Source organism: Hylemonella sp. P2_B10, assembly GCF_056404875.1.
Genome location: NZ_JBFUDE010000006.1, coordinates 164,718 through 222,388, shown reverse-complemented (window position 1 = coordinate 222,388; position 57,671 = coordinate 164,718). Strand labels below are relative to the sequence as shown.

General features: G+C 67.8%; 42 protein-coding genes (2 of these 42 cut by a window edge). 20 read left to right on the top strand and 22 right to left on the bottom strand.

The features are described from left to right. Nucleotides 1-1,076: the 5' portion of a diguanylate cyclase gene (locus AC1DX2_RS23805; RefSeq protein ID WP_477198914.1), read on the bottom strand. Its footprint begins 541 nt before the window's first position; the window shows 1,076 of its 1,617 coding nt (coding positions 1-1,076); its start codon is at nucleotides 1,074-1,076; its stop codon lies beyond the left edge, outside the window. Between the two features lie 356 nt (nucleotides 1,077-1,432). Here AC1DX2_RS23805 and AC1DX2_RS23800 point away from each other — a divergent pair, with 356 nt between their 5' ends. Further along, nucleotides 1,433-4,936 (top strand): PAS domain-containing protein, encoded by a 3,504-nt coding sequence (locus AC1DX2_RS23800; RefSeq protein ID WP_477198913.1) that lies wholly within the window; start codon nucleotides 1,433-1,435, stop codon nucleotides 4,934-4,936. A gap of 48 nt (nucleotides 4,937-4,984) precedes the next feature. On the opposite strand, the gene AC1DX2_RS23795 is transcribed toward AC1DX2_RS23800, so the two are convergent. The 5 genes from AC1DX2_RS23795 to AC1DX2_RS23775 form a co-directional block, all read right to left on the bottom strand. Continuing rightward, nucleotides 4,985-8,308, bottom strand: coding sequence for a S8 family serine peptidase (locus tag AC1DX2_RS23795; protein WP_477198912.1), 3,324 nt, complete (start codon nucleotides 8,306-8,308; stop codon nucleotides 4,985-4,987). 88 nt (nucleotides 8,309-8,396) lie between these two features. After that, the gene (locus AC1DX2_RS23790; protein ID WP_477198911.1) at nucleotides 8,397-9,734 is read right to left on the bottom strand and encodes a DUF885 domain-containing protein; all 1,338 of its coding nucleotides are present in this window, start codon (nucleotides 9,732-9,734) and stop codon (nucleotides 8,397-8,399) included. Nucleotides 9,735-9,747: 13 nt separating this feature from the next. Beyond that, complete coding sequence (locus AC1DX2_RS23785; protein ID WP_477198910.1) at nucleotides 9,748-11,247, bottom strand: flavin-containing monooxygenase; 1,500 nt, start codon at nucleotides 11,245-11,247, stop codon at nucleotides 9,748-9,750. Nucleotides 11,248-11,335: 88 nt separating this feature from the next. Further along, nucleotides 11,336-11,851 (bottom strand): dihydrofolate reductase family protein, encoded by a 516-nt coding sequence (locus AC1DX2_RS23780; protein WP_477198909.1) that lies wholly within the window; start codon nucleotides 11,849-11,851, stop codon nucleotides 11,336-11,338. A 10-nt stretch (nucleotides 11,852-11,861) separates the two neighbouring features. Beyond that, nucleotides 11,862-13,181, bottom strand: a complete 1,320-nt coding sequence (locus AC1DX2_RS23775; RefSeq protein ID WP_477198908.1) for an MFS transporter — start codon at nucleotides 13,179-13,181, stop codon at nucleotides 11,862-11,864. 82 nt (nucleotides 13,182-13,263) lie between these two features. Here AC1DX2_RS23775 and AC1DX2_RS23770 point away from each other — a divergent pair, with 82 nt between their 5' ends. Next, entirely contained in the window at nucleotides 13,264-14,025 is a 762-nt protein-coding gene (locus AC1DX2_RS23770; protein ID WP_477198907.1) for a sulfite exporter TauE/SafE family protein, read from the top strand. Nucleotides 14,026-14,251: 226 nt separating this feature from the next. On the opposite strand, the gene AC1DX2_RS23765 is transcribed toward AC1DX2_RS23770, so the two are convergent. From AC1DX2_RS23765 to AC1DX2_RS23750, 4 genes are all read right to left on the bottom strand, one after another. Further along, nucleotides 14,252-15,709, bottom strand: coding sequence for an amidase (locus AC1DX2_RS23765; protein ID WP_477198906.1), 1,458 nt, complete (start codon nucleotides 15,707-15,709; stop codon nucleotides 14,252-14,254). A gap of 39 nt (nucleotides 15,710-15,748) precedes the next feature. Continuing rightward, nucleotides 15,749-16,282 carry a peptidoglycan-associated lipoprotein Pal gene (pal, locus tag AC1DX2_RS23760; protein WP_477198905.1) on the bottom strand — a complete coding sequence of 178 codons (534 nt, stop codon included), beginning with the start codon at nucleotides 16,280-16,282 and terminating at the stop codon, nucleotides 15,749-15,751. Between the two features lie 151 nt (nucleotides 16,283-16,433). After that, on the bottom strand, nucleotides 16,434-16,967 hold the full coding sequence (locus tag AC1DX2_RS23755; protein WP_477198904.1) for a hypothetical protein: 534 nt from the start codon (nucleotides 16,965-16,967) through the stop codon (nucleotides 16,434-16,436). Nucleotides 16,968-17,040: 73 nt separating this feature from the next. Further along, on the bottom strand, nucleotides 17,041-17,904 hold the full coding sequence (locus tag AC1DX2_RS23750; protein WP_477198903.1) for an alpha/beta hydrolase: 864 nt from the start codon (nucleotides 17,902-17,904) through the stop codon (nucleotides 17,041-17,043). Between the two features lie 120 nt (nucleotides 17,905-18,024). On the opposite strand from AC1DX2_RS23750, the gene xapA reads away from it, so the two are divergent. From xapA to AC1DX2_RS23710, 8 genes are all read left to right on the top strand, one after another. Continuing rightward, on the top strand, nucleotides 18,025-18,891 hold the full coding sequence (gene xapA / locus AC1DX2_RS23745) for a xanthosine phosphorylase (RefSeq protein ID WP_477198902.1): 867 nt from the start codon (nucleotides 18,025-18,027) through the stop codon (nucleotides 18,889-18,891). A 19-nt stretch (nucleotides 18,892-18,910) separates the two neighbouring features. Next, nucleotides 18,911-19,189, top strand: a complete 279-nt coding sequence (locus AC1DX2_RS23740) for a DUF1294 domain-containing protein (RefSeq protein WP_477198901.1) — start codon at nucleotides 18,911-18,913, stop codon at nucleotides 19,187-19,189. A gap of 101 nt (nucleotides 19,190-19,290) precedes the next feature. Continuing rightward, nucleotides 19,291-20,484 carry a phosphopentomutase gene (locus AC1DX2_RS23735; protein ID WP_477198900.1) on the top strand — a complete coding sequence of 398 codons (1,194 nt, stop codon included), beginning with the start codon at nucleotides 19,291-19,293 and terminating at the stop codon, nucleotides 20,482-20,484. Next, the gene (gene deoC, locus AC1DX2_RS23730) at nucleotides 20,481-21,437 is read left to right on the top strand and encodes a deoxyribose-phosphate aldolase (protein ID WP_477198899.1); all 957 of its coding nucleotides are present in this window, start codon (nucleotides 20,481-20,483) and stop codon (nucleotides 21,435-21,437) included. Before AC1DX2_RS23735 ends, deoC begins: the two co-directional genes overlap by 4 nt. Before the next feature lie 26 nt (nucleotides 21,438-21,463). Beyond that, the gene (locus AC1DX2_RS23725) at nucleotides 21,464-23,842 is read left to right on the top strand and encodes an aldehyde dehydrogenase family protein (protein WP_477198898.1); all 2,379 of its coding nucleotides are present in this window, start codon (nucleotides 21,464-21,466) and stop codon (nucleotides 23,840-23,842) included. A gap of 10 nt (nucleotides 23,843-23,852) precedes the next feature. Further along, on the top strand, nucleotides 23,853-25,175 hold the full coding sequence (gene deoA / locus AC1DX2_RS23720; RefSeq protein WP_477198897.1) for a thymidine phosphorylase: 1,323 nt from the start codon (nucleotides 23,853-23,855) through the stop codon (nucleotides 25,173-25,175). Between the two features lie 16 nt (nucleotides 25,176-25,191). Further along, entirely contained in the window at nucleotides 25,192-25,602 is a 411-nt protein-coding gene (locus AC1DX2_RS23715) for a cytidine deaminase (protein ID WP_477198896.1), read from the top strand. Between the two features lie 88 nt (nucleotides 25,603-25,690). Continuing rightward, nucleotides 25,691-26,098 (top strand): YybH family protein, encoded by a 408-nt coding sequence (locus AC1DX2_RS23710; RefSeq protein WP_477198895.1) that lies wholly within the window; start codon nucleotides 25,691-25,693, stop codon nucleotides 26,096-26,098. Nucleotides 26,099-26,129: 31 nt separating this feature from the next. Here the strand turns inward: AC1DX2_RS23710 and AC1DX2_RS23705 are convergent, their stop codons facing one another. Both AC1DX2_RS23705 and AC1DX2_RS23700 read right to left on the bottom strand, forming a co-directional pair. Then, nucleotides 26,130-28,097 carry an Ig-like domain-containing protein gene (locus AC1DX2_RS23705; RefSeq protein WP_477198894.1) on the bottom strand — a complete coding sequence of 656 codons (1,968 nt, stop codon included), beginning with the start codon at nucleotides 28,095-28,097 and terminating at the stop codon, nucleotides 26,130-26,132. A 168-nt stretch (nucleotides 28,098-28,265) separates the two neighbouring features. Next, nucleotides 28,266-28,511, bottom strand: coding sequence for a glycine zipper 2TM domain-containing protein (locus tag AC1DX2_RS23700; RefSeq protein WP_477198893.1), 246 nt, complete (start codon nucleotides 28,509-28,511; stop codon nucleotides 28,266-28,268). A 194-nt stretch (nucleotides 28,512-28,705) separates the two neighbouring features. On the opposite strand from AC1DX2_RS23700, the gene AC1DX2_RS23695 reads away from it, so the two are divergent. Continuing rightward, complete coding sequence (locus AC1DX2_RS23695) at nucleotides 28,706-29,845, top strand: zinc-binding dehydrogenase (RefSeq protein WP_477198892.1); 1,140 nt, start codon at nucleotides 28,706-28,708, stop codon at nucleotides 29,843-29,845. A 6-nt stretch (nucleotides 29,846-29,851) separates the two neighbouring features. Here AC1DX2_RS23695 and AC1DX2_RS23690 read toward each other — a convergent pair whose 3' ends face one another. Both AC1DX2_RS23690 and AC1DX2_RS23685 read right to left on the bottom strand, forming a co-directional pair. Further along, complete coding sequence (locus AC1DX2_RS23690; protein WP_477198891.1) at nucleotides 29,852-30,988, bottom strand: GGDEF domain-containing protein; 1,137 nt, start codon at nucleotides 30,986-30,988, stop codon at nucleotides 29,852-29,854. 375 nt (nucleotides 30,989-31,363) lie between these two features. Continuing rightward, nucleotides 31,364-34,054, bottom strand: a complete 2,691-nt coding sequence (locus AC1DX2_RS23685; protein ID WP_477198890.1) for an Ig-like domain-containing protein — start codon at nucleotides 34,052-34,054, stop codon at nucleotides 31,364-31,366. A 437-nt stretch (nucleotides 34,055-34,491) separates the two neighbouring features. Between AC1DX2_RS23685 and AC1DX2_RS23680 the strand changes: the two genes are divergently transcribed. Further along, on the top strand, nucleotides 34,492-35,760 hold the full coding sequence (locus tag AC1DX2_RS23680; RefSeq protein WP_477198889.1) for a glutamate carboxypeptidase: 1,269 nt from the start codon (nucleotides 34,492-34,494) through the stop codon (nucleotides 35,758-35,760). Here AC1DX2_RS23680 and AC1DX2_RS23675 read toward each other — a convergent pair whose 3' ends face one another. Together AC1DX2_RS23675 and AC1DX2_RS23670 are read right to left on the bottom strand one after the other, a co-directional pair. Further along, nucleotides 35,761-36,531, bottom strand: a complete 771-nt coding sequence (locus AC1DX2_RS23675; protein WP_477198888.1) for a hypothetical protein — start codon at nucleotides 36,529-36,531, stop codon at nucleotides 35,761-35,763. A gap of 21 nt (nucleotides 36,532-36,552) precedes the next feature. Then, a complete protein-coding gene (locus AC1DX2_RS23670; protein ID WP_477198887.1) occupies nucleotides 36,553-37,755 on the bottom strand; it encodes an MFS transporter in 1,203 nt (400 codons plus the stop codon). Nucleotides 37,756-37,959: 204 nt separating this feature from the next. Here AC1DX2_RS23670 and AC1DX2_RS23665 point away from each other — a divergent pair, with 204 nt between their 5' ends. Further along, nucleotides 37,960-40,020, top strand: coding sequence for a M10 family metallopeptidase (locus AC1DX2_RS23665; RefSeq protein WP_477198886.1), 2,061 nt, complete (start codon nucleotides 37,960-37,962; stop codon nucleotides 40,018-40,020). 45 nt (nucleotides 40,021-40,065) lie between these two features. Here the strand turns inward: AC1DX2_RS23665 and AC1DX2_RS23660 are convergent, their stop codons facing one another. Continuing rightward, complete coding sequence (locus AC1DX2_RS23660) at nucleotides 40,066-41,541, bottom strand: RNB domain-containing ribonuclease (protein WP_477198885.1); 1,476 nt, start codon at nucleotides 41,539-41,541, stop codon at nucleotides 40,066-40,068. Nucleotides 41,542-41,648: 107 nt separating this feature from the next. On the opposite strand from AC1DX2_RS23660, the gene AC1DX2_RS23655 reads away from it, so the two are divergent. The 4 genes from AC1DX2_RS23655 to AC1DX2_RS23640 all read left to right on the top strand — a co-directional run bounded on the left by AC1DX2_RS23655 (nucleotide 41,649) and on the right by AC1DX2_RS23640 (nucleotide 44,740). Beyond that, the gene (locus tag AC1DX2_RS23655) at nucleotides 41,649-42,488 is read left to right on the top strand and encodes a cysteine hydrolase family protein (protein WP_477198884.1); all 840 of its coding nucleotides are present in this window, start codon (nucleotides 41,649-41,651) and stop codon (nucleotides 42,486-42,488) included. A gap of 16 nt (nucleotides 42,489-42,504) precedes the next feature. Further along, nucleotides 42,505-43,725, top strand: coding sequence for a nicotinate phosphoribosyltransferase (gene pncB, locus AC1DX2_RS23650; protein WP_477198883.1), 1,221 nt, complete (start codon nucleotides 42,505-42,507; stop codon nucleotides 43,723-43,725). Nucleotides 43,726-43,847: 122 nt separating this feature from the next. Then, complete coding sequence (locus AC1DX2_RS23645) at nucleotides 43,848-44,420, top strand: hypothetical protein (RefSeq protein WP_477198882.1); 573 nt, start codon at nucleotides 43,848-43,850, stop codon at nucleotides 44,418-44,420. Nucleotides 44,421-44,443: 23 nt separating this feature from the next. After that, nucleotides 44,444-44,740: a cupin domain-containing protein gene (locus AC1DX2_RS23640; RefSeq protein ID WP_477198881.1), complete on the top strand. Its 297-nt coding sequence runs from the start codon at nucleotides 44,444-44,446 to the stop codon at nucleotides 44,738-44,740. 5 nt (nucleotides 44,741-44,745) lie between these two features. Here AC1DX2_RS23640 and AC1DX2_RS23635 read toward each other — a convergent pair whose 3' ends face one another. After that, nucleotides 44,746-47,646, bottom strand: a complete 2,901-nt coding sequence (locus tag AC1DX2_RS23635) for an RCC1-like domain-containing protein (RefSeq protein WP_477198880.1) — start codon at nucleotides 47,644-47,646, stop codon at nucleotides 44,746-44,748. Nucleotides 47,647-47,958: 312 nt separating this feature from the next. Between AC1DX2_RS23635 and AC1DX2_RS23630 the strand changes: the two genes are divergently transcribed. Continuing rightward, nucleotides 47,959-51,345: a tetratricopeptide repeat protein gene (locus AC1DX2_RS23630; RefSeq protein WP_477198879.1), complete on the top strand. Its 3,387-nt coding sequence runs from the start codon at nucleotides 47,959-47,961 to the stop codon at nucleotides 51,343-51,345. Between the two features lie 25 nt (nucleotides 51,346-51,370). On the opposite strand, the gene AC1DX2_RS23625 is transcribed toward AC1DX2_RS23630, so the two are convergent. Together AC1DX2_RS23625 and AC1DX2_RS23620 are read right to left on the bottom strand one after the other, a co-directional pair. After that, a complete protein-coding gene (locus AC1DX2_RS23625; RefSeq protein WP_477198878.1) occupies nucleotides 51,371-54,328 on the bottom strand; it encodes an RCC1 domain-containing protein in 2,958 nt (985 codons plus the stop codon). A 115-nt stretch (nucleotides 54,329-54,443) separates the two neighbouring features. Further along, entirely contained in the window at nucleotides 54,444-55,328 is an 885-nt protein-coding gene (locus AC1DX2_RS23620) for an MBL fold metallo-hydrolase (RefSeq protein ID WP_477198877.1), read from the bottom strand. 108 nt (nucleotides 55,329-55,436) lie between these two features. On the opposite strand from AC1DX2_RS23620, the gene AC1DX2_RS23615 reads away from it, so the two are divergent. Further along, nucleotides 55,437-55,913 carry a CopD family protein gene (locus AC1DX2_RS23615; RefSeq protein WP_477198876.1) on the top strand — a complete coding sequence of 159 codons (477 nt, stop codon included), beginning with the start codon at nucleotides 55,437-55,439 and terminating at the stop codon, nucleotides 55,911-55,913. Between the two features lie 16 nt (nucleotides 55,914-55,929). Here the strand turns inward: AC1DX2_RS23615 and AC1DX2_RS23610 are convergent, their stop codons facing one another. After that, nucleotides 55,930-56,595, bottom strand: a complete 666-nt coding sequence (locus AC1DX2_RS23610) for a VOC family protein (RefSeq protein ID WP_477198875.1) — start codon at nucleotides 56,593-56,595, stop codon at nucleotides 55,930-55,932. Further along, nucleotides 56,592-57,230, bottom strand: coding sequence for a nucleotidyltransferase domain-containing protein (locus tag AC1DX2_RS23605; protein WP_477198874.1), 639 nt, complete (start codon nucleotides 57,228-57,230; stop codon nucleotides 56,592-56,594). Before AC1DX2_RS23605 ends, AC1DX2_RS23610 begins: the two co-directional genes overlap by 4 nt. Before the next feature lie 176 nt (nucleotides 57,231-57,406). Between AC1DX2_RS23605 and AC1DX2_RS23600 the strand changes: the two genes are divergently transcribed. Then, nucleotides 57,407-57,671 carry the start of a M10 family metallopeptidase gene (locus tag AC1DX2_RS23600; protein ID WP_477198873.1) on the top strand. Its footprint extends 1,364 nt past the window's final position, so the window shows 265 of its 1,629 coding nt (coding positions 1-265); the start codon lies at nucleotides 57,407-57,409; its stop codon lies beyond the right edge, outside the window.

The following is a 57,671-nucleotide window of genomic DNA, read 5'->3' as shown; positions in this document are numbered from 1 at the left end:
AGGTGGTCCTCGCTCTGGCGTATGTCCAGCTGCGTCTGCACGATGCGGTGACGTGTCTCCAGGATTTCGGTGTGCACGCGCAGTTGGCGGCGCCGGTAGGCGCATTCCTCTTGCAGCGCGCGCGCCAGGTCGCCCTGGGTCTTGTGGATCTGGATCAGCAGCAGGTGGGCCACGTAGGCCATCTGCTCGTATTCGGCCTCGCCGGCCTTGTCCAGCAGTTGCGTGGCCTGGCGCTGCGCTGTGGGCAGGTCGCCCTGGCGCATGCTGATCTCGGCCTCCACCCAATGGACGAAGTAGCTGGCCACCGGGTTGTAGCTGCCGGGATGGGCCAGGTCCTGGGCCAGCGCCAGCTGGCCTTGCGCCAGCGTCAACTCGTTGCGCCAGCAGTGCAGCAAAGCGTAGGCGCAGCGGCCAAAACGCTGCAACACCGCGCGCACGCCGGGCAGGCCTTCGAACGGCACGTCGCTGGCAAACAGCGCGTCGCAGCGCGCCAGCCGGTCGGCCAGCTCGGCGGTGTCGGCCAGCATGCCGGTGAAATAGCGCTGCCGGAACAGGCGTATCGCCTCCACCCAGGCCAGGTTGATGCGCGGCAGCATCACGTGTTCGGGCGGCGCGTAGCGCAGCGCCAGCCGCTCGGCCGTGCGCAGCGCGGTGAGCGCGCCGTCAAAATGGCTGGCCCACAGGTAGGACACGCCGACGTAGTTGTACAGGTTCACCTGCAGCAGGCCCGGCGGCAGCAGGTCGCCCAACTTGACACTCAGCAGCGCGGCCTCCACCGCCTCTTCGTCGCGCCCCAGGTAGTTGTTGGCGTGCGCCACCAGCGACAGCGCGCTGGCTTCGCCGGCGATGTCGCCTTCCAGCTGGAACAGGTGCACCGCTTTTTGCGCCGCCTCCACCGCGCGGCGAAAGCGCCCCAGCACGCGGTCGAACAGGGCCAGTGTCAGCAGCGCCTGGCCCTGCAGGGCGCGGTCTTCGTGCTCGTCCGCCTCCTTCAGGATGTGCGTGGCCATGCCGCGCGCTTCTTCCACCTGCCCCATTTCGAGCAGTTGGCGGGCCTGGTCCAAGCGGCTGTCCATGCCAGCCATTATGGGCTGGGCGGGGGTACAGCGCACCAGGGGGAAGGCCGCCGCTCAGCGCCCCGTCGCTGGTGGTAACCAGCATGAGCCCCGGGCTGCCGCTGAGCCAACCGGTGCGGGTGTTGAGGAACAGGCGCTTTGCGCCGCCTGCGCACCGCGTCATAATGGTTTGACAATAGATCGGCGTGCTCTGGCAAACGCCGGCACTCATGTCCTTGGGAAAAACGGGCGCTGCCTGACACAGGCTTCATGTCGCCGCCACAGGCGGACACGGTTTAAGGAGGACGCATGCCCGCAGCCATGGTGCTGGAGGTGCAAGGTAAGCAGACCCAACGGTGCAAGACTGCGTGGCGCCCATGACTGAGCGCACGGCCAGGCCATTGCGCTATTACCTGGCGTGGCTGGTGTGGCTGTGCATGGCGCCGCTGGTGGGCCTGGCCGCTTACATGGCGATAGACAACCTGGCTGACTTGCGCCGCGCCAGCGAACGCAATGCCCAGGTGCTGGCGCATGATCTGGCCGCCGTGGTCGACCAGGATCTGGACGGCCGTCTGCGCGCGATGCGTCTGCTGGCCGAGGACGCCGCCGACGGCGCCGCACTGGCTGACCTGTACAAGATGGCGCAGGGCTACCGCAAGGCCTTCAACGGCCATGTGGTGCTGGCCGATGCGGAGTTGCGCATGCTGTTCAACACCCGGCTGCCGCTGGAGGCCGAGCTGCCGCCGCTGCCGCGGCCAAAAGGCCGGGCGGCCGCGCCGCTGGCGTTGCAGACCGGCCAGCCAGCAGTGGGTGATGTGTTCATCGGGCCGACCGCCAACGTGCCACTGGTGGCTCTGGCGATGCCGGTCAGGCGCAGTGGCCAGGCAAAGCAGGTGCTGCTGGCCACCTTTGAGACCAGCCAGTTCGAAAGCCGCCTGCAGGCGCTGGCCCTGCCCAGCGGTTGGCGCATCGCCCTGCTGGACAGCAAGGGGGAGGAGATCGCCCGCCGGGGTCCGGCCCGCGTGGATGAAGACGGTCCGGTTGGCAGCGAGCGGCGCTTTGCCGCCCGTTCGCTGATTTCACCCTGGTCGGTGCTGCTGGAAGTGCCGGTCAGTTTGTACCGGGCGCCGTTGCTGGAAGCCTCGTTGCGCTTGACGGTCATCACCTTGGTGGCTGTGCTGATCAGCACGCTGGCTGGCCGGCTGGTCAGCCGCCGTCTGGGGCGCGCGGTCGCCTCGCTCGGGCAAGCGTCGCGCGATGGGCACGTGGCCACGCCGGTCGTCGAAGTCAACGCGGTGCGCACCATGCTGGACGAAGCGGCGGCGCGGCGCGACGCCGCCGAAACCCATCTGCGCGACAGCTCGGCGCTTTACCAGCACACGCTGGACCACATGCTGGAGGGTTGCCAGATCGTCAATTTCGAATGGCGCTACCTCTACATCAACAGCGCGGCAGCCCGCCAAAACGGCCAACCAGCGGCCGACATGCTGGGCCGCACCATGCTGGAGGTGTTTCCCGGCATCGAGGCCACCGCCATCTTTCAGCACCTGCGCCATTGCATGGCGCAGCGTGAAGCGCAGCATACCGAGACCGAGTTCGTGTTTCCCGACGGTCGGCGTGGCTGGTTCGATGTGCATGCGCTGCCGGCACCTGAGGGCATTGCCATCTTCAGCATGGACATCACCGAACGCCGGGTGGCCGAGGCGGCTCTGCGCGACAGCCAGGCCGCGGCGCTGCACGAACAGACACAGGCGCGGTTGGAGGCGCAGCGGCTGATGGCGCAGGCGCAGAGCGCACGTGCAAACGCCGAGTCCGCGCATGCCTCGCTGCGCGAGTTGTCGCTGGCCGTGGAGCAGAGCACCGAGAGCATCACCATTGCCCGGCTGGACGGCACGGTGGAATATGCCAACGCCGCCTACCTGCGCGCCAGCGGCCTGGGCCGCGATGAGGTGGTGGGCCACAACGTCATCCCGGTGCTGACCGAGGCGCTACCGGCCAACGTGCGGCCGCAACTGCGCGGCATGCTGTTGCAAGGCCAGGTCTGGAAGGGCGAACTGCGCAGCCGGCGCCGGGACGGCGGCGCCTGTGTGGAATCCGCCATCATCAGCCCGTTGCGCCAGGAAGACGGGCACATCAGCCACTTCGTCGTGGTGAAAGAAGACATCACCGAGAAGATCCATCTGGGGCAGGAGCTGGAGCAGCACCGCCACCACCTGCAGGAATTGGTGGCGATGCGCACCAGCGAGCTGGAGCAGGCGCGCGCGCTGGCCGACACCGCCAACCAGGCCAAGAGTGCCTTTCTGGCCAACATGAGCCACGAGATACGAACGCCGATGAACGCCATCATCGGCCTGACCTACCTGCTGCGCGTGGACAACCCCAGCACCACCCAGGGCGAGCGGCTGGACCGCATAGACGCCGCCGCCCAGCACCTGCTGTCCATCATCAGCGACGTGCTGGATCTGTCGAAGATCGAAGCCGGCAAGCTGGAACTGGAGCAGGTGGGTTTCGCGCTGGGCTCGCTGCTGGACAATGTGCGCTCCATGATCGCCGAGCAGGCGCGCGCCAAGGGCCTGACGGTGACGGCGGACACGCCAGCCGACGTCGCCGGCCTGTGGCTGCGCGGCGACCCCACCCGGCTGCGCCAGGCGCTGCTGAATTTCGCCAGCAATGCCATCAAGTTCACCGAGCGCGGCGGCGTGGTGTTGCGCGCCCAGGCGCTGGCGCACGACGCGCAGAGCTGGGACATCCGCTTCGAGGTGCAGGACAGCGGCATCGGCATACCGGCCGACAAGCTGCCCTTGCTGTTCGACGCCTTCACCCAGGCCGATGTGTCCACCACCCGGCGCTACGGCGGCACCGGCCTGGGGTTGGCCATCACGCAGCGGCTGGCCCGCCTGATGGGGGGCGACGCTGGTGGCCGCAGCGTGGTGGGCCAGGGCAGCACTTTCTGGTTCACCGTGCGCCTGCCGGCAGGCGGCGGCGGTGTCGAGGAGGAGGCCCAGGTTCAGGGGGCATCTGACCCGGCGCTGGCGCTGCGCCGCGCCCACACCGGTGCGCGCCTGTTGCTGGCCGAGGACAACCCGGTGAACCGCGAAGTAGCGCTGGCGCTGCTGCAAGGGGTGGGCCTGGTTGTGGACACCGCCGAAAACGGCGCTGTGGCGCTGGAGAAGCTGCGCCATCAGGCATTTGACCTGGTGCTGATGGACATGCAGATGCCGGTGATGGACGGCCTGGAGGCCACGGCGGCGATACGCGCGTTGCCGGGCTTGGACAAGCTGCCCATCCTGGCCATGACGGCCAACGCCTTCGAGGAAGACCGGCGTGCCTGCTTGGCGGCCGGCATGAATGACTTTGTCACCAAGCCGGTGGTGCCGCAGGACTTGTATGCCACCCTGCTGCGCTGGTTGTCGCATGGGCATGCGAGCCCGCCGGTGCCTGCGCCGCCGGGCCACGCCTGGTCAGGCGCGGCAAGCGCCGACCATGCGCTGTTGGAACACCTGCAGCGCCTGCCGCATGTGGACAGCGCGCAAGGCCTGGCGTTGCTGGGCGGCGATGCACGGCAATATGCGCGGCTGCTGCGCCTGTTCGCGCTGACGCATGGCGACGACATGCGCCGCCTTGCTCAGTTCGCGCAGGAAGGCAATGCGCCGGCCGCGCAGGCGTTGGTGCACAGCCTGAAGGGGGCGAGTGCCAGCATCTGCGCCACCGGCCTGCACGCGCGGGTGCAACGGCTGGAGGCCTTGCTGACCCCGCTGACGCAAGACAGCCTGGCGCTGGCCCGCGAGCAGGCCGAGCAGGGCGAGGATGACATGGCCGAGCTGCTGGCCGCCATTGCCGGCTTGCCCCCGCAAGACAGTGCGCGCACCGGCGCGGCGTGATGCCGCCCAACCGGTGGCCCGCCTGCAGCCGCCTGTACCTGACTGACGCTAAAGGTAAGCCCAGCCGTGCTGGGCCAGGCCCACCAGGCCCACGTGCGCCTGGTTGGCACTGGAGGTGGCGACATCGGCCAGCCACTGGGCCTGTGTGCTGGTGTGGGCGTCCAGTGGCGCCACCAAGGCGGCCAGCGTGGCCGCATCGGGCGCACTGCCGGTGACGTTGCCGTAGATCAGCTTGACGAAGCTGGCGTTGTCGGCGCCACCAGCCAATGCCGGCAGCAAACCAATGGACACCAGCAGCGAGGCGCCGTCCAGCAGCGTGGCGCCGCCGTCAAAGTAGCCCACAAAGGCACTGGCCAGGCTCTTGTTGCCAGTGAAGCCCGTGCCCAATGCCGCCGCCATCATCAGAACCGCCTTGCCGCCGGCCTGCGCTGCCCCCATGTCCAGCGCCAGGTGCTGGTCAGCGAACTGCAGGCGCTCTATGCCCGTCAGGCGGTCGCTGCCGTCCAGGGCGCTGCTGCGGCTGTCGGTGATGGTGGCTGCCAGGGTGGCGCTGCTGCCCGAAATGCTGAGGCTGTAGTCCTTCAGGCTGCCACCGTACACCGCCATGTCGGTGCCGCTGCCGCCCACCAGCGTGTCGTTGCCGCCCATGCCGCGCAGCGTGCTGCCGCGGTTGCTGGCAATCAGCGTGTCGTTGCCAGCGCCGCTGATGGCGCGGGCGATCAGTGTGCCGGCGGCGATGGTCAGCGGGGCGCCGTTCAGCAGCGAGGTGCTGGCGCCGCTGAGGTCGATGCGGCTGTCATTGCTGAGCGCGGCGGCATTCAGCGTGTCCTGCGCACCGCCGGGGTCGCTGAGCGTGCCGCGCGCCGCATTGGCGGCCAGCAGTGCAGGGTACTCGTCGGTGTAGACGAAGGTGTGGCTGTTGCTGGCGGCGCGGCCCACGATGTCGAGCTCCCAGGCGCTCAGCGTGCCGACGTCGCCGGCCTGGTTGTCCACCACCTTCAGCGTCCAGGTGCCCTGGGCGTTCTCGCCCCAGTCCAGCACGGTGCTGAAGCCATAGAACACACCCGAGATAGCCGAGCCGTTGGGGCTGGCGCTGCTCTTGTCGGGGTTGGCCATCAGCACGCTCTGGGTGCCGGTGGGAGAGGTCAGCACCAGCTTCAGGTCGCCGATGAAGGGGTGGGTGATGATGACGTACACCTCCACCCGCTCCACCGTCATCGCGTCGGTGACGGTGATGCTGTCGCTGATGCCGGTGGTGTTGTTGTCGGGAATGGCCAGCGTAGGGTAGCGGCTGATGTCCACCTCGTAGGTGTTGGCCACCGTTTGCGGCGTGCCGTCCCAGCTGGCGGCCAGGCGCACCGCACCCAAGGCATCGACCTGGCCAAAGCCCACCAGCTGGGCACCGGCGTTGTAATGCAGGCCACCACCATTCCAGTCGTGCGCGCCATTGGTGTCCCAGGTGCCCTGGCCGACGTCCACCTGGCGTGCGGTGTAGGCCAGGATCTGCTGCACGTCGCGAAAGCCCAGCTTGGGGTTGGCTTGCAGCATCAAGGCCACGATGCCCGAAACCACCGGGGCGGCGAATGAGGTGCCGTCCAGGTACGCGGTGTCGCCGTTGAACAGGCCGGCCGCGCCGGGCCGGTCGGTGGTGAAGATGCTGTTGCCGTCCTCGTTGCCACCGCCGCCGGGCGCGGCCACCAGGACGGATGCGCCCGGCGTGCTGTAGGACGCCGCGTGACCGTAGGAGTCGGTGGCGCCGACGGTGATGGTGTAGCGGTTGTTGCCGAAGTTGTGCAGGTTGGTGTCGTCGCCGACGTCGCCCGAGTTGCCGGCCGACTGCACGATGATGGTGCCCAGGCCGCCACGGCCCAGCGTGACGGTGTCCTGCATGACCTTGAAGATGGGGGCGAAAAAGCTGCTGTAGGCGTCGTCCAGAAAGGCCGAGTCGTAGCCCCAGGAGTTGTTCATCACATCCACGTTGCGGGCGTAGAAGAAGCCGTTGCTCAGCGTGGCCAGCGTATCGGCATCAAACCCCTGGTAGATGGACACCAGCTGTGCGCCGTAGGCCACGCCCACCAGGCCGGTGCCATTGCGCGCGGCGGCGATCACGCCGGCCACCATGGTGCCGTGGAAGTCGTACACATGCACCGGCTGGCCGCCGGGCTTCAAGGTCAGGCCGTCGATGCTCAGGGCCTGGTTCAGGTTGGGCGCCAGATCGGGCACGCTGGCGTCTATGCCGGCGTCGAACACCGCCACTTTGACACCCTGGCCGGTGGCCAGCGCCCAGGCCTGCTCGGTGCGGGTGGTGAACAGGTACCACTGGTTGCCCAGCAGCGGGTCGACCGGCAGGTTCAGGCTGGCCGGTGCGTCGTCGTCCACGATGGTGCCGCGCGCCGTGTGCTTGGTGGTGTCGCCACCCACCGTGGCCGTCAGCGCGAAGGTGCGGTTGGGCGTGAACTGCGTGTTGCCCAGCACCGGCACCGTGACAGTGGCCGTGGTGGCGCCGGCGGCAATGGTGATGCTGGTGTGCAGCGCCGTGTAGTCCTTGCCAGCCACGGCGGTCTCATCGGCCGTGTCCACCTGCACCGTGACAGCGCTGGTGGCGGCGCTGGGCAGCGTGATGACAAAGCTCATCAGCGTGCTGCCGTCGTTGCCCTCCAGCAGCGTGGCATTCGCCACACTGACGGAAGGCTGGGGCGTTACCGTCACGCTGTAGCCGCCGGTGACCGGTTGCCTGGGGTCGGCCGACACCTCGACGAAATAGATACCGTCCAGGCGGGGCGTGAAGGTGGCGTGGCCATTGGCCAGCACGAACTGGGTGTGGCCGCCTTCACTCATCACGCGAATCTGCCCGTTGTCGGCGAGCGCGCCACCCAGGTCTATGGCATAGGTCTGGCCGGCGCTGAGCACCACGCGGTGCCAGTCCGCGTCGCCCGCCAGTTCGACGTTGCCGGCGCCCGCCTGGCCCAGCGTCAGGGTGCTGGTGCTCTGGTTGGTGGCGGTGTAGTCGTCGCTGCGGGTGGTCTTCACCTCCAGCGTGTAGTCGCCCATGGCCTTGGTGTTGCCTGAAGCATGCGCGTCCAAGTAGTAGTAGCCGCTGGTCCCGGGGGTGTAGGTGATGAAGGCGCGGCTGTAGTTGGCCTCGCCAGTGTTGCTGGTGATGGCTGCACCATTGGCATCACGCAGCACCAGCGTCGGGTCGAGGTTGTCGGCGTCCAGCGTCAGCGTGTAGCTGACACCGGCCACCAGGTAGGTGCGGTACCAGTCGGCGTCGTCGTGGGTGGTGATGGTGCCGTAGGTCCTGCTGCTGGCACCCACCCAGCCGGTGGTGCTGGTGCTGGCGGGCAGGTCGGTGCTGCTGTTGTCGGGCATGGTGCTGTGATCTCCCTGGGCGCGGTGCGCATTTGATCCAATTTGTGGCCAGCAGCTTAGCAGCTTGGTGTTGGATCGATGCGACGCCTCAGTGCGCCGTTTCGGGCTCGCGCAGCAAGCCTGGCAACAGCGCCAGGGGCACGGCGCCATGGCGCAGCACCCGGTCATGAAAGTGGCGGATGTCAAAGCGCTCGCCCAGGCGCGCCTGTTCCTGGGTCCGCATTTCGCGCAACAGCACGGCCCCCTGTTTGTAGGCGATGGCCTGGACGGGCCAGTTGCGCACGCGGGCGATCTCGCGCTCGGCCAGATCGGGCAGCATGGGCAGCCGGCGTTGCCAGTAGTCCATTGCCTGGGCCTGGCTCCATCCCCGTGCATTGATGCCCACGTCCAGCACCACACGGATGGAGCGCACCAGGTCCCACTCCAGCGCGCCCAGTGCGTCGCTGTCCTGCCGGTACAGGCCCAGCGTGGCGCCGAACTCCTCCACATAGGCCGCCCAGCCCTCTGAAAAACCGGGGTAGAACACGCGCGGCAGCGTGGCCGTGCAGGCCTGGCGGGCCCGCGCGTAGCGGGTCTGGTAGTGGTGCCCCGGTGTGCTCTCGTGCAGCAGCAGCCAGTCCACGCTGCGCCGCTCGAAGGCGGGGCGGGCCTTGTTGAAATAGAACACGCCCTCATCCGTCATGTAGTAGGCGTCGGCAGGCATGGCCATGCCCCGGCTGGACTGGCGCACCGGCGGCGGCTGTATGCCCATGGGCAGGAACAGCTTGTCCAGGTTGCGGTAGACGATGGCCTGGCGCTGCTCAAAGTCGGCTTGCGGGGTCTGGCCTTCGGGATAGCGGAACTCGGGGCTGGCCAGGTAAGCGGCAAATTCTGCGTCGCGCCCGCCATAGCCCATGCGCGCCTGCAGTGCATGGTAGCGCGTCAGCACGGTGGCCAGCTCGCGCTCGCCCATGGCCATCAGCTGCTCGGGGGTGGTCGGCAGGGTCAACCAGCGCAGGCAGAACCACCCATACCACTGCGCCCCCATGGGCTGCGCGTGCAGGCCGTTGCCGTTGATGCGCGCCGCGCCGCCCTGGGCGATGAACTGCCGCAGCAGGTCCAGCTTGCGCTGGTTCACATCGACCTCGAAGGCGATCAATGTCAACGCCAGCTGTTGGCAGGGCGTGGCCTGGCGGGCGTCCAGCGCGCGCAGCCGGTGGGCCATGCCGTCGAAAAACCGGGCCTGGCCGGCCAAGTCAGTCTCGCGCACCAGGGTCTGCAGGTTGTCCACATACGACAGCGCCAACGGCGCCATGCCCAGTGCGCCGTAGCCGGTGCTGTAGTCGTCTATCAGGTCCTGTGCGGCAGAGGCCGGGGAGGCCGCCAGTGCGCTGCCTTGCAACGGGACCAGGCCCGCTATCGCGTACAGCAGGGAGCGCCGGCGCATGTCGGATGGCATCTCAGGGCGGCCCGCCAAACTGCATCACGCCGTCCTGCAGCCGACCATGGCGCAGCAGCAGGATGTCGCGCGCGTAGTTCTGGTGCAACTTCCACGGTGTCTGGTCGCCCTGCTGCGGAAACAGGTGGCGGCTGCGCTGGATATAACCGGAAGAGAAATCCACCCAGGGTTGCCGGCCCACCCCGGCATCAGGCTCGCCCGGCATGCACCAGGCCTGGCCGCGCCGGGCCATGTGGTTCAGCAGCCGGCACACGTAGTCGCAGGTCAGGTCGCACTTCAGCGTCCACGAGGCGTTGGTGTAGCCGCTGCAGGAGGCCAGGTTGGGCACGCCGCTGTACATCATGCCCTTGTAGGTCAGCGTCTGGCTCAGGTCCACCGCGCGGCCGTCCACCGTCAGCCGCATGCCGCCCAGCACCTGCAGGTTCAGCCCGGTGGCCGTGACGATGATGTCGGCTGCCAGCTCGGCACCCGAGCGCAGGCGTATGCCGCCTGGCGTGAAGCTGTCAATCTGGTCCGTCACCACGCTGGCGCGCTGGCTGCGCAGCGCGCGGAACAGATCCCCATCGGGCACCAGGCACAGGCGCTGGTCCCAAGGGTTGTAGCGGGGGGTGAAGTGCTTGTCCACATCGTAGTCCGGCCCCAACCACATGCGCACGCCCTTGAGCAGCAGTTGTTTGAGCTTGCCCGGGTTGGTGCGGCTGAGCCGGTAGACATACATGCCCAGCAGCACACGCTTCCATCGTGTCAGCCAGTACGCCACCTTGGAGGGCAGCACCCGGCGCATGGCGTTGGCCAGTCCGTCTTCGGAGGGGCGCGACACCACATAGGTGGGCGAACGCTGCAGCATCGTCACATGCGCGGCCTGCTTCGCCAGCTCAGGCACCAGCGTGACGGCGGTGGCGCCACTGCCCACCACCACCACGCGTTTACCGACGTAGTCCAGGTCCTGTGGCCAGTGCTGCGGGTGCACCAGCGTGCCGTTGAACTGCTCACGGCCGGGAAAGTCGGGCGTGTGGCCCTGGTCGTAACGGTAGTAGCCGGCACAGACGAACAGGAAGTTGCAGCTGAGCTTCGCGCGCTCGGTGCCCGCTGCGCCCGGGCGCTCCACCTCCACCGTCCAGCGCGCCTGCGCCGTGGACCAGGCGGCGCTGACCACCCGATGCCCATAGCGGATGTGCCCTTCCACGCCGTGCTGGCGTGCGGTGTCCTGGATGTAGCGCAGGATGGACGGGCCATCGGCAATCGCCTTGGCCTGCTCCCAGGGCTGGAAGGCATAGCCCAGCGTGTACATGTCGGAGTCCGAGCGTATGCCGGGGTAGCGGAACAGGTCCCAGGTGCCCCCCATGGCGGCGCGCCCCTCCAGGATGGCATAGCTGCGCCCCGGGCACTGCTTTTGCAAATGGCAGGCCGCGCCTATGCCCGACAGGCCGGCGCCGATGATGAGCACGTCGACGTGCCCGGTGGTGTCTGTGGGGGTTGCGGTGGCTGCGTCAGCGGTCATGGCGGCAGAATAGCATCGCTGGCGCAGGCGAAATCCGAAGGTGTATGGCGTATGTTCAACCGCGGCCGCAGGCCTGCTCTCACGTCAGTCAGGCGCTGGTGGCGTACACCAGTTGCACCAGTCCGCTGGGCAAGGCTTGGCTTTGCAGCAGCCGCAGTTTGCGCACCTGTCCCGGCGGCAACAGTTGTATGCCCTGGCCCAGCAGCACCGGCACGATGGACACCTCCACCCGGTCCACCAGGTCCTGGTCCAGCAGTTGGCGGAACAGGTTGGCGCCACCGAACAGCCAGACGTCTTTCTGTGCCGCCGCCTTCAAGGCACGCACCCGTGCCTCCAGTCCCTGGCTGATGATCTCCACGCCAGCATCGCTGCTGGGCGGCAGCGTGGTGGAGGCCACCAGCAGCTGGCGCCCAAGCGTGGGGTTGGCCGCGCCCTGCGCCAGCATCACCTCATAGGTCTTTCGGCCCATGACAAAGGCCTCGAACTCGGCGAACAGCGCGGCGAAATCCACGCCGGGGTCCTCGGGTATCCAGTCGTACTCGCCGTTGGGGCCGGCGATGAAGCCGTCCAGGCTCATCGCCACGTTGTAGCGCAGCAGCTTCATGGGCATCACCTCAGCGGTTCAGGTCCGCGCCTTTCGTTTCTGGCAGTGCGAACCAGCCCACTACCAGCGCCAGCCCCAGCAACGCGCTGGGGTAGACCAGGCCCATCAACGCGCTGCCGCTGTGGCTGGCGATCAGCGTCACCATGTAGGGCGACAGGCCGCCAATCCAGCCGGCCGCCAGATTGTGCGGCAAACCCACTGCGGTGTAGCGCGTGCGGGCAGGAAACAGCTCCGACAACAGCGCCGTCTGCGGCCCGGTGACCAGGGCCACAGCCAGCACCAGCACCAGCAGCAATGCGAACACCGCCAATGGCTGACCGGCCACCAAGGGGAGTGCGGCATACACCGGCAGCATGGCCAGCGCACCCAGCAGCAGGCCGGCCAGCACCACCGGCCGGCGGCCCAGCCGGTCTGACAACGCGCCGCAGGCATAGGTCAGCGGGAACAGGCACAGCGTGCCCGCCAGCGTGACCCAGCCGACCGTGGTGGGCGCCATCTGCACCACGGTCTTCAGGTACACGGCGGCATACACCTGCGAGCCAAAGAACAGCAGGCCACCGCCGGCCGACACGCAAAAGAACAGCAGCGCCATGCGGCCCAGGGTATGGCGGTCCTGCAGGCATTCGCGCAGCGGTGCCTTGGCCACGGTGTGCGCTTGGCGCAGCTGATTGAACACGGGGGACTCGTTCAAGGCCACCCGTGCCCGCACGCTGGCCAGCAGCAACAGCGCCGACAGCAGGAAAGGCACGCGCCAGCCCCAGGCCTTGAAGTCGGCGTCGCTGAGCCAGCTTTGCAGCAGCACGATCTGCAGGCTGGAGGCGAGTATGCCCAGGCCGCCCATCCACTGCAGCACGCTGGTGGCTGCGCCGCGTCGCTCGGCCGGCGCATGCTCGGCCAGGTACACGTTGGCGCCACCGATCTCGCCGCCCATGGCCAGGCCCTGCACCACGCGCAGTGCCAGCAACAGCCCGGTGGCGGCCCAGCCCCATTGTGCATGGGTGGGCAGCAGGCCGACGCAGAAGGTGGCCACGCCCATGATGCCTATGGTGGCGATGAACACCGCGCGCCGTCCGTGGCGGTCACCAAACGAACCGAACAGCGCCGCGCCCAGCGGCCGCACCACCAGCCCCAGGCCGAAGGTGGCCAGGCTGTACAGCAGCGCCGCCACCGGGTCACCGGGTGGGAAGAACAGCTGGGCAAAGTGCGTGGCCAGCGTGGCGAAGGTCAGGAAGTCATACCACTCGATGAAGGTGCCAAAGCAGGCCGCCAGCGCCACCTTGCGGTAGCCTGGTGGCGAAGTGGGGGCGGGGACAGGGATGGCGGGGTTCACGGCCTTAGTGTCGCCGATGGCGGTGGCGTTTAGACTCGTCGCACCCAACCCGCCATAGACCACCCTTTCCATGCATGACAGCTTGACCCCATCCACCTGGATGCTCGCCGTGGCCGGCACCTTCGTGCTGGCCGGTTTCGTCAAGGGTGTGGTCGGCCTGGGCCTGCCCACCATCGCCATGGGCATGCTGGGTGCTTTCCTGCCCCCGGCGCAGGCAGCGGTGCTGTTGCTGTTGCCCTCGCTGGTGACCAACTTGTGGCAGATGCTGGCCGGCCCGCATCTGGCCGCTGTGGCGCGCCGCGTGTGGACGTTGCAGGCCGGCGCCTTCGTGGGCACGCTGGCCATGCCGGTCAGCCTGAGCACGCTGAATCCTCAGCATGTCTCCGTGGGGCTGGGCCTGGCGCTGATGGCGTATGCCGCATTCGGCCTGCGCGGTGCCGGCCCGCAGGTACCCCCACGTTGGCAACCCGTGGCCACGCCGCTGGTGGGTTTGGTTACCGGCGCGGTGACGGCGGCCACCGGTGTGTTCGCGTTCCCGGCCGTGCCCTACATGCAGGCGCTGGGTCTGCGCAAGGAGGAACTGGTGCAGGCGCTGGGCTTGTCGTTCACTGTGTCCACCGTGGCGTTGTGGGGGCGTTTGGCATTGGACGGCGCCTGGGGCGCGGGCAGCGCTGCGGGTTTGCTCTCATGGGCCACTGCGGTGCCCTTGGCCGCCGCACTGGCCGGCATGGCCGTGGGCCAGTGGTTGCGTGTGCGTATGAGCGAAGCGACGTTCAAGCGCTGCTTCTTTGTGGGCATGTTGCTGCTGGGGCTGTACCTGCTCTACAAAGGTTTGTTCGCTTAGTCCTTTGCGTCGTGTATGGCTTCGTTGCGTGAGGGTCTGGAATCCCGAGTGGTTGGCGTGCTTGCGTCACGTTTGCCAGCGAGTTCGATGTCGCTGGGGCGCGTGGCGGAGCGGAATCAAGGAGGAGGGCCGCAGGCCCGGGGGACATCCGCGTAGCCACGCGCACCTGCGGCGTCGGCAACTGCCAACCAGGCAGCGGCGTCGGTGGTTGCAGACCTGTTCCCGGCTACTGAACCGGAGGCCGACGAGCGAGTACGTCCGAAGCAGCCAGCTCATAAGCATGCGCCAGTCGCAACAGCCCAAGGTCATCTCGCGGCTTGCCGATCAGCTGCAGTCCGCACGGCAGGCCTTGCTCGTTGAAGCCGGCGGGCACGCTGATGGCCGGCAGGCCGGCAAAGGTGGCGTACAGCGTGACCTCCATCCAGCGGTGGTAGGTGTCCATGGCGCGCTCGCCGATGCGCTCGGGCCAGCGCAGCGTGACGTCGAACGGCCAGACCTGCGTGGCGGGCAGCGCCAGGAAGTCGTGCTGTTCGAACAGCGCCAGCATCTGCTGATAAAAGGCGCTGCGTTGCACGCTGGCAGCGGTGAATTCATTGCCGGTCAGGTGGGTGGTCTGCTCGTATTCCCACAACGACTCGGGTTTGATGTGCTCGCGGTTCTTTGGGTTCAGCAGCAGCGGCGCGATGCGCGCGGCCGACAGCGCGCGCCGCCAAACCAGCCAGGCCTGCCAGACCTTCTCGGGTGCCAGGTGGCCCAGCGTGGCGGGTTGGATAACGCAGCCTTGGGCCTCCAGGCGTTTCAGTGCGCCTTCGCAAGTGGGCAGGATACCGGGCTCCATGGCCAGGTGGCCGCCCAGATCGCCCATCCAGCCTATGCGCACGCCCTGGCAGGCCAGCGGGCGCAGCGGTTGCGCCAGCGCCGGGTCATCCTCCAGCGACATCGGGGCGCGCGGGTCGTAGCCGGCTTGCGTGGCCAGCAGCCGCGCCAGGTCCGGTACGGTGCGGGCCATGGGGCCGTCGGTGCTGAGTTGATTGACCCACAGGTCCCACACCGGCCACGAGGGCACGCGGCCATAGCTGGGCCGCAGGCCGAACACGTTGTTCCACGCCGCCGGGTTGCGCAGGCTGCCCATGAAGTCCGAGCCGTCGGCCAACGGCAGCATGCGCAGTGCCAGTGCCACGGCGCCGCCGCCGGTGCTGCCGCCGGCGCTTTTGTCAGGCGCATAGGCATTGCCGGTGGCGCCGAACACCGGGTTGAAGGTGTGCGAGCCCATGGCGAATTCAGGCACATTGGTTTTGCCGATGACGATGGCGCCGGCCGCCTTGATGCGCTGGACCAGCAGCGCGTCTTCCTTGGGCACGAAGTTGCGCAGCAGCGGCGAGCCTTGGGTGGTCGGGATGCCGGCCACATTGGCGGTGTCTTTCACCGCATGGGGAAAGCCGTGCATCCAGCCCGTGGATTGCCCGCGCGCCAACAGGGCATCGCGTTCGTCGGCCTGGCGCAGCAGCGCCTCGCCGTCTTGCAGGTTGACGATGGCGTTGAAGCGCGGGTTCAGCGCGGCGACGCGCTGCAGGCTGGCCTGCATCACCTCGCGGCAAGACACCTGGCGGCTGTGGATGGCCTGGGACAGGGCCAACGCATCGAGCTCGCAGGGCGAGTCGAAGGAGATGGGGGAAGAGGTCATGCGGGCGTCTCCGGCAGGGAGACGCCATTGTGCCCGGCCTTACTTGGTCGGGTAGTCCAGCTCGGCGCGGCGGTTCTTGGCCCAGGCGGTTTCGTCATGGCCCAAGGCCGCTGGCTTTTCCTTGCCCCAGCTCACCGCCTCCACCTGCTTGTCCTTGATGCCATACAGCTTCATGGCGCGCAGCACGGCTTCGGCACGCTTCTGGCCCAGGGCCAGGTTGTATTCGGTGCTGCCGCGCTCGTCGGCATTGCCGGCCACGCGGATGGCCAGGTTGGGGTTGGACACCAGGTACTTGCTGTGGCGCTCCAGCATGGCGGTGTACTGCGACTTGACCGAGTAGTCGTCAAAGTCGAAGTACACCACGCGGTCCTTGTTGATGGGGCTGTTGGGGTCCAGGTAATCAGGCACCACCACGCGGGTCACCTGCGATTGCGCGGGCGCCTGGGTGACCGGGGCCTGGGCAGGTGGGGCCTGCACCACGGGTGCGGCGGCGGGCGGGGGCAACGGGGTGCTGCTGCAGGCGGCCAGCACGGCGGCGCAGCTCAGCAGGGCGGTGGTCTTGAATGTGCGCATGTTGTTATCTCCAGAGAAAAAACACAGGGTTACGAATCCATTATGGCGTATATGAATGTGTACAAATGTAATGTTTCGTGAACGACCCAGCCGCCAAGTGGGCCTTTGTTCGGTACGGCACCAGCGGGGTGCGCAACGTGGTCTTGGTACGTCACAGTTCCGACGCATCCTTGGCTTCGCGTGCCTGGTACACCACCCGCAGCGTGCAGCGCGCGGCAGATCGGCTGTAGTGCGCCACCACCTCGGAGGCCTCTTGCGTCCACGCGGCCGACACCTGCTGTTCGCCGCCCTCGCCACCACTGGCCAGCACCGGGTTGGCGCCAAAGCGGCTCTGCAGGGCCAGGTTCAACGGCGTGAAGCTGTTTTGCTCGCCGCAAGCAGCACCGGTGGCGCTCCACAACTGCTCCACGCGCTGCAACTGTTTGTTTCTGAAGAAGAAAACCGCTTCGAACGGCAGGCCAGCCAGCACCGAGGGGCTGGCCACCCATTGGCCGCGCAGCCCGCGCGGGCCCAGGCGGGGTTTGCTGAGCCGTTGGGCCTGTGGCACAGCAGCCAGCAGGCCGGCCTCGTCGGTGCCCAGCAGACCGTCCAGCGCGGGCGCTTGCGCCCATGACGTCAGCGGTGCGGCGCACACCAGCAGGGCGCTGGCCAGCTGGACAAGCGGGCGCAATCGAAACTCAGGCATGGGCCGGCATTCTAAGCAGGCCGTGTGAACGGGTGGTGAAGGCCGTCCGGTCACCGCCCCGCGTTGGCGCCGCTCACTGCCGCAGCAGTTCCAGCGCCAGGCTGTTCAGCCGGTGGCCGGGCTGCGCCAGCGCCTGCAGGATGCTGAAGTGGTCCAGCCCCGGCAGGGTCTCGCACACCGGCACGCGCGCAGGCCCCCAGGCTTGCCGTATCAGCTGGTTCTGGCGCAGGAACTCATCGCTTTCGTCGCCACCCACCACGCTGTACAACACGCCGCCGGGCGGCGCCGGCAGCCGCGCCGGGCTGGCCTGGGCGACTTGCTGTGGCGTCAGGTGCAGCGACTCCTGCAGGTAAGGCGCACGCATCACCGGGTCCAGGTCGTGCACCGGCGAGATGGCCAGCGCGCGCTTCACCAGGTCGCTTGGCAGGTCGGGGTGGTAGACCGGCCACAGGCAGGTCAGCAGCAGGCTGGCCAGATGGCCGCCGGCCGAATGGCCCACCACCGTGATGCGCTGCCGGTCGCCGCCATGCTTGGCGATGTGCCGCCAGGTCCAGGCCAGTGCCGCCACCATCTGCATGGCAATCTGCGGCACCGTCACCGCCGGCGCCAACGCGTAATTGGGCACCACCACGCAGGCGCCCTCGCTGGTGAAGGCCGGGGCGATGAAGGCGTGGTCGCGCTTGTCCAGCGAGCGCCAGTAGCCGCCGTGGATGAACACCAGCACCGGTGCGTCACCTTCCGGGGCGGGGAAAACGTCCAGGTGTTCGTTGGGCCCGCCGCCGTAGCGCACGTCCACCACGCGCGGCTGGGTGCGCAGCGCCTCGTCCGAGTCTTCGGCCCAGCGCCGCAAATGGGTGGCGAAATTGGCCACGCGGGCGCGGTTGTTGTACTGGGCGTCCAGCCAAGCGGGGTCGGAGAGGGGCGTGGTGATGACCATGGCGCGATGATGCCCCAAACTGGGGTCCAGCGCGGCATGGCGGCATGTCTGAAGGCGCTATTTTTGCGCGGGCGCCTTCGGCGTTGGTCGTACACTGCCTGCAAAAAAGGAGACTGCCTGATGACTTCCGCTACGCCCGCCACGCCCGCCGCATCCAACGACGCGCCCTTCCAAGCCGCCGACATCCTGCGCGCGCGCAAGCCCGGCTTCACGCCCCGGCTGGGCATGGTCCTGGGCTCCGGCCTGGGCGTGCTGGCCGACGAGATGGTTGACCCCACGGCGGTGCGCTTTGACGAATTGCCCGGCTTCCCCATCTCCACCGTGCATGGCCATGCCGGGCAACTGGTGCTGGGCACGCTGGCTGGCGTGCCGGTGGCCTGCATGAAGGGGCGCGGCCACTTCTACGAAGGCTATGGCCCCGCCGTGATGACCAGCGCCGTGCGCACCCTGAAGCTGCTGGGTTGCGACACCCTGCTGGTGACCAATGCCGCCGGCTCGCTGCGCGCGCAGGTGGACGCCGGCAGCCTGGTGGCCATCAGCGATCACATCAACCTGCTGCCTGGCACGCCGATGACGGGCCGCAACGACGAGCGTTTCGGCGAGCGCTTCTTCAGCATGGCCAATGCCTACGACGCGAAATTGCGCGCGCTGCTGCACGACACCGCCGCAGCGCTGAAGCTGATGCTGCATGACGGCGTCTACCTGGCTACGCCCGGCCCCAACTTCGAGACGCCAGCCGAAATCCGCATGATGACCGTGCTGGGCGCCGACCTGGTGGGCATGTCGTCTGTGCCCGAGGTGATCTCGGCGCGCCACTGCGGGCTGAAGGTGGTGGGTGTGTCGGTGGTGACCAACCTGGCCGAAGGCCTGAGCAAGGTGGCGCTGTCGCACGAGCAGACGCTGAAGTACGCCGCCATAGGCGCCAAGGACCTGATCACCTTGCTGCGCGCCTACGTGGAACTGCTGGGCCAGCAGCCGGCGGCTTGACGGGTGGCTGGCCTGCGGCGTGCTGCGCATTTGCCTTTGGCTGACCCTGGCCGCCAGCCTGCTGTGCTTCCTGGCCTATGCCTGGGACAAGGCCGCTGCGCGGCGCGGCGCCTGGCGCACACCCGAGCGCACGCTGCTGGGGCTGGGCCTGCTGGGTGGCTGGCCCGGCGGCTGGCTGGCGCAGCACCTGTTGCGCCACAAGACCAGCAAGCGCAGCTTCCAGCGCGCTTTCTGGACGACGGTGGCGCTGAATGTCACACTGTGGGCAACGCTGTTCGTCTGGCAGGCGCCGGGTTGACGGCGGGTTGGAAGGGAAAATCCTGACCAAACGGTCCAGTTTTGGTGCCGGATTCCACGATAATGCCTGTTTTCCCCCCGCTTCCCCTATAGAGGCAACCCATGGCACGCGCTTTCATCCTGCTGCTGGACTCTTTTGGCCTGGGCGCCACGCCCGATGCCGGCCGTTTTGGCGACGTCGGCGCCAACACGCTGGGCCACATCGCCAGCTGGGCCGCCGCGCAAGGCCGGCCGCTCAATCTGCCGAATCTGGAGCGCCTGGGCCTGGGCGCAGCCGCGCAACTGGCCTGCGGCCAATGGCCCCAGGGTTTCGAGCTGCGCAAGGACTTTGGCGGTGCCTGGGGCACGGCGCGCGAGCGCTCCACCGGCAAGGACACGCAAAGCGGACATTGGGAGATTGCCGGCGTGCCGGTGGAGTTTGATTGGGGTTACTTCCCGCGCGAGGCGCCGTCCTTCCCCGCCGAACTGACCGATGCGCTGCAAAGCCGCTGCGGCTTAGCCGGCTTTCTGGGCAACTGCCATGCCTCGGGCACCGAGATCATCAACCGCCTGGGCGACGAGCACGCGGCCAGCGGCAAGCCCATCATCTACACCTCGGGCGACTCGGTGTTCCAGATCGCTGCGCACGAGCAGCATTTCGGGCTGGAGCGGCTGTATGAGGTGTGCGAGGCCGCGTTCGAGCTGGTCAAGCCCTACAACATCGGCCGCGTGATCGCCCGGCCGTTTGTCGGCGGTAACGGCGACTACAAGCGCACCCCCAACCGCCATGACTACGCCGTGGCGCCGCCCGCGCCCACGCTGCTGGACCATGTGAAGGCGGCCGGTGGTGACGTGGTCGCCTTGGGCAAGATCAGCGACATCTTCGCCGCCCAGGGCGTCACCCGGGTGCTGAAGGGTGCCGACAACATGGCGTTGTTCGAGGCGCTGCTGACCAGCATGGATGAGGCGGGTGACGGCTCGCTGACCTTCGTCAACTTCGTCGACTTTGACCAGAATTTTGGCCACCGACGCGACACCGCCGGCTACAGCGCCGCGCTGCACCAGCTGGATGCGCGCCTGCCCGAGTTCCAGGCCAGGATGAAGCCCGGCGACCTGGCCGTGATCACCGCCGACCACGGCTGCGACCCCACCTGGCCCGGCTCAGACCACACGCGCGAGCACATTCCCATGCTGTTCTTCGGCCCCGGCGTGGCCGCGCGTGAGCTGGGCATTTCCACCAGTTTTTCCGACATCGGCCAGACGCTGGCCCGCCACCTGGGCGTAGCCCCCCTTTCGAACGGACACCACGTGCTATGACGCATCCCACGGATTTCAAACGCACCCAGGCCGTGGGCCTGGACCTGAGCTGGGTCAACCACATCAAGGTCAACCGCAACGCCACCGACCGCCGCGCCACCAGCCTGAACGCCCGGCGCACGGTGAAGAAAGACTACCAGGCGGCCTGGCTGATCAAGGCCGTGCAGTGCATGGACCTCACCACGCTGTCCGGTGACGACACGCCCGGGCGCGTGGAGCGCCTGTGCTACAAGGCGCTGCGCCCGCTGCGCGCCGACCTGATGGACGGGCTGAAGCTCAACCAATTGACCGTGGGCGCGGTCTGCGTCTACCACGAGATGATTGCGCCGGCAGCCAAGATCCTGGCCGGTCGCCTGCCCATCGCGGCGGTGTCCACCGGTTTCCCCGCCGGCCTGACCAGCATGGAAACCAAGGTGCGCGAGATTGAGCTGTCGGTGGCCGCTGGCGCCAGCGAGATCGACATCGTCATCACCCGCCAGCATGTGCTAACCGGCAACTGGCAGGCGCTGTACGACGAGATGCTGGCCTACCGTGCCGCCTGCGGTGACGCCCATGTGAAGGCCATCCTGGCCACCGGTGAGCTGCTGACGCTGGAGAACGTGGCCAAGGCCTCGTGGGTCTGCATGATGGCCGGCGCAGACTTCATCAAGACCTCCACCGGCAAAGAGGGCGTCAACGCCACCATCCCGGTGGCCATCATCATGGCCCGCGCGATACGCGAGTTCCACCAGATGCACGGCTACCAGATCGGTTTCAAGCCGGCCGGCGGCGTGTCCACTGCCAAGAGCGCGCTGCAGTACCTGACGGTGATGAAAGAGGAGCTGGGCCGCGAGTGGCTGGAGCCACACCTGTTTCGCATCGGCGCGTCCAGCCTGCTGACCGACATCGAGCGCCAGCTGGAGCACCACCTGACGGGCCACTACTCGGCCGCGCACCGCCACGCGCAACCCTGAACCGCATAAGAACGGAACGCATCGCCATGCCCACGATTCAAGAGATCCTCAGCACCATGGACTACGGTCCCGCCCCCGAGAGCCAGAAGGAAGCCCTGGCCTGGCTGGACCAGCACCAGTGCCGCTTCGGCCTGTTCATCAACGGCGGCTGGACCCCCGCCGGCGACACCTTCGCCAGCAACAACCCGGCCGATGGCAAGGAATTGGCGCAGATCAGCCAGGCCACCACCGCCGACGTCAACAAGGCCGTGGCCGCCGCGCGCAAGGCGCAGCCGGCCTGGGAGGCCGTGGGTGGGCACAACCGGGCCCGCGTGATGTACGCGCTGGCGCGGCTGCTGCAAAAGCACGCGCGCCTGTTCGCCGTGCTGGAAACGCTGGACAACGGCAAGACCATCCGCGAAACGCGCGACGCCGACCTGCCGCTGGCCGCGCGCCACTTCTACCACCATGCCGGCTGGGCGCAGCTGCTGGACGAAGAGTTCCCCAACCACCGCGCCGTGGGCGTGGTAGGCCAGATCGTGCCGTGGAACTTCCCGCTGCTGATGCTGGCGTGGAAGATCGCGCCGGCGCTGGCCGCTGGCAACACCGTGGTGTTCAAGCCGGCCGAGTTCACGTCGCTGACCGCCTTGCTGTTTGGCGAGATCTGCCAGCAGGCCGGCGTGCCGCCGGGCGTGATCAACATCGTCACCGGTGACGGTCGGGTTGGCGAGGCCATCGTCAAGCACAAGGACATCCAGAAGCTGGCCTTCACCGGCTCCACCGAGGTCGGTCGGCTGATTCGCCAGGCCACCGCCGGCAGCGGCAAGAAGCTGTCGCTGGAACTGGGTGGCAAGTCGCCCTTCATCGTGTTTGACGATGCCGACCTGGACGCCGCCGTCGAAGGCCTGGTCGATTCGATCTGGTTCAACCAGGGCCAGGTGTGCTGCGCTGGTTCGCGACTGTTGGTGCAGGAGTCGATCGAGCAGCGCTTCATCGCCAAGGTGAAGGCGCGCATGGACAGCCTGCGCGTGGGCTCGCCGCTGGACAAATCCATGGACGTGGGCGCGCTGGTGGACCCGGTGCAACTGCAGCGCATCACCGGCCTGGTGGAGTCCGCCCGCGCTGAAGGCTGTGAGATCTGGCAGCCGGCGTTCAAAAGCCCCAAGGACGGCAGCTGGTACCCGCCGACGCTGATCACCGGCGCCTCCACCTCAGCCGTGGTGGCGCAGACCGAAATCTTCGGCCCGGTGCTGGTGGCGATGAGTTTCCGCACCCCGGTGGAAGCGGTGCAACTGGCCAACAACACCGTCTATGGCCTGGCCGCCTGCGTGTGGTCCGAGTCCATCAGCCAGGCGCTGCACGTGGCACCGCAGCTGAAGGCTGGCGTGGTGTGGGTCAACACCGCCAACCAGTTCGACGCCGCCTGCGGCTTCGGCGGTTACCGCGAATCCGGCTTCGGCCGCGAAGGCGGGCGTGAGGGCATGTTGGAGTACCTGGTGGCCAAGGCTGAAGACGCCCGCCCGGCTGCGCCTGTGGCAGCACCTGCCGCCAAGCTCAGGCCCGCCGGCGACGAGGCCCCATTCGCCATCGACCGCACCGCCAAGCTGCACATCGGTGGCAAGCAGGCGCGGCCAGACGGTGGCTACAGCCGCGCCATCGTGGGGGCCAATGGCGCCTTCCTGGCTGACGTGGGCGAGGGCAATCGCAAGGACATTCGCAACGCGGTCGAGGCCGCGCACAAGGCCAGTGGCTGGGCCAGCGCCACCGCGCACAACCGTGCCCAGGTGCTGTACTACATCGCCGAGAACCTGTCGGTGCGCGCGGATGAGTTCGCTGCCCGCATCGCCGCCCAGACCGGCGCCAGGAACGCCATGCAAGAGGTGCAGGCCTCGATCGAGCGCCTGTTCCAGTACGCCGCCTGGGCCGACAAGTACGACGGCCTGGCGCACCAGCCGCCCATGCACGGCATCACGGTGGCGCTGAACGAGCCCATTGGCGTGATCGGCATCGTCTGCCCCAACGAGGCGCCGCTGCTGGGCTTCGTGTCGCTGGTGGCTCCGGCCCTGGCGCTGGGCAACCGCGTGGTGGTGGTGCCGTCGCAGGCGCACCCGCTCTCGGCCACCGACCTGTACCAGGTGCTGGACACCTCGGACCTGCCGGGCGGTGCGCTGAACATCGTCACCGGCAACGCCGACGAGCTGGCCCGCGTGCTGGCCGGCCATGCCGATGTGGACGCCGTCTGGCGGCACGACGGCTCGGCTGAGGGTTGCGCTGAGGTGGAACGCCTGTCCGCCGGCACCTTGAAACGCACCTGGGTCAGCGGCGGCAAGGGGCGTGACTGGTACAGCAATTCACAATCCGCCGGCCGTGCCGTGCTGGCCCATGCCAGCCAGGTGAAGAACGTGTGGATTCCCTACGGGGTTTGATCGAGCGCTCATGTATTTGCCCCAGGAAATCATCCGCAAGAAGCGCGACGGCGCTGCACTGGCCCCGGAAGAAATCGCCTTCTTCGTGCGCGGCATCACCGACAACAGCATCACCGAAGGCCAGGTGGCCGCGTTCGCGATGGCCGTGTTCTTCAACGGCATGGCCATGGACGAGCGCGTGGCCTTCACCTTGGGCATGCGCGATTCGGGCTCGGTGCTGGAGTGGCGCTCGCTGGGCCTGAGCGGCCCGGTGCTGGACAAGCACTCCACCGGCGGTGTGGGCGACGTGGTGTCGCTGATGCTGGGCCCGATGGTGGCGGCCTGCGGTGGTTTTGTGCCCATGATTTCGGGCCGCGGCCTGGGCCACACCGGTGGCACGCTGGACAAGTTCGACGCAATTCCCGGCTACACCACGCAGCCCGACATCGCCAGGTTCCGCCAGGTGGTCAAGGACGTGGGCGTGGCCATCATCGGCCAGACGGCCGACCTGGCGCCGTGCGACAAGCGCTTGTATGGCATCCGCGACGTCACCGCCACGGTGGAGTCGGTGGACCTGATCACCGCCTCCATCCTGGCCAAGAAGCTGGCGGCCGGCCTGGATGCGCTGGCCATGGACGTGAAGGTGGGCTCGGGCGCCTTCATGCCCACGTATGAGAAGTCATTGGAACTGGCCCACAGCATTGTGGGCGTGGGCAATGGCGCCGGCACCCGCACCTCGGTGCTGCTGACCGACATGAACCAGTCGCTGTGCCCGGTGGCCGGCAATGCGCTGGAAGTGCAGCAGGCGCTGGACTACCTGAGCGGCAAGTCGCGCCCCGCGCGCCTGCACCAAGTTACCTTGGCCTTGTGCGCCGAAATGCTGGTGCTGGGTGGCCTGGCTGCTGATGAAGCCGCCGCCCGCGCCAGGCTGCAACAGGCGCTGGACAGCGGCGCCGCCGCCGAGCGCATGGCCCGCATGGTGGCCGCGCTGGGCGGCCCGGCCGATCTGCTGGAGCGGCCGGCGCAGTACCTGGAAGCCGCACCGCTGGTGGTGCCCGTGCCAGCGCCGCGCGCCGGCTTCGTCAGCCAGTGCGATTGCCGTGGCCTGGGGCTGACGGTGGTGGCGCTGGGAGGAGGGCGCACCCGCGCGGCCGACGCAATTGACTTTGCCGTTGGTCTGACCGGCCTGGTGGAGTTGGGCCAGCCGGTGCAGGCTGGACAACCATTGGCGATGGTGCATGCACGCACCGAGGCAGCGGCCCAGCAGGCGGTGCGCATGGTGCAGGCGGCCTACCAGATCGGCGATGTCGCGCCGCCTGCCAATCCGGTGGTTTACGGCAACATTCGTCCTTGAAAACCATCACATACCCATGAGCATCGACTTCCAGCGCCTGATCAGCGAGGCCGGTACGGCCCGCGCCAAGGCCCACGCCCCGTATTCCAACTTCCAGGTTGGCGCCGCGCTGCAGACCAAGGACGGCCGCGTGTTCCACGGCTGCAATGTGGAAAACGCCTCCTATGGCCTGACCAACTGTGCCGAGCGCACCGCCTTCTTCAGCGCCATCGCCCAGGGCTGCAAACCGGGTGACTTTGCCGCGCTGGCGGTGATAGGTGCCACCGACGGCCCCGTCGCCCCATGCGGCGCCTGCCGCCAGGTCATGCTGGAGCTGGGTGGCAACGCGCTGCCGGTGGTGCTGGCCAACCTGAAGGGCGACACGCTGCACACCACGGCGGCCGAGCTGTTGCCGCACGCGTTTGGTGGTTGGGATCTGGGCAAATAAGCGGGAACATGGCCGTTGCCCGCGGGTCCAACCCCATGGGCCAGCAGACTCTTGACTTGGCCTGCCCATTTCAGGAAGGAGAACAAGCATGTCCCATGACGAACAGCAGATCCGCCAGTTGGTGAGCGACTGGATGAGCGCCTCGCAGGCCGGCGACGTGGCCAAGGTGCTGAGCCTGATGACCGATGACGCGGTGTTCCTGATCGCCGGCCGCCCCCAGCCCATGCGCAAGGCCGACTTCGCCGCTGTGGCACAAGCCCAGGCCGGCCCCGGCGGACCGAAGATCGAAGGGCACAGCGACATCCAGGAAGTGCAGGTGCTGGGCGACTGGGCTTTCATGTGGAGCCGCCTGCAGGTGAAGATGACGCCGCCCGGTGCTGCCGCGCCCACGGAGCGCGCCGGCCACACGCTGACGGTGCTGAAGAAGGAACAGGGCCGCTGGCTGCTGGCGCGCGACGCCAACATGCTGGCACCGGTGCCGCCAGCGCAGGGCTGACGGCTCCAGCGGCCGCTGGAGCGGCGCCGTGCTACAGCACGAACTGCAAACCGCTTTGCGCGTAGCCCGTCAGGTTGACGTGCGCAACCGCCAGGTCCGAGGCGGCGATGTCGGCCACCCACTGCGCCTGCGTTGTCGTGTGGTTGTTCAGCGCCAGCACGGCGGCGGCCAGCGTGTCTGCCGTGGGGGCCACACCCATCACGTTGGCGTACACCCATTTGACGATGCTGGTGTTGTCGGTGCCGCCGGCAAAGGCGCCCATGATGCCGGAGTCGATCAGCAGCGAGGCGCCGTTGAGCAGCGTGGCGCCCGAGTCGAAGTAGCTGAGGAAGATGCCCGCGAACGTCTGGTTGGCGACGAAGCCCGAGCCCAGCGTGGCGGCCATCATCAGCACCGTCTCGCCGCCGGCCTGCGTCTTGCCCAGGTCCAGCGCCAGCCGCAGGTCGGTGAACTGCAGCCGCTCCACATTGACCACGTTGTCCTGGCCGTCGCTGCCCTTGTTGTCGCGCACCGAGGTGGCCAGCGTGGTGTTGGCGCCCATGGTGATGGTGTAGTCGCTGTACTTGCCGTTGTACTGCGCGGTGTCTGTGCCCGCGCCACCGTCCAGCGTGTCTGCGCCGCCCTGGCCCTTGAGCAGGTTGTTGCTCTCGTTGCCGGTCAGCAGGTTGTTCAGCTCGTTGCCGATGCCGCTCAGGCCCCCGGCCGAGGGTGCCAGCGACAGGTTTTCCACAAAGCTGGTCAGCGTGTAATTGATGGAGGCGATCACCTTGTCCACGGTGCGGCCCAGGTCGGCCTGCGGCCCTTCGCCCGGTATGGCGGCGTTGCCCTGCAGCTCCTGCACCAGGTCACCGGCATCGGTCACGTAGTACAGGTCGGCGCCATCGCCGCCGGCCATGGTGTCGTTGCCGGCGCCGCCTATCAGCGTGTCCTGGCCGGCGCCGCCGTTCAGCTGGTCGTTACCGGCACCGCCGTCCAGCACGTCGTCGCCGTCGCCGCCGTTCAGCGTGTCATTGCCATCGCCCGCCTGTATCGTGTCGTTGCCCGGGCCGCCGTTCAGGGTTTCGCTGTTGGGTGTACCGGTGACCAGGCTGCCGCTGCCCAGCGTGGTGAAGTGGTAGCTGTTGTTGCCGGCAAAGCTGTTGCCGGCCGCGTCGCGCACCAGGCCGCTGCCCAGCTCGACCGTGTAGTTGCTGCCGGCAAACAGCGCATTGGTCAGGTGGATGGTCAGCTTGTTGCCGCTCAGGCTCAGGTTGCCGGTGTTGCTGCTGTTGTACACGGCCACCTGCGCGCCTTGCGAGTCGCGCACGATCACCGTGCCGGTGCCGAAGGCCACCGATTCGCTGAAGGTGACGACGATGTCGCTGTTCACCGCCACGCCGGTGGCGGCGTCTGCCGGGCTGAGCGTGGCGATGGTGGGGGCCGTGGTGTCCGCCACGGGGATCAGCGAGGTGGCGCTGAAGCTGCCGTCTGAAAAGCGGAAGGTTTCCACCCCCGTCACCTGGTCGATGCCGTCGCGGTTCAGGTTCTTGTTGTCGGTGATGCTGAAGGTGGCGGTGCTGCTGTTGTAGGCGATGCTGTAGTCCGCGCGCACGCCGCTGTAGACCACGGTGTCGCTGCCGGCGCCGCCGTTGATGTTGTCGTTGCCCGAGAAACCGCACAGCACGTCGTTGCCCGAGCTGCCTGTGACGTTGTCGTTGCCGGCCAGCATGGTCTGGTAGACGCCGAAGGTGTCGCCCTGCAGGAAGATGGTCAGCGACAAGGTCTGTGCGTCGGCCGACATGCCCCCGATGGTGTAGACCGGCGTGCCATTGCTGGCCAGCGTGGTTTCGGTGGCGGTGCCGGCCGGAATGCCGCCCGGGTAGGTGAACGCGCCGGTGAACTTCCACTGGTCGTTGCCGCGCGTGGCGATGATGGTGTCGGCGGTGGCGGTGGTAGCAGAACCCCAGGCGCCGTGGTTGATGGAGAAGTCAAACGGGCTGAACAGTGTCAACGTGGCCATGGCGCACTCCCGAAAAAAGGCGGTGGAGGAACGGGAAACCTATCTTACTGCGCAGTGCGTGACCGTGCTGTGTAACGCAGCACGGCGCCAGGCGGGCTGCCAACCCGCTGCAGATAAGCAAAAGCCCGGCGTGGCCGGGCTTTCAGCATGTCAGCGTGGGGCGCTGTATCAGCGCATGCGGCCAACCTGGTCGCCGATGACGCCGCCCACCGCCGCGCCGCCCACGGTGCCCAGCGGGCTGCCGCCGGTCAACACGGCGCCGGCCACGGCGCCCACGGAGGCACCGGTGATGGTGTTGCGGTCATGGTGGTTCAGGTTGGCGCAGCCGCCCAGCGCCAGCGTGGCGGTGATGGCCAGTGCACACAGCAGGCCGCTGCGGCGCAGCGTCGGAGAATGTTGGGTACGGTCTTGCATGATTTCTTCCTTTGGTTTTAGGTGGAGCGAGCGGTCGTGGGCTGTTCCCACAGGGTTTGAGATTAGTTTCAATAACCCTGCTTGTCTGTCAGACAAAGTGCCGAATTGCGCCAGTGTGTTACCAGACGTGACAGGCTTGGCGGCACGCAAACGACGCTTGGGCTACAGTGCGTCGTCATCACGAGGAGATTTACATGAGCACACCTTTCCCCGCCAGCGGCCTGCAATTGCGCTCGCTGGTCACGAGCAACGGCGAGCTGGAACTGTCATTGGCAGACGTGCCCACCCCCGCGCCCGGGCCTGATGAGGTAGTGCTGCGCCTGCTGGCCGCGCCCATCAACCCGTCAGACATCGGCCTGCTGTTTGGCGCCGCCGACATGAGCACCATGAAGACCTCCGGCAATGCCGCTCGCCCGGTGTTGACGGCCACCATCCCCGAGCGGCTGCGCAAGGCCATGGCTGGGCGGCAGGATCAGTCCATGCCGGTGGGCAACGAGGGTGCGGGTATTGTGGTGGCCGCCGGCAGTGGCCCGGCCGCACAAGCGCTGCTGGGCAAGACGGTGGCGGCGCTGGGCGGCGCCATGTACTCGCAATACCGCACGCTGCCCGTGCTGCAGTGCATGGCCTTGCCAGAAGGCGCCACGCCGGCCGACGGGGCGTCCGCCTTCGTCAACCCGCTGACCGCACTGGGCATGGTGGAGACCATGAAGCGCGAGGGCCACAAGGCGCTGGTGCACACGGCGGCGGCCTCCAACCTGGGGCAGATGCTGAACCGCATCTGCATCAGCGACGGCGTGCCGCTGGTCAACATCGTGCGCAAGGCCGAGCAGGAGGCGCTGTTGCGCGAGAACGGCGCCAAGTATGTGTGCAATGCCTCGTCGCCCGATTTCATGGCCGAGCTGACCGAGGCGCTGGTGGCCACCGGCGCCACGCTGGCCTTTGACGCGATAGGCGGCGGCAAGCTGGCCGGGCAGATCCTGAATTGCATGGAGGTGGCCGTCAACCGCAATGCCAAGGAATACAGCCGCTACGGCTCCAACGTGATGAAGCAGGTCTACATCTACGGCGGGCTGGACGTCAGCCCCACGGAGTTCACGCGCGGGTTTGGCATGACCTGGGGCATGGGCGGCTGGCTGCTGTTCCCCTTCCTGCAGAAGATCGGCCCGCAGGCGGCGCAAACGCTGCGCGAGCGCGTGGCGGCTGAGCTGAAGACCACCTTTGCCAGCCACTACACCAAGGAAATTTCGCTCGCCCAGGCTTTGCAGCCGGCCGAGGTGGCGGTGTACGGCGCGCGCGCCACCGGCACCAAGTACCTGATCAACCCCAGTTTGTAGGCAGGCTCACGCCGGTGCGGTGGTGACGCGGTTGCGCCCGGTCGCCTTGGCGGCGTACAGCGCGGCGTCACCCGCGGCCACCAGGGCGGTCAGCGCGTGGCCGTGCTGGTCGGAACAGGCCAGACCCATGCTGACGGTGCAGCTCACCGACACCTTCTCCACGCTGACCACCTGCTGCTGCACCAGCAGGCGCAGGCGCTCAGCCACCTTGACGGCATCCTCCAGGCGCAGGCCGTCCAGCACCAGCACGAACTCTTCGCCGCCGTAGCGCGCCAGCAGGTCGGCCGGGCGCAGCTGGGTGGACAGCAGCGTCACCAGCTGGCGCAGCACCTCGTCGCCCACCAGGTGGCCATGGGTGTCGTTGATGCGCTTGAAGTGGTCGGCATCCACCATCGCCACCGTCACACTGCGGCCGGCCTGGGCGGCGCGCTGCAAGATGCGCTGCCCCTGCACCTCGAAGGCGCCGCGGTTCAGCGCGCCGGTCAGCCCGTCCAGCGCCGACAACTGGCGCAAGCGCACGGCATAGCGGCGCGCCACCATCATGATCAGCCCGAACAGGATGCACACCTGCGCCAGCGGCACGGCAAACAGGCTGGCGGACATCACGCGGGTGACTTGCTCTTCACTGGCCGGGCCGGCTGCTAGGTAGAAGGCGCGCACCAGCATCACCACGCACAGCGCGCCGAAACCCACGGCCGCCGGCCACATGGACGGCCCGCTGCCGTGGCGCAGCAGCGCATACACGCACGCGCCATTGAGCAGGGCGAAATACAGGCCGGTGACCACCAGGCGCGCCAGCAGGCTGGGCTGCACAAAGGCGAAGTAGCCCGGCAGCAGCATGCCGATGACGGCGATGGCCACCACCCAGCGCCAATGCAGGTCGCGACGGAAGAACTGCAACAGGCCCTGCAGCACCCAGGCCAGGCCCAGCGCCATCAGCCCGTAGCTCAGCACCCCGTGCACGGCCAGCGGCATGCGCGTCCAGGCGCCCAGCGCCAGCCCCAGGCAACTGGCCACATTGCCAGACGCCCACAAGCGCTGCTCCATCGACGAATCGGAATACAGCGCGGCCGAAACCAGCAGGATGGTGGTCAGCAGCGTGAAGCTGACTTGCACCAGCAACAGCGTTTCGGGGTCCAGCATGGGCGGTCAAAACTCCTCGTGATGGCTGCCACTGTATGCGAGCCCCGCCGGGCTGGCAATGCAACAGGGCCTTATTGCGCACTATTTCACAGTTTGGCCATCATCTTGGCCTTGCGGGGCTAGGCAAAGCCCAGGGGGCGGCCTACACTGAAGGCGATAGGTTGAGGACTGCCAAGTCTCCATGGGGCATGAGGGAAAATGCCTTTTAAACCCTGCCGGCGCGAGCCCGCAGGGTTTTTTTATGCCCGCAGCCATTTGGCTCGCTGTCGCCCATGGAATTCCAAGCGGCCGTTGGCGCCTCAATCAGATGGCCAACACCGGACGCTGGGTCAGGGCGGCTTGGCTGTTTTCAAGTGTGGGGCTGCGTGCAGGAACTCACACCATGAACTGCAAGCCTGTGCCTGCATAGCCCGCCAACCCCACATGCTGCTGGTTGGCGGTGGAGGCAGCCATGTCCGCCAGCCATTGCGCCTGGCTGATGCTGCCCGCGGTGAGCGGCGCCACCAGGCTGGCCAGCGTGGCCGCATCCGGCGCCTTGCCATACACGTCGTTGTAGACCATCTTCACCAGGCTGGTGTTGTCTGCCCCGCCGGCAAACGCCGCAATGACGCCTGCGCCCACCAGCAGGTTGGCGCCATCCAGAAGGCTGGCACCTGTGTCGAAGAAGCCCAGGAACAGCCCCGCAAACGATGGCAGGTTGACGAAATCCTTGCCCAGGCTGGTGGCCACGGCCATCATCAGCACGGCCTTGCCGCCAGCCTGATTCACACCCAGGTCCAGCGCAAGGCCAGCGTCTGCGAACTTCAGCCGCTCGATGTTGCTCAGGCTGTCGGCGCCATCGCGGTTGGTGATCTTGTCGGTGACGATGGTGGCAGTGCCGCCCACGGTGAGTGTGTAGTCGGCTAGCTTGCCGGTGTATTGGGCGGTGTCCTGCCCGGCGCCGCCATCCATGGTGTCGTTGCCGGCCTTGCCGGTCAGGACGTTGTTGCCCTCATTGCCGGCGAGCAGGTTGTTCAGCTCGTTGCCGATGCCACTCAGGCCCCCGGCCGACGGCGCCAGCGACAGGTTTTCCACAAAGCTGGTCAGCGTGTAGTTGATGCTGGCAATCACCTTGTCCACGGTGCGGCCCAGGTCGGCTTGCGGCCCTTCGCCCGGTATGGCGGCGTTGCCCTGCAGCTCTTGCACCACGTCGCCGGCGTCGTTGACGTAATACAGGTCGGCACCATTGCCACCTTGCAGGGTGTCGGCACCGCTGCCGCTGATCAGCGTGTCGTTGCCGGCGCCGCCCAGCATCAGGGTCTGGCCGGCGCCGCCCACCAGCACGTCGTTGCCGGCGCCGCCGTCCAGGGTGCCGTTGGCGGGGCCAGCAATCAGGGTGTCGTCGCCGGCGGTGCCGGTCAGGTTGGGGTTGGTGGCGGTCGCGGTCTGGGTGATGCCGCTGCCGGCGGTGGTGAAGCGGTAGCCGCTGGAGCCGGTATAGGCGTTGCCGGCCAGGTCCTTGATGATGCCGGCACTGATCTCCAGCGTGTAGCCGGTGCTGGGCTGCAGGTCTGCCAGCGGGTTGATGGTCAGCGTGTTGCCCGAAATGCTGAGACTGGAACTGCCCGGGCCATACTTGTCCACCACGTTGCCGTCGGCATCGCGCAGCGTGATGCTGCCTTCGCTCAAGCCCACCGCCTCACTGAAGGTGATCACGATGTTGGCCCCCACCACCACGCCAACCGCGCCGCCAGCGGGGCTGGCCCCGGTGACGGTGGGCGCCGTGGTGTCCGTGTTGGTCAGCGCCTGCAGTTGCGCGGCGCTGTAGCTGGTGCCGGCGAACCGGAAGCTCTCGATCCCGCTGACCTGGTCCGCACCGTCGCGGCCAGCCACCTTGTCGGTCAGCGTGAAGATGCCGCTGGCGCTGCTGTAGGTCACCTGGTAGTCGGTCAGTGCGCCGCTGTAGCTGGCCACGTCCGTGCCAGCACCGCCGGTGAGCACGTCGTTGCCGCCGCCACCACTCAAGCTGTCATTGCCGGCACCGCCGCCAATGGCATCGGCGTTGGCCGTACCTACCAGCGTGAGGTTGGAGGGCAGTTGGTCGTTGCGCAGGCCGATCATCACCTCTGGGGCGTTGTCGCCACCCTGAGCGCTGGAGGTCTGGGCCAGCACCAGCTCACCGGTGGCTGAGATATGCCCGGTGATGGCCGCGCCTTCCGGGGATTTGAAGCTCAGGCTGCCGTCGGCGCTCACCGTCCAGGTGCCGCTGATCTGCGCGCTGTCCAGCTGTCCGTTGCTGGTGCCGTTCAGGCTGGTGGTGAAGGTGCCGTCGGCTTTCAGGTTCAAGCTGCCGACCGCACTTTGGTACTGCCCGGTGAATTGGTGGGCAAAATCCACCACCGTGTACCTGCCCGCCACGCTGGCCATGGTGAAGCTGCCGCCGTTCCGAATGGCCACCGCAAACTCCGGCTTGGTCGCGCCCACCTGGGCCAGCACGATCTGGCCATTGGCCGACATCTGGCCCGTCAGCGTGGGGCCGCTGAGCAGCGAAATGCTGAAGCTGCCGTTCGCGCCCAGGGCATAGCTGCCACTGCCACTTTGGTTGGCCGTGATCGTGCCATCGGTGTTGCTGGTGTAGGTGGTGGTGAAGCTGCCGTCAGCGGCCAGCAGCAGCGTGCCAAAGATGGCCTGGAACGGCCCGGTGCCCTGGTGATTGAAGTTCACAAAGCTGTAGCTGCCCGCGGCATTGAGCACCGCATAGGCAGGCAGGGCTTGCACGCCAATGACCACCTCCGGTGCGTACGTACCGGTTTGCGCCAACAGGAATTCTCCTGACGCGCCCACATGGCCGGCGAAGTTGCCGCCGCCCGTCAGCTGGGCGCTCATGCTGCCGTCAGCACCCACGGTGTACGTGCCGCCGCCATTCCCCGAGCCGATGACGCCGTCTGCGTTCCTCTGGGCCGAGTTGGAGAAGCTGCCGTCGGCATTGAGGCTGAAGTGGTGGAAGATGCTTTGTGTGGAGCCCTGCAACTGGTGGTTGAAGCTGACTGCGGTGTAGATGCCGGCAACGGATACGAGTGTCGTCAAAAGAGCCCCTGGTGTGTTGTACTGAAAATCCCCGCCCCGGCGTTGCGGGCCACGCTTCAACGACATGAAGCGCATAGGAGTCTACCTGTTGGTGGCTGGGGCCAGCGCCCGCGCACTCCCCTGAAATGGTCGCGAGGTCAGCCAAGCGCATCCAAGGACCGATACTGCTTGGTCTTCGCAAATCCGTCGCTCCGGCGCCAGGGGCCCCAAAAAGACAAGAAGACCAGTGAGTTCTCACACTGCCTCGGTCTAAATGCGAATTCCGACGATTCCACTCTCATGCTCTAAAGCCGACGTCCAACTGCCATGCGGCCGCCAGGCTCGCCTCGAAGCGATAGGCGGCAGCGGGCTGATCGCGTGTCGCGCAGGCGAAATGCCGCCTCCAGGCGCCTGCCTATACTGCCCAGGTCTTTCACAACCACAGGAAGCCTCGGCCCATGCCCACCCGTTCCCACCGTTTCCCGCTGCGCGCGCTCGCGCTGTCCCTGGCCCTGGTGGCCGGCGCCACACCGGCCCTGGCCGCACCCGACGCGGCGCTGAAGGCGGCGGCCGAGAAGGCCCAGCCAGCCGTGATCGAGAGCCTGCGCGAGATGGTGATGATCGAGTCCGGCAGCAGCGACCGCGCCGGCCTGGCCAAGATGGCCGCGCTGCTGGAAGCGCGGCTACAGGGCTTAGGCTTCAAGACCGAGCGCAAGCGCATCGGTGACAGCGCCGACAGCGTGGTGGGCACGCTCACGGGAAGTGGCAAGAAGCGCCTGATGCTGGAGGCGCACATGGACACCGTGTACCAAAGCGGCATCCTGGCCAGCCAGCCCTACAAGGTGGACGGCAACCGCATTTACGGCCCCGGCATTGCCGACGACAAGGGCGGCCTGGCGGTGGTGCTGCACGGCCTGAAAATCCTGATGGAGGCCGGCTGGAAGAACTACGCGCAGCTGACCGTGGTGTTCAATCCCGACGAGGAAACCGGTTCGCGCAGCTCTGGCGAGCTGATCGCCACGCTGGCCGACCAGCACGACGTGGTGCTGTCCTTCGAGCCCAGTGTCGCCAAGGCGGTGGCCAAGAACGAGATCCTGCTGCTGGGCGCCGCCGGCACGGCGAGTGCCACGCTGGAGGTGAAGGGCAAGGCCTCGCACGCCGGCGCCGCACCCGAGCTGGGCCGCAACGCCCTGCTGGAGCTGGCCTACCAGCTGCAGCAGACCAAGGACGTGGCCAAGGACGTGCCTGGCGCGCAGCTGAACTGGACGCTGGCCAAGGCCGGAACCGTGTCCAACCAGATTCCCGACTCGGCGCAAGCCACCGGCGACGTGCGCACCACCCGGCCCGACGCCGCCGACAAGCTGCGCCAGGCGCTGCAGGACAAGCTGGCCGCCAGCGGCCACCTGGTGCCTGATACGCAAGTCAGCCTGAAGCTGGAGGTCGGCCGTCCGCCCTTCATGGCCACCGACCGCGGTCGCGCGCTGGCGCAGCAGGCCCAGGCCATCTATGCCGAGCTGGATGGCCGCGTGCTGGACCTGGTGCCCATGACCGGTGGGGCGACGGACGCCGGCTTTGCCGGCCGCTCCGGCAAGGCGGTGGTGGTGGAGAGCTTTGGCCTGGCCGGCTATGGCTACCACGCGCGGGACGAGTACATCGAGGTCGATTCCATCGTGCCCCGCCTGTACCTGGTGACGCGGCTGCTGATGGAGCTGGGCAAGGCGCCCTGATCAACGCGGGGCGGCGGCCTTGGCCGGCGCTGCCGCCTGCGCGGCGCGCAAGCGCGCCAGCTCCGCCCAGATGGCATTCACCAGTGTTGGGTTGGCGCGCTGGAACGCCTGGTTGAAGCTCAGGTAGGCCGGCTCCACCGCCAGCGGTTGCGCCAGCAGCTCCAGCTTGCCGCGAAACTCGTCGCTCGCCAGCGCCGTCTGCGCGATGCCGGTGGGCAGCACCGCCACCTCGCGGCGCTCGGCCATCAGCTTGCGCAGCAGCGAGTCGGCCTGGGGCAAGTCCACATCTTCAGCCACGCCCAAGGCCTTCAGCCGGTCGCGTGCCGCCATCTGCCCGGGCAGCACCATCACCGGTGTGCTCAGCCGCTGGAAGCTGCTGCCGTCCCAATCCACTGCGCTGCCGGCGCGGCGCACCACGCTGATGGTCAGCATGCCCACGGAGCGGGCGCTGTCCACGCTGCCATTTTTCTGTAGCGGAAAGGCATAGTCGCCGGTGAATTCCGGCGAGGCCACCATGGGGAGGGCCGCCATGTAGCTGCCAGTCTTCACGCCCAGGCGGCAGCGCAGCCAGGGCACGGCGACGAACTCCACCTGGGTGCCATGGCGCTGCGCGGCCTGGCGCACCAGGTGCTGTGCCGTGCCTTCCTCGTTCGGGTAGGTCAAGGGCGGCACCGGGTTCAGCGACACGCACACGGTCAGCATGCGGGCCTGCACAGCCGACGCCAGGCAGGCCATGGCAAGGCAGGTCAGTGCGCGTTTCACGGTGGTCATGCGATGGCGGCTCGGCATGGGTCAGTAGGCGCTGGTGCGCGGCCCCATCAGCCGCGCCGAGGCCAGTGTGGCGACGGCCGACAGCGCGATGCAGGCCCCCATCACCGGCGCGTAGCTGCCCGTGTGGTCAAACACCGCGCCAGCCAGCACCGGGCCCAGCAGGTTGCCCAAGGCAGCGCCGCTGTACAGCGTGCCCAGGATGCTGGAGACCGCGCGGGCGCCAAAGAAGTCCATGCACATGGCCGGCAGCAGCGACACGATGCCGCCATAACTCAGGCCGAACCACAGCGTGAACAGCACCAGGCTGATGTAACCGCCCGCCGCCCACCACAGCAGGTAAGAGGCGCCCATGGACAGCTGCATCAGCACCAGCGTGCGGCTGCGCCCCAGCTTGTCGGCCAGCGAGCCGATGGCAAAGCGGCCTACCAGGCTGCCGATGCCGATCAGCCCCACCAGGCCAACGGCCTGCGCCGGGGCGATACCCAGATCGCGCGCCGTGGCCGAGGCATGGGCAAAGGGGATGAACATGGTGGGCGCCGCCGTCAGCGTGGCCAGGTACAACCACCAGAAGTGCTTGTTGCGCAGCGCTTCGCGCAGCGTCAGCCCGGTGGCTGTGCTGGTTTTCTGGCCCGCCTGGGCGCCGCCCGCAGCCGGTGCGCGCCGCAGCAGCAGTGTGGCACCGCACCCCAGCAGCAGCACCAGCAGCGCCAGCACACGCATGGCGTCGCGCCAGTGCAGCGCGGCTATTGTCCCGGCCACCAGCAGCGGCAGCACCAGCGTGCCCGCGCCTATGCCGGCGCTGGCGGTGCCGGCGGCCAGGCCGCGCCGCGTGGTGAACCAGGGCTGCACACAGGCCATGGAGGGGGTGTACACCAGCGCGATGCCCACGCCAATGCCCACGCCATAGGTCAGGTAGACGGTGGCCATGCTCTGCGCAAAGCTGGTGGCCAGCAGGCCGGCCGCGATGCAGGCCATGCCGGCGGTGCAGACCCGGCGCGGGCCGAAGCGGTCGGCCAGCAGGCCACCGGCCACACCGCAGGTGAAATAGATCAGCCCGCACAGGCCAAACACCAGCGACACATCGGCCCGCTGCGCCGCGAACTCACCGGCAAACGACTGGAAGAAGGCGGCGAAGGAATAGGCAACGCCGAAGATCACCGCCATGCTGGTGAAGGCGGCCCACACCACCGCCCAGGCATAGGCCGGCTCGTTGTGCTTGTTCATTGCGGGCCAGTCTAGCAGCGGGCCTCGCTGTTGCGCATGCCGACAACCCTAAGGAGAGTGAACGGGGCTGCCTGCCACATTGAAACGGCGGTTGTCAATCCTTCCGTGGCAGGATGTGGTTTGCCCCTTTTGGGGGAGTGCTGGTGTGCAGGATTGATGGAATGATGGCGGCCTTTCGTTTGTAATTCTCATTCTCCCGCGTCCATGCCGTCTCCCACCGCTTCCAGCCCCACCAGCCGCGTGCCGTTCAACGGTGCCGATGACATCCTGAACTCCCTGATAGGCGGCACCAAGTGGGGCGGTGCCATGGGCACCGGCGCCACGCTGACCTTCAGCTTCCCCTGGACGACCGAGGCCACTGCGGTGTTTGCCGGCCCCGGCGGCAAGGGCGACTACTCCAGCAGCCAAGAGGACACGGCTGACGTGCGCTTCGGCCTGGACGCCACCCAGCAGGACGCCGCGCGCACCGCGCTGCAGGTCTGGGCCAACGTGGCCAACGTGAAATTCAGCGAGGTCACCGACGGCCAAGACAACGTGGGCGACATCCGCTTTGCCTATTCCTCCACCGCCGACACCGCCACCACCACCACCGGCCGCGCCGTGTGGGGCTATGGCTACTACCCCAACAACACCTACCCCAGTGGCGGCGATGTCTGGCTCAGCAGCAAGGGCTCGGGCAACACCAAGTTCAGCTGGGGGCCGGGCTCGTACAACCTGGGCGCGCTGATTCACGAAGTCGGCCATGCGATGGGCCTGAAGCACCCGTTCGAGTCCTCCGGCAGCAATGCCACCATCATCCCCGATGGCTGGGACGGCCGGCTGTACACGGCCATGAGCTATTCCTTCGTGCCGGACCACCCCGAGCTGGTGGGCTTCACCTACACGCCCACCACGCCGATGCTGCTGGACATCATGGCCATCCAGGCCATCTACGGCGTCAACAAGACCTTCAACGCCGGCGACAACACCTACAGCTTCACCGACAGCGCCAGCCAGTATTACTTCCAGACCATCTGGGATGGCGGCGGCACCAACACCATCGCCTACAGCGGCAACACTTCTGCGACCATTGACCTGCGCGAAGGCCACGGCAGCACCATCGGCAACCCGGTGTATGCCTACACGCTGACCAACAGCAAGGCCTACCAGGTGCAAAACGTGTGGATCGCCTATGGAGTGCGCATCGACCAGGCCAGCGTGTCGGGCAATGGCAACCACACGCTGATCGCCAATGACAACGGCGACAAACTCAGCGGCGGCACCGGCTACGACAACCTGACCGGCGGCGCCGGCGCGGACACCCTCAACGGCGGCGGTGCCGACGACCGGCTGGACGGCGGGGCCGGTACCGACGTGCTGGAAGGCGGCGCCGGCAACGACACCATGGCCGGTGGCGCCGGCAACGACAGCTTTGACATGCGCGCCAGCGAGCGGGGCGGCCGCGACACCATGCAGGGCGGCGCTGGCGACGACAGCTATGCACTGGATGACCTGGCAGACAAGGTGGTGGAGACCGCCGCTGAGGGCAACGACACGCTGTGGGTGCCGTTTGACTACACGCTGGCCAACCTGCCGAATGTGGAGAACCTGCGGGCACTCACGGGCAGTGGCGCCGCCGCTGGCCTGAAGCTGAGCGGCAACGACGCCAACAACCTGCTGTCCGGCACGGCTGGCAATGACGTGCTGGACGGCGGCGCCGGCACCGACACCGTGGTGTTCAACGGCAGTGCCAAAGACCACCAGGTGGTGCGCGCCTCCAGCGGCGTGCTCAGCGTCAGCGACACGGCCGGCGCCGCCACCCAGCAAGATGGCAGCGACAGCCTGAGCAATGTGGAGCGCCTGCGCTTTGCCGACCAGGGCCTGGCCTTCGACCTGGGGGTGTCGCAGCCGGGCGGCGAGGCGGTGCTGCTGATGGCCGCAACGCTGGGCGCGGCCTTTGTGCGCGACAAGGGCTGGGCAGCCATGTTCCTGAACTACTTTGACAGTGGTGCCAGCCTGCTCGATGGCGCCAACCTGCTGGTGGGCGCAGGCGTGGTGGCCGCTTTTGCCGGTGGCAGCGACAACACCAGCTTCGCCAAATACGTCTACACCAACGTGACCGGCCATGCGCCGGACGCGGCCACGCTGACTTCGCTGCTGGCGGGTTTGGGCAACCCCGGCATGACGCAAGCGCAATGGATGGCCGACATGGCGGCGTCCAGCGCCAACCAGGCCGGTGTGCAGCTCAGCGGCTACGTCCAGACGGGGCTGGCGTTCGCCATTTGAGGGGGCAGCCGCCCAGCGGCGCGGAAGCCGGGCGTCGCAGCGGCCTCAGCCCGCCGGCGCGAAGTCGATGAAGCCGCGCTCCACATTCGTGGACACCAGCTTCACCCGCAGCTTGTCGCCCACGTCGTGCTCGTCCATGCCATTGATCAGCCGCCCTTCGGCCGGCGGCGAGAAGATGCGCACCCACACGCCCTTGTCGCCGCTGCCGGTCACCACGGCGTCAAAGCGCTGGCCTATGCGCGTGGACAGCAGCATGGCCGCTTCGGACTTGCGCATCTGCCGCTCCACCTTCTTGGCGGCGTCTTCCTGCTGGGTGCAGTGCAACGCCAGCGCGGCCAGCTCGGCGCGCTTGTAGGGTGGTGGTTCGCCGCGCAAGATGCTTTTCAGCAGCCGCGAGGTGATCAGGTCGGGAAAGCGCCGGTTGGGCGCGGTGGAGTGGGCATAGTCGCGCACCGCCAGGCCGAAATGGCCCACGGGCTCGCTGCCGGGCACCTCCATCACGTATTCGCCCGCGCCCATCAGCTTGACGATGACCAGCGACAGGTCGGCAAAGCGCAGCGGGTCGGCCCGGCGGCGCTTGGCCAGGAAGCTCTCCAGCGCCTTGCTGTCGGGTTGCCCAGGCAGGTGCTCGCCATAGGTTTCGGCCAGCTTGACGATGCGCAGCCAGCGCTCGGGCGAGCGCACCACCCGGCGCAGCGAGGCCACGCCGTGCGCCGCCAGGAAGCGCGCCGCGCAGCCGTTGGCCGCCACCATGGCCTCTTCGATCAACTGGCGGGCGCGGTTTTGCACCTGCTGCTGGATGTCCACCACCCGCTCGCCGTCGAACACCGCCCTGGGCTGGAAGGATTCAAACTCCAGCGAGCCGGCGCTGTGGCGGCGCTGTCGCAGCGCCTGCGCCAGTGCGTCCTGCGCGCGCAGTTGGGCGTCCATGCCCGGCACGGCGGCAGCGGCAGTCGGCAGCGCGCCGTCGCCCGTCAGCCAGGCGCTGACAGCGTCGTAGGCCAGTTGGGCCTGGTTGTGCACGCGGGCGCGGTAGATGTCGGCGCCCTGCAGCGCACCTTCGGCATCGAAATGCATGTCGGTGACCAGCGCCAGCCGGTCCTGGCCGGGGTTCAGTGACGTCAGGTCGGTGGACAGCCGCTCGGGCAGCATGGGGAAGATGCGTGCCGAGGTGTAGACCGAGGTGGTGTTGACGTGCGCATGGCGGTCCAGCCCGCTGCCCAGGCGCACCAGGGCGTCCACATCGGCCACCGCCACCAGCAGGCGCAGCTCTCCGTCTTTCAGCGGCACGCTGACGGTCAGCTGGTCCAGGTCGCGCGAATCGTCGTTGTCCAGCGAACACCACAGCAGGCTGCGCAGGTCGCGTATGCGCGTGTCTTCGGGCTCCAGCGGGGCCGCGTGCAGGTGCGCCACCTCCTGCAGTGCCTGGCTGCTGAATTCGGGCTCCAGGCCGCGCTCCATCATGGCGCGCACCGCCAGGTGGGCCAGATCGCTGCGTTGGTGGGTGTGGTGGTTGGGCATGGTGGGCAATATACGCCCACACCCAAAGCCCTGGGCCGGGTGGCGGCTTGTGGCGAGCCCGTACACTGCGGGTTGCTATGGACTGGCCGGCGCATGGCGCCCACCCCATGAACACCCACCTGCTCATCATCGACCCGCAAAACGATTTCTGCGATGTTGCCCCCGGCGCGCCGGCCGGCTACACCCCGGCACTGCCTGTAGCCGGTGCCGATGCCGACCTGCGCCGCCTGGCGGCCTTTGTGCACCGGCACCAGGCGCACATCCACGGCGTCACCGTCACCATGGACTCGCACCCCTGGGTGGCGGTGGAGCGCACCACCTTCTGGCACACCGGCGACGGCCAGGCCGTGCCGCCATTCACCTGGCTGACGCTGGCCGATGTGCAGGGCGGCAAATTCCGCCCGCGCGACCCGGGCCAAGCCCCGGCCGTGCTGGCGATGCTGGAACAACTCACAGCGCGTGGCCGCGACGGCCTGATGGTGTGGCCGGTGCACTGCGTCACCGGCACCTTCGGCCACAACATCCACGCCGCGCTGGCCACCGAGCTGCAGGCCTGGGAAGAGGCCCACCAGCGCGTGGTGCGCAAGGTCATCAAGGGCGATTACCCGCTGTCTGAACACTACGGCGCCTTCGAGGCCGACGCGCCGGTGCCCGGCGTGCCGTCCACCCAGTTCAACACCGCGCTGGCGCAGCGTGTGGTGGTGGGGGTGGACCTGCTGCTGCTGGCCGGTGAGGCCGCCAGCCATTGCGTGGCCGCCAGTTTTGACCAGTTGGCCGCTTTCCTGGCCCAGCACCGTGGCGCGCGCCCGCGCATCGCCGTGCTGCGCGACTGCATGAGCCCGGTGGGTGGCTTCGACCATTTGGCCGAGGGCTTCTACCAGCGCGCCCGCGCCTTTGGTGCAGATATCCTGAGCAGCAGCGAAGCCGACACCTTGCTCAGCCGCTGAATTGGCCAGGAACCCCATGCCCGCTGATACCTCTTTTAGCCCGGTGATCCACAGCCTGCTGGAGACTGACCTCTACAAGTTCACCATGTGGCAGCCCATGCTGCACTCGCTGCCCACCAACCAGGCCGAGTACCACTTCGTCTGCCGCAACGCGCCCGCTTTCCCGTTGACCGAGCTGCGCGACGAGCTGGAGGCGCAACTGGACGCGCTGTGTGCCTTGCGCTTCAGCGAGGAAGAGCTGGCCTACCTGGGGGGCTTTCGCTACATCAAGTCCGACTTCATCGACTTCCTGCGCCTGTTCCACTTCCAGCGCCGCTACCTGAGCATCGTCGATGACGGCGACCATCTGGTGGTGATCGCCAAAGGCCCGCAGGTGCATGTGATGGGCTTCGAGATCTACGTGCTGGCCATCATCAACGAGGTGTACTTCCGCCGCGTGGCTGCCGGCGACGTGCGCACGGCCGCGCTGGCAGAAGGGCGCCAGCGCCTGCAGGGCAAGATTGCACTGCTGCGCGATTTCGAGCGCAACAGCCCGGCCTTGCGCCATCCGTTCGAGTTTTTTGACTTTGGCGTGCGCCGGCGCTTTTCTGGCGAGTGGCAGGAAGAGGTGGTGGCCACGCTGGCGCGCGAGGTGCCGCAGTTCTTCAAGGGCACCTCCAACGTCTACCTGGCGCGCAAGCTGGGGCTGATCCCCATCGGCACCATGGCGCACGAGTATCTGCAGACCTACCAGGCGGTGGGCGTGCAGCTGCGCGGCTTTCAAAAGGCGGCGCTGGAGGGTTGGGTGCAGGAATACCGCGGCGACCTCGGTGTGGCGCTGACCGACGTGGTGGGCATGGACGCCTTCCTGGCCGACTTCGACCTTTACTTCGCCAAGCTGTTCGACGGCCTGCGCCACGACAGCGGCGACCCGGTGGTGTGGGGCGAGAAGGCGCTGGCCCACTACGCCAAGCTGCGCATCGACGCCCACACCAAGCGCCTGGTGTTCTCCGACGGGCTGGAGCTGCCGGTGGCGCTGAGCCTGCATGCGCACTTTGCCGACCGCACGCAGACCGGCTTTGGCATCGGCACCAGCCTGACCAACGACATGGGCCTGACCGCGCTGAACATCGTGATGAAGCTGGTCAGCTGCAACGGCCAGCCAGTGGCCAAGCTGTCGGATTCGCCGGGCAAGACCCTGTGCGACGACCAGACTTTCCTGGCCTATTTGCGCCAGGTTTTTAACAAGTATGATTGATGCGTTGTAAGGTTCGCCGGCCGCGCTGTGCTAGAGGCGCCGCGCCAGGCGAGTCTGCGGCAAGCCGGCCTCGTCGTTGGGGCTTTGAAGACCATTTTTTCTGACCAGAGAGAAGTCCGCCCATGCCACTTTCCGCCGCCACCCTCAACGCCATGCAAAAAGCCGGTGCCGCCGTGTACCAGGCCGACCAGCACCTGAAGGAAGCCGTCAAGGAACACGCACAGCGCATTGGCGCGGCGCTGAAGGCCAGCCCGCTGGACGCCGAAAACGACGTGCTGTTCGAAGATTGGAAGGCCATTGCCCGGCTGTCGCAGACCGTGGCCGACATCGAGTCGCAGCTGTCCAAGGCGTTTGCTGCGGCCGGCAAACTCAAGGGCAAGGGTAAGGGCGCCGCCAAGAGTCTGGCCAAAGCCAAGAAGAAGCCAGGCCGCAAGCCGGCTGGCGCGGCCGGTGCCACCAAGGGCAAGCGCGGCCGCAAGCGCTCGGCCGACGGCATGGGCGGCAACCCGTCCAAGCTGTTGAAGCACCTGGAAACGCTGCTCAATGGGCAAGACTTCACCATCATCAGCCAGTCCGAAGCGGGCCGGCAAACCGGCATCCCCATAGGCTCCATGACCGCCGCGTTGAAGCGGCTGACCGAGCTGGGCCGCATCACCGTCGGCCCCAACGGCGGCTACAAGCTGGCTGCCGCCTGAACACCATCGCCTGAGGCGTTCACGTGGAGCTGGAAGCCTTCAAGCACACGCTGGCCGCCGAAGGCTTTCCGCCACCGGTGCAGGTGGCACGCTTGGCCAACGACTTTGTGGACCTGCACACCCACCCGTTTGAGGCCAAGGCGCTGGTGGTGCAGGGCGAGCTGCGCATCGTCGTGGACGGCCAGTCCACCACCTATGCTGCGGGGCAGGTCTTTCACCTGGCGCACAGCCAGCCGCATTCCGAGTATTACGGCCCGGATGGGGTCGAATACTGGGTGGGTCGCAAGGACGGCCACCAGGTAGCCGCTGACCAGACATGAGTCTGTTAACGGCAGCCGGCCGTCTGGTACCAGTCTGCCACGGCCCCCAGGTTCAGTGCCTGGTTGGCTGACAGCGGGCCTGCGTAGTACAACCTGTTGTCAGCAACCCCCAGCGTGGCGCCAGTCTGCGTGAAATAACGCAGGTAGGTGCTGCTGTAAGCCCGTGAGGCGCTGCCCTTGGGGGCAAACAAGGCGGGGAAGCTGGCTTCGGCCCAGTCGAACAGGCAGTTTGCCGGCTTGACCTGGGCCATCACGGTACAGCTGGGTGCGGCCGTCAAGCCCACGCTGGCCACCGCGCGTATGCGGTCGGCCACCGCCATTTCGGTGGGGTTGCTGCCATAGCCCACGCAAAACTCGGAGCCCGTGAGGTCACTGAAATTGGTGCCGTCGAGGATTTTCTGCGCCGCCAGTTGCTCGCCCAACACCCCGGTGGCATACGGCAGCAGTTGCCCGTTCACCACGGGCTGCCAGCCCGAACTGGTCAGCTGCATGGGCACAAAGCTGGTGGCTTCGGGCATGGTGGCCATCTTGTTTTTTGCCTGCGGTGCCGCCACACCGGCGGCCGCACCCAGCGTGCCAGCAGGCACCATCGCCGTGACATAGACCGACCCGGGCTTGCCCACATCGGCAGGCCCGAACCGGGTCGTGTTGCTGACCACAGAGCCCGCGCTCTGGATCTGCCCGGAAGCGATGACGAAAAAGCTGGGCATCTTGGCAGCAGGTGGTTGGGTACCGCCGGCAAGGTTCAGCAAACCATTGGCGCCTTCGTTGACCAGTGCCACCGCGGCAGGGCGGCTCACCAGCGTGCCATCGCCAATCTGGCCTTCGAAGTTGCGGCCCCAGCCCAGCACGCTGCCGTCGGCGAGCGTTACCAGCGTAAAGTAGGCGCCACAGCTCACGCTGGCCACGTTGCTGAGGTTGGGCACCAGCGCAGGCGTGGTGGAATAGGTGTCGGCGGTGGTCCGGCCCAGTTCACCATAGGCGTTGCTGCCCCAGGTCCATAGCCGCCGCTGCTGGTCCAGCGCGCAGCTGTGGAAATCGCCGGCGGAAATGGCCACCACACTGTTGGGCGCAGGCAACCGAACGGGCAACAGCCGAGTCAGCCGCGCGCCATCTCCCACCTGGCCGTTGTTGTTCAGGCCCCAGCTCCACACATTGCCGTTCACGTCCAGCACCATCTGGTGAAAACCGCTGGTGGACACACGCGTGATCCTGGGCAGATCTGGTACCGGAGCCGGGTTGCTGAAAATGCCTATGCTGGAATTGCCAGCTTGGCCATAGCGGTTGTCGCCCCAAGCCCACACGCCGCCGCTGCGGGTCAGCGCGATGGCGTTGCCGTAGCGAGCGGAAACAGCGGCCACGCCTCTGAACGCTGTGACCACGGCCGGCAGCGCTGCGCCGCTCGGGTTGCCCGTTCCCAGCTTGGCCGTCATGCCGTTGTCGCCCCAGGACCAGAGCGTGCCGTTGCCGTCAATGGCGAACGACGCATCCCCTGCGGCCGCCACCGCGGCCATCGGTGGCAGGCCGGCAATTGGTTGGGGCACCAGCGCATCGCGGCCACTGGCGTCCCCCAGCTGTGCGCTGCCGTTGCGGCCCCAGCCCCAGACCCGGCCATCCCCGCCCAGCGCCAGGTTGTGGGCCTGGCCCGCCGCCACCGACTCCACCCCGGGCATGCCCACCACCCGCACCGGCACGCTGCTGCCCGCAACACTGCCATCCGCCAGCTGGCCCAGGCCATTGCTGCCCCAGGCCCACAGGCTGCCATCGACGCCAATGGCGACGCAGAAGTCCGAGCCGGCAGCCACCTGTGCCATCCGGGGCAGCCCCTGCACGGCGCCTGGCCGGGTGCGGTCAAGGGTGTCGCCGCTGCCCAGCTGGCCGCTGCCGTTGCGGCCCCAGGTGAGCACACTGCCCAGGGCATCGACCGCTGCAACGCCCGCATTGGCGATGGAAAACCTCTGCAACCCGAGCAGGCCGGCCACCCGTACAGGCGTGAACTGCTGCCCGTACTGGTCGTCGCCAAACTGCCCCATCTCATTGCTGCCCCACACCCAGACCCCACCGTCGCGGGCAATGGCCACGTTGACCAGCGTGCCGGACTGGATGGCTGCGATGGGCGGCAAGCCCGGGACAAGCCCAGGGAACATGCGGTCGGTCGTGCTGCCGTCGCCCATGGCCCCCCAGGTGCCGCGGCCCCAGGCCCACACGCGGCCCAGGTTGTCCAGCGCCAGGTTGGAGGCGCTGCTGCTGCTGATGGCGGTGATGCCGGCCAGCGTGGCCAGCTTCACCGGCACCAACGCGCGGGTGGCGGAGATGCCCGTGCCCAGTTGGCCAAAGCCATTGTCGCCCCAAGCCCAGACGGCACCATTGACGTCCAGGGCCAACGAGTGGATGGCGCCGGCAGACACCGCTTGCAGGGTCGGCAAGCCGGCGATTTTCCTGGCCGTCAGCTGGTCGACAACCTGTCCATTGCCGAGCTGTCCATAGTAGTTCCAGCCGAAAGACCAGGCGGCACCATCCTGCGTCAGCGCCAGCGAATGCCCAAGGCCACTTGACACTGCGCTGACTGTGCCGGAAAACCCCAGCACCTTGACCGGAAATGCCTTGCTGACATCGGTGCCGTCACCCAGCGCACCGCTGGAGCCATTGCCCCAGCTCCACAGGGTGCCGTCGCCACGCAGCGCATGCGCGTGGCCGGAGCCCACGCTGACCGATCTGACGTTGTCCAATGCCGCGATGCGCCGCGCCGACACCTGGATCGCCGCTTGGCCATTGCCCAGTTGCCCGCCATCGTTGCGTCCCCAGGCGAGCACCGTGCCGTCTGCCTTCAAGGCCAGAGCAAAGCCGCTGCTGGTGGCCAGTTGCGGCTGCGCCGCCCGACCAGGCGGGCAGGCGAGGGCGAGCATGCCAACGCAAAGGACCGTGGCGAGGCTTTTCATTTTCAGTTGACCCCTTGAATGGGCAACAGCATGCCTGGGCCGTGGCGCTTTGGCAATATGCCGGCTGGGCAAGCGAAAGCACCGGAGGTGGAACAAGGCAGGCCCCGGCACTTGCGCAATGCGCCTCCTTCGGCGACATTCATGTGGCGCGCGCGCCAGCGCAGCGCATCGGCAAACAGGCTCGCTACCAACAACTTGTCCGCACAACAAGGGTTCGCAATGGTCAACAACAAGAAGCGTGTTTGGCTCGTGGCTCGCGTCCTCACTTGCGTTCTGCCCGTGGCCTGTTGCCAGCAGGTGCTGGCCGCCGACGCCCAGGTGGTGATGGTGCAGGGCCAGGTGCAGGTGTTTGATGCCGCTTCCAACGCCTGGCGCCCCGCGGCGGTGAACCAGGCGCTGGCTGCCGGCGAAACCGTGCGCACCGGCGAGGCCAGCCAGATGGCCCTGTTGATGCAGGACCAGACGCAGGTGCGGCTGAACCAGCGCAGCGAATTCCGCCTCAAATCGGTGGCCACCGCCAGTGGCGGCGAAACGGCGTTGGAGCTCAGGGCCGGTCGCATGTGGGCACAGGCCAAGCAGTTCTTCACCGGCATCAGCCGGGGCGCCACCAATGTGGTGGGCACCCTGAAGCTGCAGCGCCTGGTGGTCAACACCCCCACCTCCACCATAGGCATACGCGGCACCGACTGGGAGGTCAGCGTGGGCGATGCCGACACCACCACGGTGATTGTGTTCAGCGGCGAGGTGGCGGTGGCCAACGAACTGGGCGAGGTGTCGGTGGGCGCCAGCGAGCAGGCCACAGTGCGCCGCGGCCAGGCGCCGGTGAAGGTGCTGCTGTCCTCTGCGCGCGAGCGCGTGCAATGGGTCACGGCCTACCAGCCCATCCCCCGGCGCTGGCTGGCCAGCGTGCCAGCTGCGTTGGAGCCGGCCGTGCGTGCCATCGAGGCCGGCGACCATGCCGCGGCGCTGGCCGCGCTGGTGCCGCAGGCCAGCAACTCTGCGCCCGCCGCCCTGGTGCTGGCCGACCTGTACATCGCCCAAGGCCGCGCCGACGACGCACTGGCCCTGCTGCAACCGCTGGCCCAGGGTGGGCGGGGTGACCCGCTGGCCAGCGCGCTGGCTGCGCGCGCGCTCACCCTGGCAGGCCGGCTGGATGAAGCTTCCGCCCTGCTGGCCAGTGCGCGCGCCCAGCAGCCCAGCCAGCCCGAGCTTGTGCTGGCTGCCGCCGACTTGGCGCGCGTGCGCGGCGAGGGCAGCACCGCACTGGCCTTGTACACCCAGCTCGCGCAGGCCGATGTGCAGCGGCACGAGGCCTGGTTTGGCGCCGGCCGCATCGCGGCGGAAAAAGAAGACGTCGCTGCGGCGCAAGATGCATTGGGCCGCGCCATCGCCATGGCCCCCGGCACCGCCGGCTACCAGGCCGAGCTGGCCACGCTGCAAACGCAAACCGGCAACTTGGCCGCCGCCCGCGCCTCGTTCGAGGCCGCGCTGCGCCAGCACCCGGACGACTACCAGGCCCTCACCGGCCTGGGCCTGCTGCAGCTCAAAAGCGGGCAGACACGCGATGCGCTGGCCTCGTTCCTGAAAGCGGGCCTCATCGAACCCCGCTACGCCCGCGCCCAGCTCTACACCGCCGTGGCCTATTACCAGCTCGGCAGTACAGGGCGGGCGCTGGAGACCCTGGACAAGGCCAAGGCGCTGGACCCCAATGACCCGCTGCCCCACCTGTACGAGAGCCTGATCCGCAACGATCTGCTGCAGCCCGGCGACGCGCTGCAGGCCTCGCGCCGCGCGCTGGCGCTGCTGCCTTACCTGAAGTCACTCAACCCGGTGGCCAATGACCAGAAAGGCAGCGCCAACCTGGGTGCCGCGCTGGCCGCGCTGGGGCTGGAAGACTGGGCGCGCGCGTATGCGCAAGACGCCTACTACCCCTTCTGGGCCGGCAGCCACCTGTTCCTGGCCGACCGCTATGCGGGCGACTTCAACAAGAAGTCCGAACTGTTCCAGGGCTTCCTGACCGACCCCACGGTGTTTGGCGCCTCCAACCGCTTCTCCAGCCTGGTGGAGCGGCCAGGCAACTACGTCACGCTGGGCTTGCGCCACGACAGCAGCCGCGACATGAAGATCACCGAGCCCACCTTCACCATCAACGGCCTGGCCAATGCCAGTGTGCCCGTGGCCTGGTTTGGCGAGGTGATACAAACGCGCGCCCAGCCCGACCAACTGGCGTTTGGCGCCCAGTCCCACACCTACACCGTGGCGCTGGGCGCACGCCCCACCTATGCGTTGGGCTTGTTCGCCTATGCCAATGCGTTTGACGCCGACATCACGCTGGGCCCCACCCCATCGGCCACCAACGTCACCGGCAGGAGCCGCATCACCGGTCACAACGAGCGCCTGGACGCAGGTGGCAGCTACCGCTTCGGCCCGCAGTCGCAGGCCTGGCTGAAGCTGGGCACGGGCAGCGAATCGTCCACCAGCAACAGCGTCTCCAGCTTTGACACGCCCGGCGGCCTGGCCACCAACCTGTCCGCCTTTGAAACCCGGCCCCACCAGCGCGATGTGCAGCTGCGCCACAGCTTTGCTGCCAGCCCCCGGCACGAGGTGAGCTGGGGCGTGGAGCGCGCCAGCACCAGCAAGGTCAACACCCTGGTGCAAGAGAACTTCTACCACCTGGGCAGCGGCACCCCCAGCAACCCCGTGCCCTCGGACCGGCTGGCCCAGCGCGATGACGACGTCTCGCGCGACCTGTGGTTCTCCGACCGCTACCAGCCCAGCGCGCAATGGCTGCTGCAGCTGGACCTGGCCGCGCAGCATTACACCAAGACGCGTGACATCAACATCTACCGTGACCGCACGCCGCCCGCCACCCAGCTGTTCCCCGAGCGCTACGAGCGCAACAGCCTGTCCCCGCGCCTGGGCGCCGCCTGGGCGGTGGCCCCCGGCGCCACCCTGCGCGGCGCGTTGCAGAAGTGGCTGCGCCCGGCCTCGTTCAGCTCGTTGGAGCCGGTGGCCACGGCCGGCATCCCGGTGGATGACACGCTGGTCAACCCCGGCGGGCAACTGACGCGCGCGCGCCTGCAGCTGGACTGGGAAACCTCGCCCAGCACCTTCTTCACCGCCTTTGCCGACCGCCGCGAGGTGGACAACCTCAACTCGCCATTGGACGGCGTGCTCAACACCCGCRCCGACGTCTCCAACATCGACCGCCTGCGCCAGCGCACCGTGGCCAACCTGGCGGCGCCAGACGCGCTGGAGGACAAGCCGGTGTTCGCGCGCGGCAACGCCACCAGCGCCGGCGTCACCTTCAACCAGGTCATCACCCGCCAGTGGGCCGCCTACGCCGGCTACGCGCACACCCAGTCCGCCAACACCGGTGCAGGCCTGCTGGGCAACGCGCTGCCCTGGCTGCCCGAACACCGCGCCAGCCTGGGCCTGAACTGGTCGGGCGATGAGCGCCTGCAGATCAGCGCCCAGGCGGTGTGGCGTTCACAGCGCTTTGCCGACGAGGCCAACAAGCTGCCCCAAAGCGCCGGCTGGGACATGACGCTGAAGCTGCACTGGGAGTCCGCGGACAAGCACTGGGCGGTGGATGGCTATGCCGCCAACCTGTTCAAGCGGGGCGTGGAAAACCTGCTGGGCATCAACGTGGTGGCGCGGTACTGACGGGCACACCGCACGTGCGATCACATCACTTGCACCCGGCCACCCCATACCAGTCCGTCGCCGCGCCCAGGCTGAGCGCGGCGCCACCCGATATCGGCCCGACATACACCAGATTGCCGGCATTGATGCCCAGCGTGGCGCCCGTCTTGTTGAAGCTGCGCAGGTAGTTGGGGCCATCGGCCACCGACGCGCCACCCTTGGGGGCGAAGAAATCGGGGAAGGTATTTTCTGCCCAGTTGAACAGGCAATCCGCTGGCTGGATCACCGCTGTGGTGGTGCACGTGGGTGCCGATGCCGCCGTGGAGCCCTGGTCCAGCGGCACGGTGGCCACGGAGCGTATGCGGCCAGAGTTGCTCATCTCGCTGGCGCTGGTGCCATAGCCGACGCAGAACTCCGAGCCCTTCAGCGCAACGGTGCTGGTGCTGTTCAAAATGGTCTGCGCCGCCAGCTGGTCGCCCAGCACGCCACTGGCATACGGCAGCAGCTGGCCGTTCACCACCGGCTGCCAGCCCGATGCCGTGAGCTGCACCGGCACATAGGCGGCGCTGCCGGCCTGGGCTTGGCGGCGCAGCGTGTTGGCCAGGGTGCCCGGCACCAGGGTGTTCGGCGGCACCATGGCGCTGACAAACACCGCGCCGGGCTTGCCCACGTCTGCGGCATTGAACTTGGTCAGCGTGGACACCGAGCCGCTGGTGCTGGTGACGCCGCCGGATGCCACCAGGAAGAACGACGGCAGCTTGTCCGGCGCAATGTTGTTGGGCACGGCGGGTAGCAAGTCCATGACACCATCGAGCGTGTCGTTGACCACCAGCGTGGGCAGCAGGCGGTTGGCCAGCGTGCCATCGCCCAGGTTGCCAAACATGTTCTGCCCCCAGGACCAGGTGGTGCCGTCGGCCTTGTAGGCCAGCGACTGGTAGCCGCCTGCGGCGATGCCCACGAAGCCGGTGGCCACCTGCTTGGGCGCCACGATGCTGCCGGTGCGGTTGCCATCGCCCAGGTAACCCCAGTAGTTGGTGCCCCAGGCCCACAGGCTGCCATCGGCCTTGGTGGCCAGGCTGTGCTGGTAACCGGCCGACATGGCCGTGAAGCCAGAACCCACCAGCTTGGGCAGCAGCGCACACGGCATGGCGTTGGTGACATTGACTGCGGTGTAGTTGGTGCCCTGCACGCACAGGTCGGCACTGGCCACGCCCAGTTGCCCGGCGCTGTTGTCACCCCAGGCCCACAGCGTGCCGTCCAGCTTCAGCGCCAGCGTGTGGGCATAGCCCACCGACACCGCGCGGTAGCCGGTGCCCACCAGTTTGGGCGTCAGGGAGCAGGGGCGCGCGGCCAGGGTGCCGTTGCAGCCCTCGGTGGCGATGTAGCCCAGCTGGCCGCTCCAGTTCATGCCCCAGGCCCACAGGCTGCCGTCGGTTTTCAGGGCCAGCGTGGTGTACCCGTTGCCGCCGGACGACACGGCCGCGTAGCCGTCGCCCAGTTTGGTGGGCGGCTCGGTGAGGGTACTGCGGCCCAGCCCCAGCTCACCGTTGACATTGCTGCCCCAGCCCCACAGCGAGCCATCGCTCTTGAGCGCAAAGTTGCCTGAGACCATGACAAACCCGGTGTCCGTACCAATGCGTTTGGGCACATTGGAGCTGGCCGTGGTGCCATCGCCAAATTCGCCATAGCGGTTGTCGCCCCAGGCCCAGCGGCTGCCATCGCTCTTGCTGGCCCACGTCGTGCCGTAGAAGCCCCCGGTGCTCACCGAGGTAAAACCGCTGCCCACCAGGCCCGGGCTGCTGCGGCTGGCCATGTCGCCCAGCCCCAGTTGGCCGAAGCCGTTGCTGCCGGCCACCCACAGCGAACCATCCGTCTTGACCAGCGCCGAACTCGCCTTGCTGGCGGTCACCACGGCCACATCGCTGCCCACCTGCTTGAAGGTGGCCACCGCCGCCGTGCCGCCATCGCCCAGCATGCCCTGCTCGTTGCCGCCCCGGCCCCACAGGCTGTTGTCGGCCTTCACGGCCAGGATGCTGCCCACACCTTGGGCGATGCGGGTGAAGCCGTCGCCGGTCTTGGTGGGCAGGTTGGTGGTGTAGCCGCCCCATTGGTACACGCTGCCGCTGGTGGTGAGCGCGGCGGCGGAGGTGCCATAGGCCGACACGGCGGCAAAGCCGCTGCCAATCTGCACCAGCCCGGCACGCTGCTGTGTCGTGCCATCGCCCAATTGGCCCTCGCTGTTGTTGCCCCAGGCCCACAGCGAGCCATCGCTGCGCACCGCGTACGACGTGGCACCGCCGGCGGCCATGGCCGTGTAGCCGGTTCCCAGCAGGCGCTTGGTGAAGGAGCAGGTGTACGACGAGTTGGTGCCGGGGTTGCAGACGTCGCTGGTGGCCACGCCCAACTGGCCTTGGGCATTGGAGCCCCACACGTACAAGCTGCCGTCGGCCTTCAGCGCCATCGTGTGCGCCGAGCCCGCAGCCACCGCGGTGTACCCCTCGCCAATTTGACGCGGCAAGTACGAGACAAAGATCACGTTGCCGTCACCCGCAAAACCCTGGCCCCACATCCACAGCGTGCCATCCTGCTTGATCCCCAGCGTGTAGGCGGTGGCGGCCGCCACGGCCTTGTAACCGTCGCCGATCTTGACGGGAACCGAGCGCGAATTCTGCGTGCCATCTCCCAACTGGCCATAGGAGTTCTGCCCCCAGGCCCACACGCTGCCATCGGTCTTGAGGGCGACGATGTGCGAGTCCCCCGCCGCCACCGCCTTGTAGCCCGTGCCCACGCGCACAAACACCGGCGAGCTCAGCAGCCGCCCCAGGCCCAACTGGCCGTAGGCGTCCGACCCCCAGGCATAGAGCCGGCCTTCTGTGCTGAGCGCGAAAACGCTGTTGCCGGTGATGCTGGGGGAGGGCGACACCGTGATGGACGGTGGCGCGGCCAGCGCGGGCGTGGCAGTGCCCAGCAGGTGCAGCGCAGATGCCGCGAGCAGTAACGTCAACCTCAGGCTCATAGGCGCATGCCCCTCATGGTTTGAGGCCGCAAGGCCCCCGCACGGTCCACCACCGCACCGGCATGCCAGTGCGGTTTCATTCTATGCGGCAGCCCCGCCATGGCTAACTGGCGCCCATGTCTCCGCCCTGGGCGGGCGGCTCCACCGCAAACCGCCAGGCTTCGCCCGCCGACACCACCCAGCCCCCCGTGGGCGCGGCGAAATGCGTGCCCAGCACCAGCACCTGCCGGTCGGCCTGCTCGGCCAGGAAGCGCCGGCGCGTGGCCCGCGCGGCCAGCACATCCACATCGAAGTTGCTGGCCAGGTCCGGCTCGCAGCACTGGATGGGGTGGTGCATCAGGTCGCCGGTGATCACCGCCTCGTGTCCTTCGGAGCGTATGCGCACGCTGACGTGGCCGGGCGTGTGGCCCGGTGTGGGCTCCAGCCGCACCTCGTCGGTCAGTGCGTGGTCCATCTCCACCAGGTCGGCCAGGCCGGCGTCCAGGATGGGGCGCACCGAGTCGTCCATGATCTGCCGGTCTTCGCCTTCCTGCGCTTGTGACCAGTGTTCCCACTCGCGCCGGCCAAACAGATAGCGTGCGTTGGCAAAGGTGGGCACCCAGCGGCCTTGCACCAGCCGGGTGTTCCAGCCCACATGGTCCACATGCAGGTGGGTGCACAGCACGGTGTCCACCCGCTCGGGCGGGAAGCCGGCTTCCGCCATGCGCTGCAGGAAGGTCGACTGCATCATGTTCCACGCCGGCACCGAGCGCGGCTTGTCGTTGCCCACGCAGGTGTCCACCACGATGCGTCGCCCTTGCGATTCGATGATGAAGCAGTGCAGCGAGGCAAACAGCCGCCCATCGCCATGTGCGAAGTGCGGGCGCAGCCAACCGTGCGCCTGCACGCGTTCGGGTGTCAGCCCACGGAACAGGAAGTGCGGCGCATTGGCGCCCTGCATTTCTACCACCTGGGTGATGGTGACTTGGCCGATCTGCCAGCTTCTCATGTGCTCCTCTTGGCTGCTGCCGTTGTTGTTGCGAGCCAGTATCCGGGGTGGGATCGCATGAGTCAATGATCAGGCATCATGCAAGCCTGTTGAACCAAGGAGTCGCGTATGGTCTATGCCGCGTTGAAGGCAGTGCATGTGTTGTCGCTGATGCTGTGGCTGGGTGGCATGGTGTATGGCAATTTCTTCCTGCGCCCGGCGCTGGCCGCCCTGGCGCCGCCTGAGCGCGTGCGGCTGATGCACGCGGTGCTGGGGCGCTTCCTGGGCGCGGTGGGCGTGGCCGTGCTGCTGGTGCTGGGCAGTGGCCTGGGCATGGTGGGGCTGGCTGCCCGCATGGCGGCGCAAAGCGGTGGCCGCTTCAGCATGCCGCTGGCCTGGACGGTGATGGCGGCGCTGGGCCTGCTGATGATGGCCGTCTTCGGCCACATCCGCTTTGCGCTGTACCCGCGCCTGGGCCGTGCCGTGGCCGCGCAAGACTGGCCCGCCGGCGCCGCCGCGCTGGCCCAGGTGCGCACCGGTGTGCACGTCAACCTGGCGCTGGGCGTGCTGATCGTTCTCGTGGTGCTGCTGGGGGCCGCGTACTGAGGCGCACTGCGGCGCACTAGGCACCCGTGCCCAGCACGCGCAGGCCCTGCGGCGTGCGGATGTGCGCCACCAGGCCGGGCAGGGCGGCGCTCTCCACCGCTACCGGCCCCTGCAGGCCCAGCGCGGCCAGCAGCCGCTGAATGCGCTGCGGCTGCGGGTGGTGCAGCACCAGCCGCTCCAGCGCCAGCCCCTGGTCGGGCAGCCGCGTGGCCGGCGGGGTGTCCGTGTGCCATTCGATCAGCGCCGGCGCCACGCCGCCCAGCGGCAGCGAGCCGTCTGCGGGGAAGGTGATCAGCCAGTTCAAAGCGCCCCGGCTCATGGGCTCGGCCGGGCCCAGGTCTTCCCCGGCATCAATGCCTGCAGCCAGGCTGGCGGGCATGCTGGGCGTGCGCGCCACCCAATTGGTCAGCGCGGGCGCGCTGTGCGGGCCCAGCGTGTCCAGCGCAAACCAGCGCGGCCGTGCCGGAGCGGGTGCTTGCGGGTTGGGCGCGATCACTTCCAAAAACATGTCGCTGCCCAGGCGCAGCAGCAGGTTGTGCGTGCCCATGCGCGGGTGTTCGCCACCCGGCTGCATGGCCACGCCCAGCACCTGCTGCACCAGCGCCGCGCCGGCCGCCAACGTGGGCGAGGTGATGGTGATGTGGTCTATGCCGCAGCGTGGGGGAGGGGTGGAGGTGCTCATGTGTCTTGTGGCGCATCGCCGGCCACCCGTTGCACCAGCTGGCGCAGGGTTGCCACGTCGGCATCGGGCTGCAGCGCCGCTTCAAACGCCGCATAGGTGGCCGGCTCGGTGCGCTGCAGTTGCAGCAGCGCCTTCTTCGGCCCCAGGTACCACTGGTGGCGCAGCACAAAGTGGTCTTCCAGCAACTGCATCAGCAGCCAGTGGCGGCGGTAGTTGCCTTCCGCGTCGCCACGCTGCAGCCGGGCCAGCATCTTCCAGGCCCAGGTGCGCAGGGTGCGCAGTTCATCCTCGGGCCTGGGCTCGGGGCCCTGGGCAAACAGCGCATCCAGCGCGGCCAGGAAGCGGCTGGCCTCATCCCCACGCTGCGCCAGCACCACAGCGCCGCGCAGGTGAAGTTGCTCCGCCGTGGGGTTGGCCAACACCGCCTCGGGGTGGATGAAGGCGTCCAGGAACTGGCCGTCCACCACGCGGGCATCGCACACTTTGCGCGGCACGTCGGCGAAGCCCGCCAGGTCGTAATCGCTCTGCGGCGTGGCGCTGCCGTCGGCGTGCGAGCCATACAACAGCACGGTGTGGGCGCCGTGCTGCTGCATCAGCTCGGTGCACAGGCGCTTGATCAGGGGGTTGGGGTGCATGTAGCCCGCATCTTAGCCAAGCGCGCCGCCAAGCGGGCGCAGCCGGAGCGCGCGCTGGCCGGTGGCCGAAACAGCGCTTGAAACATGGGCCTGTAACAGCGGCTGAAACAGGCCTCAAGCTGGGTATAGTTGGCAGATCTGTTTGCCCAAATAGCCCGGGGAGGGGCCTTCACCACATGACCGCAGTCAGCAACACCGTACGCACGCCCGTAGGCTTCGCCTTCAGCAGCGGCAACTACAAGATAGACGACCTGCTGGCCGGCGCCTACTGGGGCGGCAAGCTCGGCGGTGCGATGACGCTGAGCTACAGCTTTCCCACCAGCGCCGACATCTTCACGCCCGGCTACGGCAACGCTGAGCCGCTGACCGGCTTTGCCGGGATGAACGTCGAGCAGCAGGCCACCTTCGTGAAAGCGCTGGACGCCTGGGCCAGCGTGGCCA

Coding starts and splice junctions, on each gene's coding strand:
- AC1DX2_RS23765 (WP_477198906.1), bottom strand. CDS start 15,709: ATGACCTCTTCCCCCATCTCCTTCGACTCGCCCTGCGAGCTCGATGCG.
- AC1DX2_RS23790 (WP_477198911.1), bottom strand. CDS start 9,734: ATGCGCCGGCGCTCCCTGCTGTACGCGATAGCGGGCCTGGTCCCGTTG.
- AC1DX2_RS23800 (WP_477198913.1), top strand. CDS start 1,433: ATGACTGAGCGCACGGCCAGGCCATTGCGCTATTACCTGGCGTGGCTG.
- AC1DX2_RS23635 (WP_477198880.1), bottom strand. CDS start 47,646: ATGCTCGCCCTCGCCTGCCCGCCTGGTCGGGCGGCGCAGCCGCAACTG.
- AC1DX2_RS23750 (WP_477198903.1), bottom strand. CDS start 17,904: ATGGTCATCACCACGCCCCTCTCCGACCCCGCTTGGCTGGACGCCCAG.
- AC1DX2_RS23670 (WP_477198887.1), bottom strand. CDS start 37,755: ATGAACAAGCACAACGAGCCGGCCTATGCCTGGGCGGTGGTGTGGGCC.
- AC1DX2_RS23725 (WP_477198898.1), top strand. CDS start 21,464: ATGCCCACGATTCAAGAGATCCTCAGCACCATGGACTACGGTCCCGCC.
- AC1DX2_RS23695 (WP_477198892.1), top strand. CDS start 28,706: ATGAGCACACCTTTCCCCGCCAGCGGCCTGCAATTGCGCTCGCTGGTC.
- pal (WP_477198905.1), bottom strand. CDS start 16,282: ATGCGCACATTCAAGACCACCGCCCTGCTGAGCTGCGCCGCCGTGCTG.
- AC1DX2_RS23715 (WP_477198896.1), top strand. CDS start 25,192: ATGAGCATCGACTTCCAGCGCCTGATCAGCGAGGCCGGTACGGCCCGC.
- AC1DX2_RS23780 (WP_477198909.1), bottom strand. CDS start 11,851: ATGAAGCTGCTGCGCTACAACGTGGCGATGAGCCTGGACGGCTTCATC.
- AC1DX2_RS23645 (WP_477198882.1), top strand. CDS start 43,848: ATGCCACTTTCCGCCGCCACCCTCAACGCCATGCAAAAAGCCGGTGCC.
- AC1DX2_RS23700 (WP_477198893.1), bottom strand. CDS start 28,511: ATGCAAGACCGTACCCAACATTCTCCGACGCTGCGCCGCAGCGGCCTG.
- AC1DX2_RS23690 (WP_477198891.1), bottom strand. CDS start 30,988: ATGCTGGACCCCGAAACGCTGTTGCTGGTGCAAGTCAGCTTCACGCTG.
- AC1DX2_RS23705 (WP_477198894.1), bottom strand. CDS start 28,097: ATGGCCACGTTGACACTGTTCAGCCCGTTTGACTTCTCCATCAACCAC.
- AC1DX2_RS23795 (WP_477198912.1), bottom strand. CDS start 8,308: ATGCCCGACAACAGCAGCACCGACCTGCCCGCCAGCACCAGCACCACC.
- pncB (WP_477198883.1), top strand. CDS start 42,505: ATGCCCGCTGATACCTCTTTTAGCCCGGTGATCCACAGCCTGCTGGAG.
- AC1DX2_RS23680 (WP_477198889.1), top strand. CDS start 34,492: ATGCCCACCCGTTCCCACCGTTTCCCGCTGCGCGCGCTCGCGCTGTCC.
- xapA (WP_477198902.1), top strand. CDS start 18,025: ATGACTTCCGCTACGCCCGCCACGCCCGCCGCATCCAACGACGCGCCC.
- AC1DX2_RS23660 (WP_477198885.1), bottom strand. CDS start 41,541: ATGCCCAACCACCACACCCACCAACGCAGCGATCTGGCCCACCTGGCG.
- AC1DX2_RS23785 (WP_477198910.1), bottom strand. CDS start 11,247: ATGACCGCTGACGCAGCCACCGCAACCCCCACAGACACCACCGGGCAC.
- AC1DX2_RS23735 (WP_477198900.1), top strand. CDS start 19,291: ATGGCACGCGCTTTCATCCTGCTGCTGGACTCTTTTGGCCTGGGCGCC.
- AC1DX2_RS23655 (WP_477198884.1), top strand. CDS start 41,649: ATGAACACCCACCTGCTCATCATCGACCCGCAAAACGATTTCTGCGAT.
- AC1DX2_RS23610 (WP_477198875.1), bottom strand. CDS start 56,595: ATGAGCACCTCCACCCCTCCCCCACGCTGCGGCATAGACCACATCACC.
- AC1DX2_RS23605 (WP_477198874.1), bottom strand. CDS start 57,230: ATGCACCCCAACCCCCTGATCAAGCGCCTGTGCACCGAGCTGATGCAG.
- AC1DX2_RS23675 (WP_477198888.1), bottom strand. CDS start 36,531: ATGACCACCGTGAAACGCGCACTGACCTGCCTTGCCATGGCCTGCCTG.
- AC1DX2_RS23615 (WP_477198876.1), top strand. CDS start 55,437: ATGGTCTATGCCGCGTTGAAGGCAGTGCATGTGTTGTCGCTGATGCTG.
- AC1DX2_RS23710 (WP_477198895.1), top strand. CDS start 25,691: ATGTCCCATGACGAACAGCAGATCCGCCAGTTGGTGAGCGACTGGATG.
- AC1DX2_RS23665 (WP_477198886.1), top strand. CDS start 37,960: ATGCCGTCTCCCACCGCTTCCAGCCCCACCAGCCGCGTGCCGTTCAAC.
- AC1DX2_RS23620 (WP_477198877.1), bottom strand. CDS start 55,328: ATGAGAAGCTGGCAGATCGGCCAAGTCACCATCACCCAGGTGGTAGAA.
- deoC (WP_477198899.1), top strand. CDS start 20,481: ATGACGCATCCCACGGATTTCAAACGCACCCAGGCCGTGGGCCTGGAC.
- deoA (WP_477198897.1), top strand. CDS start 23,853: ATGTATTTGCCCCAGGAAATCATCCGCAAGAAGCGCGACGGCGCTGCA.
- AC1DX2_RS23755 (WP_477198904.1), bottom strand. CDS start 16,967: ATGCCTGAGTTTCGATTGCGCCCGCTTGTCCAGCTGGCCAGCGCCCTG.